This is a genomic window from Acidithiobacillus sp., from assembly GCF_023256195.1.
GTDB lineage: Bacteria > Pseudomonadota > Gammaproteobacteria > Acidithiobacillales > Acidithiobacillaceae > Acidithiobacillus_A.
In genome coordinates this window covers 26,184-77,806 of sequence record NZ_JAGDWX010000033.1, presented here as the reverse complement: position 1 = coordinate 77,806, position 51,623 = coordinate 26,184, and the positions used below count along the sequence as shown (strand labels likewise).

Below are 51,623 nucleotides of genomic sequence, written 5' to 3'. Positions count from 1 at the left end.
CGGCGAGGTGGAGGGTCATTCTCTCACCGCTGCCGGAAAGGGCGGTATCAGACTGGAAGCGGTCATTCATCGATGATCAACAATTATTCTGGGGTTATAGCCCTACGGGCCAGTTGCAAGCCCATGGCGCGAGGCGGATCAGATGAAGCTCCACGTTGAGTACGAACAGGAAGAAGACGGGCGTTGGATAGCTGAGATACCGGAACTGCCTGGCGTCATGTGTTATGGCGTGTCGCGTAACGATGCGGCGGCCAAGGTGGAGGCCCTGGCGCTGAGGGCCATAGCCGAGCGCCTCGATGAAGGTGAAATGGCGGCTTGCCCTATCACTATCGAGATACTGGAACGTGCTCAGGCATGAGCCAATGGCCTTCTTTGAAAGCGCGGCTGGTCTTGGCCGCACTTCTCCGGATTGGTTGGCGCGTTAAACGACAGACAGGATCGCATCGAACGCTTACCAGACCGAACTGGCCGGACGTGGTGTTTGCGTTTCACGACGGGGAAGAAATCGGCCCGAAGATGCTGGCACGGATTGCTAAGCAGACCGGCCTATCTCCGGAGGACTTGCGGTGATCTCTATCGTTTTCTCTCAAAACAGCGCCTACTCGGTAGGCGGAGAACCCAGCAAAACCAGGCTGTTCGCCCAGCCGGAGTTAGTGCCCACCAGACAGAATGATGTAAAAGGTCTGTTGTAATTTTACCGGGATCCGGAAGCTAGCACGGATAGCCCTTTTCCGGAATAAAACGGTATCACAGGAATCTTGTAAAGAGACTCTAAGGAAGCTCTGCACAGGCTGAACTGATAGAATGGGAAGGTACACACAAGGTAGGAGGCGGTCATGGTGGGTCAGATTACTTGAACATTGAGGCTGGATAGATGCCTAAAAGCACTGTAAACGACGCACAACGCCGTCGATATATTGCAAATATGACGGCCGTAAACGCGGCACTTTCTCTAATAATAGGTATGGTCTTTTTCGTTCCGTCAATGTTGAGTGCGGGAACACATATTCCTATAACCATTCATCCAAATCCAACTATATACATACCATCATGGTTATTTATTATCCAGATTGTTGATTACTTCTTGCTTCTTTCTCTGTGGCGAGATTTCTACAAGATGGACAAGCATTCTGCTGGATACAGAATCATCAATTGGCATATAGCGATGATGACAATTATCATTGTTGGATTAAACCAGGTCATGCCATTTATTGCTCTTGGCAATCATGACGCACTATATAATTTTATAGGTAATGCCAACATGGCAGCTGCGGGATATGGATTTTTGTTCTGGGCAATGTTCAACAATAGGAAAACCAGCAAGTATCTTTTCGGCGGACAAAAAAATGGCCAGGTCTGATTTTTATCAATCGCCAGTATTGCCAAAAAAGTTAACAGACAATATCACAAAGCTTTTAATCCCATTTATTTTTACGATAATCTTTTTACCAATGATTATTCCAGAAGAAGGCTATCCTAATTTTATCGTCAGAGCAGCGACATTTTGTTCGCATTATATCACAGCAATTTCAGTTTTTTCGCGGGGATCGTTTTCTCCTGAACTATCTCTTGTCGTTGGACTTATATCATGGATCCTGATAATTTTTGCTAGTCTTCTGGTCATCGTGATGAACCTATCCGGATGCAACAGAAAAACATGTATGAACCTTAATGAACAATTTCCTGAGCTGATATCTGGTTTAAGTGTAAGCCAGTTATTATATTCATCAGCAGTTTTAACTTTATTCCTCTTGATTATCGTTCTTCCAAATTTTTCATGGTTTCCAAAACTCCCGCTTGGCTTTATCAGCGGTAGAGGTTTGTCTCAATATTCACTTCTCCACAGCTATGGCGGCTCATCCAACCTGATAAACGATATGTTTGTTCAATTGTACTACAATAGATTTGGACTGGGTGTAGTGTATGGGTACATTTCTTTTCTGTCAATTGGAATTATTTATTTCGTTACAGCTATTCTCAGAACAGTGGTGTGTAAAACAATAATTTATTTTGGTAAGAAATAGCTCGGAGTTAGGCGGTTTAAATTTTATAAAGCAACACTGAATGTCAAAACCGGCCGTTTTGGAGAGGCATCAAATGGTGACAATCGCTATGAGGAGAATGAACGAGTTGCGATTCTCGAAAACCGCTCTCGCAACGATACCGACGGTTTGGTCCCTGATGACGAGCTTCGAGAATACGATGGTCAACCTCCTGCTGGACGACTGCTTCCGCTGTATTGCCGCCCTTTCTGAGTCCAGATCCTCCACGGTCTGGCACACCAGGCTACAGAGCGATGATCCCAGGCAGCAACAGTATTATTAAGCCATGTAGAGTGACCTGACATGCCGGCACAAGATCGTATCTATCCAAAAAGAGCAATGCTGGCCCGAGTCGGACAGCTCACCGAATTAAACCTTCAAGGCTTAGATTTCGGCATCCTCGTGGGCTACGGATCGCTAATTTTTTTTGCGCGAACTCTGCCCCAGCGAGCTCTAGGGCCGTTTCCTTGTCGCGGACCTGGCACAGTCTATGGGCATAGCCGGATTCATCGACCTGAAGGGCCGTGTGGTGATAGGGACGGACGATTTCGGGCATGGCACGACTCCGTCACGCAAACGGGCATGATACTAGAGGGCTGGCTGGAAACTTTTAACCGTTAGGTCACGGGCTCGATTCCTGTTGCCGGCAGCAAAAAATCTTGACCACGGGATTCCGCCTGCCGATCCATCAACGCGACAGCCGCCACAAGCCATAAGCGAAGGTGAGCCAGGCGAAGATGAGCGCGCTGCCGCCGATGGGGGCAAAGATGGCCCAGCCCTGTTGGCCAGTGACACTCAGAAGATAGAGAGCACCCGAGAAAGATACGACGCCGAGGAACATGAGGATGGCCGCGAGGCACAGGCTGCGGCGTCGACCCCACTGGGCAATGGCAAAACCCGCCAGCACGAGGCCGATACCCTGAAAGATCTGAAAGCGATTGGCGATATCGTAGGTGTGCAGGCGCGCTGCGGAGACCTCTCCCGCCACCAGGTGATCACCGGCGGCCGCGAGAATCACGGCCAAAGCGCAGAGGAATGCTCCGAGCGCGGCAAACTGCAAGCCACGCCGCCTATCGGCAAGCCGGACCGGGTCTTCGATCATGGTCACGCCCTCATTGGAAAAGCCCTGATCATCCCATAAATATGGTCTGTGAACGAGTTTACCGTGCCTGTGCTATGCTTGCGCACGATTGCAGCGACACCGTCCGCGTCGCGATCGCTCGGTCGCAGACTCCGGAATTCGCGGCAGGACCTCGGGAAAAGGATAACAGTACAGCGTCGAGAGGGTCAGCATGACACACCGTATTGCCATATTGGGCGGCTCCGGCTTCGTCGGACGCCACCTCGCTGAAAAGCTCTGCAAGGACGGACACTCGGTCCGTATTCTCACCCGTCGCCGTGAGCGCCACCGCGAAGATCTGCTGGTCCTGCCCGGCCTGGAACTCATCGAGGCCGATATCTTCGATCCCATGAGCCTGGAGAGCCAGCTGCGCGATCGAGACGTGGTCGTCAACCTGGTGGGGATTCTGAACGAGGATCGTCCCGGGCGGCAGGATCTCCCTCCGGCTCGCCACGGCGATTTCGAGCGGGTGCACATCGAGCTGCCGCGCCTGGTGGCCAATACCTGCGGACGCCTCGGGGTTCCGCGGCTGCTGCACATGAGCGCCCTGGGTGCCAGTCCCATTGCGCCCAGCGCCTATCTGCGCTCCAAAGGACTGGGCGAGGAGATCGTGCGTCAGGCCGGTGAGGACAGCGCGAGCCTCGGCCACTTTACCTACCTCAATGGCCCCAAATTGCTCTGGGGACGGGGACTCAAGGTCACGAGCTTCCGCCCCTCGGTGATCTTTGGCGAGGGAGATAGCTTCTTCAATCGCTTTGCCGATCTGCTGCGGAAGGTGCCCTTCGTCATTCCCCTGGCCAAGGCGCAGGCCAAGATGCAGCCGGTGTGGGTGGAAGATGTGGTCAGCGCCTTCGTGCTCGCCATGGACGACGAGAGAACCTACGGCCAGGCGTACGACCTGTGTGGTCCCGAAGTATTCACCTTGGGAGAATTGGTGCGCTACACCCAGAGCCAGATCGGCACGCACCGCGCCATCATCGGTCTCCCCGACTTCATCGCCGAGCTGCAGGCCAGCGTCATGGAGCGTCTGCCGGGTAAATTGCTGACCCGCGACAACCTGCGCTCTCTGTCTGTGGACAACGTCTGCCGTCGCAACGATCTGAAGGAGGTGTTCGGTATCGACGCCACGCCCATCGCCAGTGTGGTACCGAATTACTTGGGCAACAAGGGCAACCGCGCTGCGCGTCTGGCGGAGATCCGTCAGCGCCGCTGAGAACACTCAGTGCCGGGTGGGCTGCGGTTGCTGCCCGGATGCGTCCAGACCGAGGACGCTACGGTCCTCGGCGCTGAGTTCACGGTCTAGCGCCGCCAGGCCCGCCGCTGCCCGGGCGTCGCCCTGGGCAGCGGCTGCGCGGAAGAGTTCGTAGGCATAGACGAGATTGCGGGGTAGCCCCTGCCCCTGATAGAAGAGCAGCCCGAGATTGAACTGGGCCTGGGCATCGCCTTGGTCGGCGGCAGCGCTGTACCATTTGGCGGCCTCCAGCAGATCGGGTGCAACCCCCCGGCCCTCGGCATAGCGCACGCCCATGTTGAACTGCGCCACGGGATCGCCCGCCAGAGCCCGCTGCCGCAGGGCCTCCAGATCATCCCGGAGACCAGCCAACTCCAATAGGTCCAGATGCTTCTCGTCCCAATCCATCCGTCCCACCTCCTTCACGGAGACTTCAGCGCTCGCTGGGCGCCCACCGACCATCGCCAGGGTCGCGCCCCAGCCCCCAGGCCGCCAGTTGCTGCGGATCTTGCAGAGACCAGACCGCGCGGTGCAAGGTCAACATGGACTGCCTGTCGCTCAGGATAAGGTTCCGCTCCCGTCGACTCAAGCACCCGGGACCCTCGGCCAAGGCCTTGTGCACCAGTCCGGCACACCGTCCCCACAGACCACTGCGATCGCGCTGCAAAGCACTGTGCAGAGCATTGAAGCGGGGATCGACAACGGCCTCCACAAAGGCATCACCGGCAAAGCGGGGCAGCGCATGGGCGACACCAGCGTCCAGATCCAGCAGTTCCCGCGGCCGCTGTACCTCCTCCGGGATCAGGAAAAGGCCGTGGGCACGTGCCCAGCGGCCCCAGGATGGCCGACTAGTCCAGGCGGCCAGAGGCACGGCCAGAGCGAGGCCGCCTACCACCGGCAAGAGCCAGAGGAAGTGCCAGCCACCCACAAAGGGGTAAACGAGGGCGGCGACACCGACTCCCGCTGCCGTGCACCAGCCAAAGGTCTGCCAAGCCGTAGTCCAACTGGTCTCGGCATCCTCCCGCACCTGGGCACCCCACTGTACGCTGCGCCCACGCAGGGTCTGAATCACGAACAGACTGTGAAAGACCATCCGTACCGGCGCCATGAGGATGGAAAAGACGCTTTCCAGGACCATGCTGAGGAGCAATCGGGGCAGACCGCCAAACTGTCGCCCCGCACCGCGCCAAGCAATCCAGAGCACGGCCAGGAGCTTGGGTCCAAGCAGGAAGAGGACGGTGATACCGATCAGCCACAGCGGCAGGGGATCACCGTCGCCGGAACCCGTCCAGGCGAGAGGATCGGCAAGGCTGCCCTGTCGCCACATCTGCCAGGACGCGAGCGCGCCGAGACAGAGAAAGAGCCCCCACAGGGGTGCTGCGAGAAAGGACATGGCCCCGTTGATGAACAGGAAACGATGGGCCGACTGCAGCCCCTCACCCGCCAAGAGGCGCAGATGCTGCAGATTCCCCTGCGCCCAGCGACGATCGCGCTTGAGGTCATCGAGCAGGGTCGGGGGTACCTCCTCGTAGCTGCCACCAAGCTCCGGCAGGAACCAGACCTCCCAGCCGGCTCGCGCCATGAGCGCCGCCTCGACAAAGTCATGGCTGAGGAGTGCGCCGCCGAGGGGAGCCTTGCCCGGCAGTACCGGCAGGGCACAGAATTCCGTAAAGGGTGCGGTGCGAATCATGGCATTATGGCCGATGTAGTGGCCGTCACCCAGCTGCCAGAAACGAAGGCCGGCGCTGAAGAGCGGGCCGTAGAGCTGCTGGGCAAACTGCTGCAGCCGCGCATAGAGGGTTTCGCGGTTCACCGCCACGGGATTGGTCTGGAGGATACCCACCTGCGGGTTCCCCTCCATCATCTCCAGCATCTGGTAGAGGGTCTCACCACTCATGACGCTATCGGCGTCCAGCACCACCATGTACTCGAAGGCCTTGCCCCAGCGCCGGCAGAAATCGGCGACATTGCCGCTCTTGGCCTTGTTGTTGACGGGGCGACGACGGTAGTGGATGCGCCCAAAGGCGTCCAACTGCTGACACAGGGTTGACCAAGCTAGCTCTTCTCGCAGCCAGACGGCCGGGTCGCGGGTGTCGCTGAGGATAAAGAACTCGAAATACTGCAGAGCCCCCGCCCGTTCCAGGGAGCGATAGGTCGCCTGCAACCCCGCAGCAACTCGTGCCACATCCTCGTTATAGATGGGCATGAGAACGGCCACCCGGGTTCCAGGGCGTGGCGCTTGACGGCGGGCCTCCGGCGCTCCCGGGACGGTGTCGCCTCGCGCACGCACCAGCAACAGGAAGCCCACGACCGCCGTCCAGAACCCGGCCGAAATCCAGGCAAAGAGCAGGACGAAGACGGTCAGGGTCAGAATTTCCAGGCCAAGCGGCAGGTCATTGACCAAGAAGTGATGCAGCACCAGTCCCAGAATGGCGGCGGGCAGCACGATGAGCGCCGTCAACCAGCGTCGGCGACTCTGGCTGAAACGCTGCCACAGGGGGCTGGTGGCACTCATCAACGGATCTCCCCGCTCAGGGCTGGACGCACCCGCGTCTTACCTTGGCCGACACGCAGGCGTTGCCAGAGCCGCCCGAACAGAGCGCGCCAGGAGCGCCGCATGGGCAGGGAGGCCATGGTCTGCCGCTGCACCGGCGGCTGCATCTGCTCCCGTAACCAACGCGATGGGCTCTTGCCCAATTCGCCGGCGCCCGCCAAAGCGGATCCCAAGGCCAGGCCGAGCCGCGCTTCCAGCTCATCACCGTCGCTCAGGGTCCCGAGGGACTGCTGCAGTTTGGCGAAAGCGAAGGAGAGCGCGCCCGCCTCGTCCATGGTGGGCGTCTGCGCCAGCTGGTTGAGCACCTGGGTGCGCAACCACAGTCGCTGGGCATCTGTCAGGGCAAGCCGCTGCAGATAGAGGTCCAGGCGCGCCAGGACCTGCCACGGCGCTGGCAAGGACTCAGCCGGCATCGGTTCCGCGAGATCCCTCGGCGCATGCTCCGGGTTGACCCCCAGATTCCAATGATCGGTATACATCACTGCCCTCCTTGTACCTCGGTACGGTGTAGTAGGTAGGTCCAGGTATTGCTCATGACCTGGCCATCGAGACTGAGAAAACAACGAACATTGCTGGGTACGCCGGCAGCAGGCTGAATCCTTGCCTTGACCCGCCAAAAATGTCCGTCCTTGTCCCACTGCAAATCCTGCGCAAGGATCTTGGCCCCATGGTCCGCCGTCAGATGCACCTGCACGGGCATGTGACCGGGAAGATCCCGCAGCGCGCCCCCAGAGAAATCGATGACGACATCGCGAATGCTGGGATCCTTGACGTCGTAACCCAGATAGGTGGCGACGGGATGACCCAGCGGAATGAGGCCGTGGTTATCCAGAAAAAAACGCAGGGTGTAGGCAAAGTGGTAAGGCTGCCCGGGCTTCGGCGCCTGCGCCGGCACCCAGAAGGCATCGATGTTGTCCATGTCCGGATTGTTGGTGGGCAGTTCTACGAGACGCACCTCGCCCTTGCCCCAATCTCCCTCGGGACTCACCCAGACGCTGGGACGCTTCTGATATTGGGTATCGATACCCTGGTAGGCGCTGAAGTCGCGGTCCTCCTGAATCAGTCCAAAACCCTGCGGGTTGTCCATGCTGTAGGTGGTGGTCTGGATATGCAGGGGGTTGGACAGGGGCCGCGTGATCCACTCGCCGTTGCCGTTGGCCATGACCAGATCGCTGGAGTCGTGCTGGGCCGGGTGCCAGTCCCCCGCCACCACGCCACGACCGTGCCCATGCCAGAACATGCTGGTCAAAGGCGCCAACTCCAGCACCTGCACCGGTTTACGCAGATAGATGGTCGACTCCACGGCTACCGTGGTGCTCTCGCCCGGGGTGATGACGAAGCGGTAGGCGCCTGTCACCACGGAACTATCCATCAGCGCATACACGGTCATGCTCTTGGCGCCGGCCTTGGGCTTGACCAGCCAGATGTGGGTGAAATACGGAAAGATCTCCCCCGAAGGCTGCACCGTATCGATACCGATACCACGCGCCGAGGTGCCATAGACCGCGTCCTTACCCACCGCACGAAAGTAGGTGCCTCCCAGGAAGGAAATGAATTCGTTGTGATAGGGCGGTGTGTTCAGCGGATAGAGCAGACGGAAACCGGCATAGCCGAGATCCGCAGGCAGACCCTGCGGGTGAAGATCGCCGAAACTGAAGTCGTCCAGACGAAAGGGTACGGGCTGCACCTGACCGTCCGCATCCACCACCGAGATCTGCTCCGGCCGATGGAAATAGGAGCCCGGCAGGTAGAACTGGGCCTGAAAGGGCAAATCGGTATCGGACCACAGGGGCTTGACGTCCTGGATCTCGGCATACTGATCGGGACTGAGGTCCTTGAGAAAGGCCGGCGTCGGCAGTGGCTCAGGATGATAAGGGGCCGCCGCCAACGCCGCCGCTTGCGCCTGCACCTGCGCAAAATCAAAGGCCGCATCGGCCTCGGCCGATGTCGCAAAACCCAGGCCGAGACCCAGGCACGCAAGGAGCCAAAGCCGAACGGATAGTCTGTAAGTAATGCTGCACGTTCTCATGGTCGGTGAATAAGCAATCAGCGTGCCATTTTATAATCGCATGTTTTATATTGTGTATTTTTGTTAATGCCCGATATTCTGTCGCTTCACCCCGACGCTTTCCCCGATTTTTGGGCGGCGATCCCCTGTGGAGTCCCGGCGACGGAGGATGCCTGCGCCCTGGAGCCTGTAAGTCCTTGCAGAGTCAGCGCTTACGCTCACACGACGGTCTTGATGCCAGGACACCGAAAGGTTCGCGGACGGAATCTTCCGGCAAAACTGTCGCTAACGGGCAACAGTGCTCCAAGACCACCATCAATAGCCGTTATGAAGCCATTGACAGAGAAAGGGGAGACAAAAGGCTGCGGAACCGTATCCTAGGGCGCAGGGGGTGGATATGAAAGACTTTGACATCGGTATCATCGGCAGCGGACCTGGCGGTTACCGTGCCGCGGTGCTGGCAGCGCTGCGTGGCCAGAAAGTCGCCATCATCGAGCGGGCGACCTGGGGCGGGACCTGCCTCAATCGCGGCTGCGTACCCAAAAAGGATTGGCACGAAAGCGCCAAGTGGATCGAGCAGAGCCGACACTTCGAGCAGCGCGGCATCATCGGCAACCCGCTGCGGGGGGATCTCGCCCGTGCCTGGAAACACCAGCACGAGGTGGTCAATTCCGTGCGCCAGAGTTATCTGGACTATCTCAAGCGTCTGGGCGTGCAGATGTTTCATGGACAGGGGCGCTTCATCCGCGGCCACGAGCTGCAGATCGAGTCCACCGAGGGCGCGACCGGGATCCATTGCGACCAGGTCATCATCGCCACCGGCTCCCGCCCTGCCTTACCCGAAGGGATAGAGACCGTAACGGGCCGAATCCTGCACAGCGACCAGCTATTCGATGCGGGCGTGCCCGAGGGCGAGCGCGTCATCATCGTCGGCGGCGGTATCATCGGTACGGAATTTGCCTACATCTTCACCATGCTGGGGCGGCAGGTGACCTGGCTGGTGCACTCCGAAGCCCTCAGCCACACCCGCTATTCGGAGCAGGCCAAGGATGCCCTGGCGGATGCACTGTCTGCTCTGGATATCGAGGCGCAGCGCGGCTTCGTCCTGAAAAAAGCCGGTGTCGAGGGCGACCTGGCCTGGGTTGAGGACGCGCAAGGCCATCGATACGAGGCAGACTGGGTTCTGCTGGCCACCGGCCGCCGCCCGGAAACGGAGGGTCTCGGCCTCGAGCACACCGCAGTGCGGCAGGACGAGCGCGGCTTCATCCGCGTCGACGCCGGACTGCAGAGCGACGAGCCGGGGGTCTATGCCATTGGCGACGTCGTCGGCCCGCTCATGAATGCCAATCAGGCTTTGGCCGACGCCACCTTGGTGGTGGACCGCATTCTCGGCAAGACCGAGGCGCAGCGCGACCCCCTGTGGGTGCCGGAACTCGTCTACTCTGCCCTGGAGCTCGCCCGCATCGGCATGGACGAAGAGCAGGCCGAGGATGCCGATCTGGAGCCGGCGGTCGGCTTCGCTGCCTTCGAAACCTCACCGCGTGCTCTGGGCCAGGACGATGCTGCCGGATTCGTGCGGCTGCTGGCGGACATGGACAGCGGTGCCTTCCTGGGTGGCGAGATCGTCGGTCGCGATGCCGGCGAACTGATCCACCTCCTCGCCCAAGGCGCGGACCGGGATGCACTGCTGCGACAGTTCATCGCCGCCCGCTACAATCATCCGGCCCGTGCCGAGGAAGTGCTCAATGCCACCGAGACTCTGGCAGCACGCTGGGGCCTCGGGGATTTCCTCTATGGCGAGGCATGAACGGGCAGGGAGGGGCGGGGCAGATGGCGTTGCGCAGGGACGGAGGGCCGCCCTGGTCGGTGCCGACGGATTTCTTCCCCGCCGAAATGGACGCAGCGGCGGTCTTGGGTCGAAACCTGGGGCAAGTCCCATAGAAAATAGGCGCCGCGCAGCTCGAGTAGTGCCGGCGCTTATTTCCGGGTAGGGACTCGGGCGCTGGTATCACCCCTCAGACAGTGCTCCAGAAAACGGCGCGCGTCTTCCAGTTCCGTCGACGATACTTGGTGGGCCATAGGGTAATCGCGGCGCTCCAAGGTATAGCCTTTTTCCTCCAGGATGGTCGTGCCGATCTGGGCGAACTCCAGGGGCAGTACCGAATCGCGCGTGCCGTGACCCCAGAAGATCGGCGGACTGTCCCCCGCTGCCGGCGGCAGCTGGTGGCGCAGGGGCAAATAGCCGCTGAAGGCCAATACCGCCTGCGCCGGGAGTCGGGCGTGCAGAGCGGCATAAAGAGACAGTGCCGCCCCCTGGGAAAAGCCACCCAAGACCCAGGGCGATCCACCGCCACGGGCCAGCCACTGCCCGAGCAGCGTCGCCATGGCGGCGATTCCTTCGGCATCCTCTGGGGAATCTGCCGCCAAGTCCAGAATATCGTACCAGGCCGGCATGACCAGACCTCCCTGAATGGTCACCGGCCGCCGTGGCGCCGCCGGTGCCAGCACCTGCCATGTTTCGTCCGGGTCCAGCAGGGGCGTCAGTCCGGCCATATCCTGCGGATCGGCTCCCAAGCCATGCAGCAGCACCAGCCGCGGCGCATCGGGCCGGCGGCCAGGCCGCTCCCAGACTGCCTCAGGCCAGCTGCGGGGCATGGCTCTGACGCTCGTCCAGCTGGTCCAACTTGCGATAGAGGGTGCGTTCGCTGACGCCCAGGCGGCGCGCCAGCGTGCGGCGATCACCCGGAAAGTTGTCCCTGGCCCAGCGCAGGTACTGCGCCTCGAGCTCTGCCAAGGGCAGAATTTCGACCTTGTCGCTGCCCTTGGCACTCTGGGCCAGAGGACTCGACGTGGCCTGGATCTCGCCCTGCCGCACATAGGGCGGAAGGTGCTCCGGCAGGATCCAGACCTCGTCCGCCAGCAGCGCCGCGCGCCCCAGGATATTGCGCAACTCGCGGATATTACCGGGATAATCGTAACTGCGCAGACAGGCCAGGGTATCGGGGTGCAGACGCAGGCGACGTCCCTCCGGCAAGCGGTGCAGCAGCGCCTCGGCCAGGGCATCGATGTCCTCGCGCCGCTCCCGCAGGGCCGGTAGGAAGATCGGGAACATATTGATGCGGTAGTAGAGGTCCCGCCGGAAACGCTCCTCCGCCACCAACTTTTCCAGGTCGCGGTGGGTTGCCGAGATGAGTCGGAAGTCGGAGTGTATGGGATCGACACCCCCAACCCGCCGGAACTGACCGGTTTCCAGAAGGCGCAGGAGCTTCACCTGCAGCGCCAGGGGAATGTCACCCACCTCGTCGAGGAAGAGGGTGCCGCCGTTGGCCGCTTCTGCAAGACCGATCTTGCGGCTGTGGGCGCCGGTGAAGGCACCCTTCTCGTGGCCGAAGAGCTCACTCTCGAACAAGGTCTCCGATAGCCCGGAGCAGTCCAGTACTACAAAAGGGCCGGCGCTGCGGGGGCTGGCGCGGTGGATGGCGGCGGCGGCCAACTCCTTGCCCGTCCCGGACTCCCCCAGGAGCAGCACAGCAGAATCGCTGGGGGCAGCGCGGCGGATCAGATGCAAGACTTCCCGCCACGCTGCGGAGTTGCCCACCATACTGGAAGATTCTTCGCCTTTGTTGAGCAGTGGGCTGAGCAGTTCCAGGAAATAGCGGGGTACCCCTTGATCGTCGCGAATGGGGTAGAGGTCGATCTGTACCGCACCCTGGTCGTGGACGTGCAGCACGTGCTGCTCCAGACCCGTCTGCCCACAGCTCTCCAGCGGGCAGATGTTGCCCTGGGTGTGGCAGTCGTAGCCGGCGGCGGCCATGATGCCGTCGCAGGAGCGCCCTTGCAGGGGCTTGCCATCGCCAAAGCGCCGCCGGTAGGCCTGGTTGGCGGTGATGACGGTGCCGTCGGGACGCAGCAGCACCGCGGGCGTGGCAAAGCAATCCATGAGCGATGTCAGCTCCGGACGCAATTGCGCGAACAACTCGGTCATGCCCTCCCCCGCACCCGAATCCGGGTCGTCGATCCCAGCTCTCCCTGATACTGACAATTCTAGCAGGAACTGCCGGATCGCGTCTGCCACGAATGGCAGACGCCCCAGGACACGGCGCTGCCCCGTTCCGTCCCCATCCGCGCAATTGGTGCGCAGGCAATTGTTTTTTATGGATAAATGACCATTGGTCCCGCCCCAGTCGGGGGCCTCTGCGCGCTGGTACGGCGATTGCTGATATAGGGGCGGGTCCATCCACGCAGGCGGCCACCATGATCTTCAGACAGTTGTGTACCCGAGACAGAATCGGCGCCCTTGCCTATCTTCTGGGCGATCCCGTCACCCGGGAGGCGGTGATCATCGATCCGCTGCCGCCCCTGGTAGAGGAGTTGGAGGATTTCACCCGGCAGCGCGGTTTGCACCTGCGCTATTGCATGCAGACCCACCACGATGAGGGCCACGTCGCTGCCGCACAGGCATTGCGCGAGAGCCACGGAGCGCGCCTGCTCGCCCACGAGGAGGTGCGCTCCAACGCCGTCGATGTGCGGGTCCGGGATGGGGACGTGATCTACTTTGGCGAAGAGCGTCTGCGGGTGATACACCTTCCGGGGCTCACGCCCTGCGCCGTCGCCTTTGCCTGGGAGGATCGTCTGTTTACCGGCCTCACCCTGCTGGCCAATGGGCTCAATGGGCGCCTGCGCGGGCGTGCGCGCGCGCAGGCGCGGAAATTGGTGGAGAGCAGGATCCTGAGCTTTGCCGGGGAAACCCTGCTCTACCCCAGCCGTGAAATCCGCGGCCGACGTCTGGCCAGTGTGGCCGAACTGCGCTGCCAGATGGCCGGCAAGGGCCCCGATGGTGGCAGTGGGCATTTTTTGCGCCGCTGCGCCCTGCTCATCAACGACAAGAAAACCGAAGCCGCAAGTCCCCAAGAAGACCGTCCTCACCAGGACACGGCCAATGATCTGCAACGTTACGCGCCGGGATTTTACACCCCGGCCTCTTCGTAGGAGGTAGTCCATGGACATGTTGATCAATCCCACGGTGGTGGAGCTGTCGCGGGCGCAGTTTGCCCTGACGGCCCTGTACCACTTTCTTTTCGTACCTCTGACCCTGGGGCTCAGCTTCATCCTTGCCACCATGGAATCGGTCTACGTCATCACCGGCAAGCCCATCTACAAGGAGATGACTCAGTTTTGGGGCAAGCTCTTCGGCATCAATTTCGCCCTGGGCGTGGCCACCGGATTGACCATGGAGTTCGAGTTCGGGACTAACTGGTCCATGTACTCCCACTTCGTCGGCGACATCTTTGGTACGCCTCTGGCCATCGAAGGGCTCATGGCCTTCTTCATGGAGTCGACCTTCGTCGGCGTCATGTTCTTTGGCTGGGATCGTCTGAGCGCCCGCGCCCACTTGGTGGTCACCTATCTCGTGGCCCTGGGCTCCAATCTCTCGGCACTGTGGATCCTCATCGCCAACGGCTTCATGCAGGACCCCCGGGGCGGCACCTTCGACCCCAATACGATGCGCATGCAGTTCTCGAGCTTCGTCGATCTGATCTTCAATCCGGACGCGCAGGCGAAGTTCGTGCACACTTCCATCGCCGGCTTCGTCACGGGTTCCATGTTTGTGATGGCCATCAGCGCCTATTACCTGCTGACCAACAAACGCAAGGACATTGCCCTGCGCTCTTTCCGTATCGCCACGGTCTTCGGTGCCATCTCCACCATCGGCGTGATCACCTTGGGTGACGCCTTGGGTTACATCGATGCCCACGCGCAGCCGACCAAGCTGGCAGCCATGGAGGCCATCTGGACCACGGATCCACACCCCGTGAGTGCGGCCTGGAATCTTATCGCTTTCCCCAGCCGCAGCGAGCAGAAGAACTATTTTGAGATCAGTATTCCTTATGTGCTGACGCCGCTGCTCACCCACTCCGAGGATACGGTGATCCCCGGTATCATCCAGCTGGAGCAGGAAGCCAAGCCCCGTATCGCAAACGGTATCAAGGCCATGGTGGCCCTGAAGGCCTATAACGAGGATCATGGCAACACCGCAGCCCTGGCCACCTTCAAAAAGTACGAGAACGACATGGGCTACGGCTTCCTGGCCAAGGAATTCGCTCCCGATCAGGATCTGGCCAAGGTCAATGCCAGCAACCTGCCGAGCGTGCTGGACAAGACCGCCAAGGCGACCATCCCCAATGTCTGGGTGGAGTTCTGGTCCTTCCGTCTGATGGTGGCGGCAGGCTTCTTCATGCTGGCGCTCTTTGCCTTCGCGGCCTACTACAGCCTCAAGAACGAGATCGAGAAGCACCCGCTCCTGCTGAAGGTAGCGCTGTGGAGCCTACCTCTGCCCTGGGTTGCCTGCGAGTTTGGCTGGATCACCGCCGAGAACGGTCGTCAGCCCTGGACCGTCTATGGCTGGCTGCCCACCTTCGTCTCGGCTTCCAGCCACTCCGTGGGCTACATGATCTTCTCCCTCATCGGCTTCACGCTCCTCTATAGCTCCTTCATCGCCGTCGAGCTCTACTTGATGTTCAAGTACGCGCGCCTCGGACCGCAGGAGCAACACCATCACCAGCCCGAACCGCAGACGGCTGGTGGAGGTATGGCGGGGCAGCCGGCTTTCGCCAAGCCCAGCCTGAGCCCGAAACACTGATGGAACCGCGGGGGCACCGGTGAGCGCCGGGTTCCCGCGCACAAGGAGACGGAAATGGATATCTATGTGGCACTGAAAGTCTTATGGTGGCTCCTGCTCGGGGTCCTGCTCATGGGTCTGGCCATCATGGTGGGCATGGACATGGGCGTGGGCGCGCTGCTGCGCTTCGTCGGCAAGACCGACGGCGAACGGCGGGAGGCCCTCAATATCGTCGGCCCGCACTGGGACGGCAATCAGGTGTGGTTCATCTTGGGTGGCGGCGCCATATTTGCGGCCTTCCCTACCCTCTATGCCACCTCTTTCTCGGTATTTTACATCGTCATGATCCTGCTGCTCTTTAGCATGATCATGCGGCCGGTGGCCTTTGAATATCGGTCCAAGGTGGCCACGGAACGCTGGCGCACGAGCTGGGACTGGGTCTTTCTGATCTCCGGAGCCGTACCGATGATCATCTACGGGGCGGCTTTCGGGAATATCCTCGAGGGTGTCGGCTTTCACTTCGGCTGGGACGGTCAGTACTATCAGACCGAATCCTTCCTCAGCTATCTGCTCAATCCCTTCGCCCTGCTCTGCGGCTTCCTGTCCCTGGCGCTGGCCCTGTATCAGGGTGCGGCGATGCTCATGATCCGCGGCACCGACCCCATCTACAGTCGCGCCAAGAAGATCGGCTCCTTATCCGCCCTCGTTGCCATGGCCCTCTTCGTGCTTGGAGGCGTCCTGGTATCGGGGATGAAGGGCTATGTCCTCACCAGCGGTGATCCGGCCATGCCCGCCAATCCGGTCAGCGGTCAGGTGGTGAGCCAGGTGGCTGGCGCCTGGCTGCACAACTACGGCGCACACCCCATCCTCTGGGCGGTGCCGCTGATCGCCCTGGCGGCCATGCTGTTGGGCTCGCTGGCCATGCGCGCCGGCAAGGCAATCTTGGCCTGGTGGCTGGGTGCCGTCGCCTGGATCGGCACCATCGCTACGGCAGGGGTGTCCATGTTCCCCTTCCTCATGCCCTCCAGCGATAATCCCAACCAAAGCATCACTGTCTGGAACGGCACGGGCAGCGAGTACAACCTGATCTGGATGACGATCTTTGCACTCATCTTCGTGCCCATCATCATCAGCTACACCACCTGGTGTTTCCACGTCATGCGCGGCAAGGTAGAGCCCCCCGCCGCGCAGGACGATCACGCCTATTGATGGAGGAACCCGTCATGAAAAAGTTGTTTACCTTCCTTGGACTCGCCGCCGTCATGGTGCTTTCCCTCTTTCTCGCCGTGGTGACGGGAGACTACGGCCCCTGGTACTTCGCCTGGCTGGTGGGCACCACGATGATCGTCATGATCGCCGCAGCCGGCGCGGTCATGTTCGACAAGCAGGATGAGGAACTGGCCAAGAAAGGCATCCGCGAACGTTAGGAGTCCACCATGCATTACACCGATCTCGAGAGCATCATCTTCTTTCTGCCCTTCGTCTATTTCAGCATCGCCGGGATCATGTACCTCTATACCCGCAAGCGATTCAAATAGCTTTTGTACCTTCCAGTAGCGTATTCTGGGGCCTTCGGGCCCTTTTTTTGTGCAATGGACAGGAGCGACACCGATGTTGCAGCTATGGCTCTTTCTTCACCTCGTGGCCGTCATCTACTGGATCGGCGCTCTCGGCTTCGCTGGCTTTCTGTGGATCCCGCGCAGCCTGGGCAAGCCCGTGGCAACGCCGGAGCTGTGGACCGAACGTGCCGGTATCGCGGGGAGTCTCGCGAGTTTCGGGCTGGTGGCCGGTATCGTGCTGCTCGTGACCGGCATCGGCCTGGTGATCTGGATGGGTGGGCTGGCGGCGCTGGATACGGCGCGCTGGGCCATGGTGCTGCTGGGGACCGTGGTGGCCCTGGGTGCCTTCCACCTCTACTTCAGTTCACGCAAAGGCCTGCAAAGGGCCGTGCGTGGGCAAGACTGGCCCGCGGCAGAGCAGGCCTTCGCCAAGTTCGGGCGCTTTGCCCGGCTCTTCGCGCTGCTTGCCCTGCTGGCGACGCTGGCGGGGGTCTGGGGCGGCGCCTAAGCTCCAGTGGCCTCAGGAGCGCAGGTAAAGCTTGTGCCCTTGACGCCGGAACTCTTCGGCCTTCTCCTCCAGACCGGCCTGCTGCTGGGCGTAATCCTGCACATCCTGGCTGATCTTCATAGAGCAGAAGTGCGGCCCGCACATGGAGCAGAAGTGCGCGAGTTTGGCCCCTTCCTGCGGCAGGGTCTCGTCGTGATAGGCTTCGGCCTTTTCGGGATCCAGCCCCAGGTGGAACTGGTCGCGCCAGCGAAACTCGAAGCGCGCCTTGGATAGGGCGTTGTCGCGTACCTGCGCGCCCGGAAAGCCCTTGGCCAGATCGGCGGCGTGTGCCGCGATCTTGTAGGCGATGACCCCTTCCCGGACGTCGTTCTTGTCGGGCAGACCCAGGTGCTCCTTGGGGGTGACATAGCAGAGCATGGCGGTACCGTACCAGCCGATCTGGGCGGCGCCGATGGCGCTGGTAATGTGGTCGTAGCCGGGGGCGATGTCGGTAGTCAGAGGCCCCAGGGTATAGAAAGGAGCCTCGTAGCAGTGCTTGAGCTCCTCCTCCATGTTTTCGCGGATGCGCTGCATGGGCACGTGACCGGGCCCCTCGATCATGACCTGCACGTCTTCTTCCCAGGCGATGCGGGTGAGTTCACCGAGGGTGTGAAGCTCGGCGAACTGGGCTTCGTCGTTGGCGTCCGCCAAGGATCCTGGGCGTAGCCCATCGCCCAGGGAGAAGCTCACGTCGTAGGCCTTCATGATCTCGCAGATCTCGCGGAAGTGGGTGTAGAGGAAGTTCTCCTCGTGGTGGGCCAGACACCATTTGGCCATGATGGAGCCGCCGCGGGAGACGATCCCGGTAAGGCGAGACGCCGTCAAGGGCACATAGCGCAGCAGCACACCGGCGTGAATGGTGAAATAATCCACCCCCTGCTCCGCCTGTTCGATGAGGGTATCGCGGAAAAGCTCCCAGCTGAGTTCCTCGGCTTTGCCGTCCACCTTCTCCAGGGCCTGATAGATGGGCACGGTGCCGATGGGCACGGGGCTGTTGCGCAGAATCCATTCGCGGGTCTCATGGATGTGCTTGCCGGTGGACAGATCCATGACCGTATCGGCACCCCAGCGAATGGCCCAGACCATTTTCTCGACCTCTTCGGCGATGGAAGAACGGATGGCCGAATTGCCGATGTTGGCGTTGATCTTGACCAGGAAGTTGCGGCCGATGATCATCGGCTCCAGCTCGGGGTGGTTGATGTTCGCGGGAATGATGGCCCGCCCGCGGGCGATCTCCTCGCGCACGAATTCCGGGGTGATGCGCTCAGGGATGGCCGCCCCGTAGGACTGGCCCGCGTGCGCACGGAAGAGCTCTGGATGGCTCTCCCGCAGGCGATCCAGCGCCTGATTTTCGCGGATGGCCACATATTCCATCTCTGGCGTGATAATGCCTCGCCGGGCCGCGTGCATTTGGGTGACGTTCCCTCCTGGCGCGGCTCGACGGATTTCGTGCCGACGACGGAAACGGATGGCCTCCGTACGCGGGTCTTCGGAGCGTGCACGGCCGTAGGCAGAAGCGGGCTCGATGCTGTGCACGAGGGCGCTGGGCAGCACCCAGGGCCAGGACCAGCGAGTCGGAGCCAGACCCTGCTGAATGTCGATCTGCGCCGCGGGATCCGTGTAGGGGCCGCTGCTGTCGTAGACCGGAATCTCGGGGTTGGCCACACGGCCGCCCTCGCGCGTCGCCGTATCGGTCTGGACGATGCGACGGTGGGGGACTCGCAGCATAGGATAGTGTTGACCGCTTTCCCAGGCTTTCATGGAACCGGCGATGGGGCCGGTGGTGACAGCGGCGGACTCGGGCACTGAGCGGATGTCCGATGAGATGGTTGCCATGAGATACCTCCTGGAACAGTGGACGCCAAACGCCAGACCCGCCCTGGAGATTCGCTTCCCTACGCCGGCATGACCCGGATCAGGTTCCAAGGGTACCTCTCAGCCCCGGTGGGGGCGCCCCTAGCGTTTCGGCAATCCTCGGATGCTACCCAATTCCGTGGCAAGCTGTCAAAAGCCCTGGTCGCGCGCGGATCCTCGCTGCAGAACCATCCCCCTTACGCCCTTGCGCCCTGGTGCCGCTGGCGCGGTTCAATGCGAGGATTGGGCGATGCGCGCCTCTTCCGCCAGCAGGAGGATGTAGAAAAATACACCAATGGCGACGCCCAGTACGAAGAGCGACAGCGCCTGTGCGGTACTGGAAAAGTTCACGCCCAAGGCCGCGAACAGGGTGATTGCCGGGATGACCAGGGACAGGGCACACCAGACCAGCAACAGGTGGTGGTGCGCTACGCGGTATTTTTTTGCCCAACGGTGCAGCGGCCGAACCAGAAAGAGCATGACTTTACCCCAATACGTAAATACCGAAACGAGCCGTATCCATCCGATCTGTGAAAGTAGCACGGGGCAGGGATGGTGCCAAAATCCGTGCGCCCGTGGACGCTGCCCTGCGCCATGGCGAGGGCGACCCGCGACCGGAAAGCTTGTCGTTGCCGACGGACCGGGGGCTAGTTATACTCAGTCTAACCGAACGGACAGGAGGTGGTATCGTGACTGGCGTCCTTGAGCATTCTGCACTCACCCCCTTTACGGAGATCGACATCCGCGGGCTGCCGGACAGTGTGGCGGGCCCCAAACTCTTCACCGCCGCCCAGACTCTGGGCATCGGCCAACGCATCCGCCTACGCAGCGATCGCGATCCTCGGGCGCTGCTCAAAGCCACGGCTTTTCAGTTGCGCGACGGAATCTCCTGGCAAGCGGAGGGAGAGGATCGGGATTGGACGGCGGAAGTGCGCCCGCGCTTCGAAGCGGAAGCCCGGGATGTCGTCGATCTGCTCACGTGGGATCACTATCGCCTCGATCGCCAATTTGCCGATGTCCTGGCCGCTGCCAACGCCAATCGGGTCGAGGAGGCGGAAAGGATTTTCCAGGATTACTGGATCGGTCTGCGTCGCCACGTCCATATGGAAAATAACGTGCTTGGCCCCGTCTTGGGAGGTGGAGTGGAAAAGGGCCCCTTGGCGGACATGCTGTATGAGCACGACAGCATCGTCGACCAGTCGCGCCTGGTACAAGAGACCTTCGCGGAGCAGGATTACGCCATGCTGCCGGCCATCTGCGCCGTGCTCTCAGGCTCCCTGGCCAAGCACGAGAACCGCGAGGAAAACACCCTGTTTCCCATCTGGCAGGCCGCAGACAACAGTGACCGGGTGCGCGCCCGGGAGTTCCTGGCGCGGACTCGGGAGCTCTTGGCGGGCAGCGAGGACGATCAGGTTCGGCGCGCCTTCCCCGACTGAGATCGCGCCCGGCCATGGCCAGCTCCGAAAACAGGGTCCTTCGACACTCCCGCCTCGGCAACATCATCCGCGATTGGGCGGTACTCAGCGCCTACGAGCGTCTGGAGCAGGTGGTGGCTTTGGTGTTGTCGGCGATTTTCACCGTCGTCATCCTGCTGTCCCTGTGGTCGGTCTTCCACCACCTGCTCCAGCTCCTATTGCACTATCACCAAGACCAGGTGGAAAGGCAGATCACCGCTCTGTTCGGCAGCGCCATGGGTCTGCTCATCGCCATGGAATTCAATCACACCATCTTCCACTCGGTGATGCGACGGGGTCAGATCGTCAAAGTGAAAACCGTGGTACTCATCGCCATTCTGGCCATATCCCGTCAGTTCATCCTCATCGAGAACACGGACGTATCGACCCAGAAGATCCTTGCCTATGCCCTGGCCACCCTGGTGCTGGGTATCGTCTACTACCTCATCGACCGTCGCGATGATCTGCATCTGCGCCGCGCCTACGCTCAGGCGGCCGGCGGCCGGGGTGACGGCCTACCTCCGGCGACACCCCGATGGCCGCCCCCATCCGCTTCCCCCTACCCTTTCCAGATCGGGGATGCCTCGCTCAGTGGCGCGCCGCCTCCTGCCCGAACAGCGCCGCCACCTCCGCCTCCCCCAGGCGATAACTCTGCTGGCAGTACTCACAGGTCACCAGGATAGCGCCCTCCTGTTGCAGGGTGGTCATCACCTCCGCCTCCCCCAGGGCCAACAGCATGTTCTCTACCCGCTCACGAGAGCAGGAACACTGAAAGTGCAGGGCCTGCTGCTTCTGCAGGCGCAACCCGACCCCTGGAAAGATCTCCGGTAGAAACTGCTCCGGTCGCGCCAGCATCAGCGAGCGATCGCTACCCACGGCGAAGAACTGCGTAGCCACACGCCACTCCTCCACACTCAGGATGCCTGGCAGCCGCTGGAGAAAATAGCCGCCGGCCACCCCCTCCTCGATATCCACCACGATCCGGAAATAGGCAGGCGCCTGTACCGACTCGCCGAAGTAGGCCTCGAGGGAGGCCGTCAGGCTGTGCCGCAGGCGAACGAGGCCCTGATAGCGGTCGCGGTCGAGGCCGGGATCGACGGTCACCGCCAGCAGAGCGTCGGGAAGCTCCCGCAGGTCCACATCGCCGTCCCCTCCCAGCCAATGGGCATAGGCACGCAGGCCACCCCCCTGGAACATGTCCGCCACCAGCAGGCGCAGGTCACCGGAACTCTGAGCCTGCAGGGTCAGGCGCTCGTATTGCTTCTGGGTGCTGGACATCAGCACCAAACCGACCACGGCCTCAGCCATGAGCTTCAGCAGCGTGTCGGTTGGCGAGAAACGTTGGCGCAGTTCGGCGAGGATGCCATCCACGCGGCAGCGTGCTCCGCGCAGTGGTAGGGTCTCCCAGTAGAAGCCCTGGACAAAATTCGGCTGCTCCGACTTCACGTCTGTGGTTCCTCCATGTGCGGCAGGCCCCGAGCCATGAGGGGCAACATGGCCCGCCGCAACTGCCGAAAAAGGCGGGGATCGCGGGCCTCCTGCTGCGCCAGCAGGGTCTTCATGTAAGCGCGCTCGGTGGGGTGGGCGAAACAGGCGGGACAGTTTTCGGGGATGACGGGCAGAGCCATGGCCTCGGCAAAGTCTCGGGTCTGACGCTCGCGGCAGTAGGCCAGAGGACGAATGACCCGCAGATCCCCTTCCCGGACCCGGTAGTGGACCTTCATCGTGCGCAGTTCTCCATTGTAGAACAGCGACATGAAAAAACTCTCCGCGAGATCGTCCAGATGCTGGCCGAGGGCCAGGACGTTGTAGCCCTCGCGCCGGGCGCAGGCGTAGAGCACCCCACGCCGCATCCGCGCACAGAAACTGCAGTAGGACGGGCGCCCCAGGTGCTCCTGCGCCCGTCCATAGATGTCCTGCCGTTCCAGGTGGTAGGGCAGACCCCGCGCCTCCACGGCGCGGCGCAGCGGTGCCGGGTCGTAGCCTGGGCTCATGGGGTCGACGGTCGCCACACCCAGGGTGAAGGGAATGGGGCTGTGCGCCTGCCACTCCCGCAGCAACTCCAGCAGACTCCAGGAATCCTTGCCACCGGAAAGCGCCACTAGAACCCGGTCTCCCGGCCGAATCATACGGAAGTCCGCCAGGGCCCGGCCCATGCGGCGGGACAGCAATTTGGGCACGGGCAGCCGATGCGGGGTCGGGCCGGACACCGATCACTCCGTCGTCACGCAGGCGGCCCGCAGCTCGTCCACCGTGACCGTCGCCGCCCCCAACTTGCCGACGACGATCCCGGCCGCGCGATTGGCGAGGTCTACGGCCCGTTCCAGGGGCCATGCGGCGGCCAGCGCCGTGGCCAGGGTGGCAATGACCGTGTCACCGGCACCGGTGACGTCGAAAACCTCGCGCGCCCGCGCCGGGTGATGTGTCACCCCAGAAGCGGTGAACAGACTCATGCCCTCTTCACCCCGGGTCACCAGCAGCGCCTCCAGCTCCAGACTCTGCCGCAGCCGCTGGCCACGCGCGACGAAATCCGCTTCGTCCTGCCATGGGCCCACCACGGCCAGGAATTCCGAGCGATTCGGTGTCAGCAGGGTAGCGCCGCGGTAGGGCGTGTAATCCCGTCCTTTGGGGTCCACCAGCACGGGCAGCCCGCGAGCGCGGCCCAGACGGATCCATTCGCCCACCGCCATCAGGCTGCCCTTGCCATAATCCGAAAGCAGCAGGGCACCACAGCCACGCAGCAGGCCATCGGCACGGGCGAGCAGGGCTGTAGCGGCGCGGGCGGCAAGCCGGGACTCGAAATCCATGCGCAGGAGCTGCTGCTGATGGCCGATGACCCGCAGCTTGACTGTGGTGGTCAGGGTCGGGTCGCGCTGCAGGTCCGCCTCTACTCCCGATTCTTGCAGAAGTATGGCCAGACGCTGCGCTGCCTCGTCCTCGCCCACGGCCGCGAGCAGACGGGCCACGGCTCCCAGAGCGCAGACATTGACCGCCACATTGGCGGCGCCGCCCGGACGCGTCTCTTCCCGATGTACCTGCACCACGGGCACCGGGGCCTCGGGCGAGATGCGCTCGACCTTGCCGAACCAGTAACGGTCGAGCATGACGTCGCCCACCACGGCGACGGGCCGGGGCACGAAATCGTCCCAGGGGAGTGAATCAGGGACGACCGATGGCATGATAGCTGAAACCTTCGCGGCGCAGGCTGGCGGGATCGTAGAGATTGCGCCCGTCGATGATGATGGGTCGACGCAGGCGACGGCGGATGTCGGCAAAGTCCGGGCTGCGGAAGATCTGCCACTCGGTGCAGATGACCAGCGCTTCGGCATCGTCGCAGGCCGCGTAGGGATCCTCACAGAGGGTGAGGTCGGCACGCTCGCCATAGAGCCGCCGCGCCTCGTCCATGGCCGCCGGATCGTAGGCGCGGACCTGGGCGCCGCGGGCCCAGAGCCCCTCCATCAGGGTGCGGCTGGGAGCCTCACGCATGTCGTCGGTATTGGGTTTGAAGGCCAAGCCCCACAGGGCGATGCGGGCTCCCGCCAGGGTCTCCTCCCCCAGCAGAGCCGCGAGTTTCTGCTCCAGGATCCCTTTCTGCCGATTATTGACGGCCTCGACGGCGCTGATGAGCGGGGCCGGGAAGCCGACGCTGCGGGCGGTATGCTCCAGAGCCCGCACATCCTTGGGGAAGCAGGAACCACCATAGCCGCAGCCAGGGTAGATGAATTCATAGCCGATCCGCGGATCGGCACCGATACCGATGCGCACCGCCTCGATGTCGGCACCCAGACGCTCCGCCAGACCGGCGAGCTCATTCATGAGGGAGATCTTGGTGGCGAGCATGACATTGGCCGCGTATTTGGTCAGCTCGGCCGAGGGTGCATCCATCAGAATCAGGCGGTTGTGGTTGCGATTGAAGGGCGCATACAGACTGCGCATGCGCTCGGCGACCGCGGCATCGTCCGTGCCAACGATGATCCGATCCGGCTTCATGAAGTCCGCTACGGCAGCTCCCTCCTTGAGAAACTCCGGGTTGGAAACCACCGGTATGGAAAGATCCAGACCACGTTCGCGCAAGCGCGCCTGGATCCGCTCCCGAACCCGGGCGGCGGTGCCCACCGGTACCGTGGATTTGTTGATGACGATGCGTTCGTCCTCGAGGTGCTGACCGATGGCATCGGCCACCGCCAGCACGTGACGCAGATCGGCAGAGCCGTCCTCCTCGGGCGGTGTGCCGACGGCGATGAAGATGAACTCGCCGTGGGCCACGCCGGCGGCGATGTCGGTACTGAAATCGAGTCGGCCGCCTCGCAGCCCCTCGCCGACGATCTCGGGCAGGTCAGGCTCATGGATGGGCACCTGTCCCTGCTGCAGACGCGCCACTTTCTGGGCGTCCACATCGATGCAGAGGACCCGATTGCCCACCTGCGCCAGGCAGGCGCCCGTCACCAGGCCGACATAGCCGGTGCCGATCACCGTCACGCGCATCCTTCACCCTCCCTCAAGATTCCACTCCGTGACGCGGATCCTGGTCCTCGATGACCACCGTGGCCATGGCATAGGCCCGTTCGTCGCTGATGCTGAGCCACAGCCCCGGGCGTCTGGCCAGTGTCTGCAGGCGTTGCTGAGCGGCACCGCGCATATGGAGCTGCGGTCGACCCAGAGCGTCGTGGGCGATCTCCAGATCGACCCAACGTATGCCCTGCCGCAGACCCGTACCCAGTGCCTTGAGGGCCGCCTCCTTGGCCGCGAAGCGGCGCGCCAGAAAGGCCGCAACCGCAGGGCCCGAGGGAACTTCGCCGAGCTCCGCGCCTGCCAGCAGACGCTGTTGCAAGCGTTCGCCGTAACGCTCGTGGAGTGCGGCCATGCGGGCGACGGCAATGAGGTCGGAGCCTAGGCCGACGATCACCCGCGGGCCTCGAGCAGAAGCCGCTTCATCTCTGCCACCGCTGCCCCAAGACCCGTGAAGATGGCATGGGCGACAATGGCGTGGCCGATGTTGAGCTCCGTCACCTCGGGAATGGCCGCCACGGCCTGCACGTTGGGATAATCCAAACCGTGTCCGGCGTGCACCCGCAGGCCCAGGCCCGCCCCATGCTGTGCTGCTTCCCGCAGCTTGGCCAGTTCGCTGCGCTGCTGGGCGCGCGTACGCGCATTGGCATACAAGCCCGTGTGCAGCTCCACCACCGGTGCACCAAGGGCTGCCGCCGCCTCGAGCTGGCGTCGCTCCGGATCGATGAAGAGCGATACCCGCACTCCGGCCGCTGCCAGACGTTTGCAGGCAGCACCAATGCGCTCGCGACCCTGGCAGACATCCAGCCCGCCCTCAGTCGTCAGCTCCTCGCGTCGCTCCGGCACCAGGCAGCAATCGCTGGGCTGCAGCTCCTCGGCGAGGCGCAGGATGTCCTCACTCACTGCCATCTCCAGATTCAGACGGGTGCGCAGGCACTGGCGCAGCAGGCGAATGTCGCGCTCCTGGATGTGGCGTCGGTCCTCCCGCAAGTGGGCCGTAATGGCGTCGGCACCAAAGCGCTCCGCGACGAAGGCCGCCTCCAGGGGATCGGGGTAGAGAGTACCACGCGCCTGCCGCAGCGTTGCCACGTGATCGATATTGACGCCCAGCGCTACCATACCGGCCTCCCGGAATCCCTCTGTCTTTGTAAGTATGCCGCAAGGAGCCGACGACTCTCCAGTGGGCGACCATCCAGGAGGCCGTCGATCTGGGCCCGCAGATAGCGCCGAAGGGGCTCTCGCACCGCTGCGGGCGGTGCCTCTGCCATATGGCCGCGCAGCCATTGGATCAGGGCATCCGGGAGAACCGGGGCGCCGGGTTCGGCGTGCCGAGGGCAGCGCGGCGCCGTCCCCGGCCCCTGGCTCCAGGCATCCGTACCGGGCTGCCAGGCGCTGCCGCAGACGGCGCAATGGGACAAATCCGCCGCCCACCCCAGAGCCTGCAGCAATCGTTGCTCAAAACGGCGCAGATACCAAGTGGCGCGGCGCTCACTCCAGAAGGCTTCCAGGACCTCGGTGTAGGCTGCGAAGAGCTCCGGCGCCGGGTCGTTGCGGGCGGTAAGCCGCAGCACCAGCTCGTTGACGTAGAACAGACAAAGCCCCTGCCAGGGATCGAACAGACGTGCTGGAGACGCCTCATCGGCACCCACCAGGGTCAGCAGCTCGCCGTGACCACGCCAACGTAACAGGAAGGGGTCCCCGGCTTGCCGTGAGAACCTCCAGTACGAGGCTGCTGTCCGAGAAGGGATAGCGATGCAGGATGAAGGCTCGGTCTTCCCCCTCAGTCGTCATAACCCAGTTCGTGGAGCAGACTGCGATCGCCATCCCAGTCCTCTTTTTCCTTGACCCATAGACCTAGCCACACGCGCCCACCCGTCAGTTCCTCGATGGCCTGGCGGGCCCGGCTGCCGATCTGCTTGAGGCGCTGGCCGCCCTCGCCCACCAGCATGGCCTTCTGTCCCGAGCGGCGGCAGTAGATGGTAGCCTCGATCTCATGCCGACCATCGTCGGCAAGGGTGTAGCGGTCGATGGCGACAGCAGTATCGTAGGGGACTTCCGCGCCCAGCTGCCGAAAGATCTGTTCCCGCACGAACTCGGCCGCCAGAAAGCGTAGCGGTCGATCCGTCAGCTCATCGGCGGCAAAGCGCGGCGGCCCCTCGGGCAGATGGGGCAGGATACGGCGGGCAAGCAGCTCCACGTCCTGAGCGCGGCGAGCGCTGAGGGGCAGGATTTCCAGAAAACTGGCGCGCTGACCGAGCTCTGCAAGGTAGGGGAGCAGACGGGTCTTGTCGCGCAGACGATCCACCTTGTTCACCACCGCCAGCAGTGGGATGGAACGCTGCTGCAACCAACGCAGGGCCTCGGCGTCGGCCGCCGTCCACAGCAGCGCCTCTACCACCAGCACCCCAAGATCGGCACCGTCCAGGGCTGCGCGGGTGGCGCGCAGCAGGTGACGGTTGAGCCGGCGATAGCCACTGTGTACGCCCGGCGTGTCGAGAAAGAGTATCTGCCCACGCTCGCGCGTCCAGATGCCCAGGATCTGATCCCTGGTCGTCTGCGGCCGCGGCGCGGTGATGCTGATTTTCTGGCCGATGAGATGATTCAGGAGGGTCGACTTGCCCACATTGGGACGGCCGACCAGGGCCACCGCGCCGCAGCGCGCGACGGCGTCTTCAGCCGGCATGCCGCTGCTGACCCGCGGAGGATTGCTGCAATTGTTCCAGCATCTGCTGTGCCGCCTGCTGTTCTGCCTTGCGTCGGCTGCTGGCCTCGGCATCCGTCGCCGGCACCCCGGCGACGGAGCAGCGGGCGACAAAGCGGCGCTCGTGCGCCTGCCCCTTCTCTTCCACCAGACTGTAGCTGGGCAGAGGCTTGCCCTGGCCTTGGAGAAATTCCTGCAGCCGCGTCTTGGGGTCGCGCAGTTCTTCGTCTCCCAGGGCATCGGTCATCAAGGGAACGATAAGCTGGCGTACGATGCCCTGGGCGGCGGCGAAGCCTCCGTCCAGATAGGCGGCGCCGATGACCGCCTCCAGGGCATCGGCACGGATGGAGTCACGCCGCGCACCGCCGGAGCGCAACTCGCCCGGCCCGAGAATGAGGGAATCGGCCAGGGCAATCTCGCCTGCCACTTGGGCCAGGGTTTCCTCCCGCACCAGGCGTGCCCGCATACGCGACAGATTGCCCTCGCTGACTTTAGGGAAGCGGGCAAAGAGCTCCGCCGCCACCACGAAATTGAGGGCGGCATCGCCCAGAAACTCCAGACGTTCGTTGTGCTGGGCGCCGGCGCTGCGGTGGGTGAGGGCCTGTCGCAGGAGCCCCTCGTCGCGAAAGACGTAGCCGATGGCGTGTTGCAATCGTTCTGATGATTTCATGAAAAGATTATAAATCGAAATGCACGACAATGAGAGAGGGCGATGGCCTGGGGCCGATCTCAGGCCCGGGTGTCAAAGTGGATGAGCAGACTCACATTGGCAAAGAGCGGTACTTTCCGCTCATAGTCCACCCGGATCTGCACCGGCCCGGATGTCCCGTTGCGGCTGATGAAGATATCCCGCTGCGGGATCTCGATCATGGCCACGGCCAAGCGATCGTTGAGATCGCGCCGCACCTGATCCAGGGATTCTTCCGGACCGGCCGCCTGCACCTGCTGCTGGACGATGTGCTGCAGGGATAGGTTGTCGTAGTAGATAGGCATGACTTTGACGATGAGGGCGACGACCATGGCCAGGATCACGATCCAGAAAACGACCCCGATGAGGGACATGCCGCCCTCGCGGGAAAACACCATCGGATGACTGCGCCCTGCATTCATGTCGCCACCTACTCTCATCTGCTACGCCAATTAGGACATTCTCAACACTTTGCAAGACCCGGGTTCAGTTGTGCGGACCATCCAGCGCCCGACCGATCTGGTTCCAGCGGATGGACCAGTTTTCACTGTCCCAGGAAAACCAGACAAACATGGCCTTACCGACGATATTGGCGCGCGGTACGCAACCCCAGAAGCGGCTGTCGTTACTGTTGTCGCGATCGTCTCCCATCATGAAATAACAATTGGGCGGCACCTTGTAGGGTCCGAAATCCATGTGCGCTTCGGGAGTGTCGAATTCGATGATATGGAAGGTGTGGCCACCGATGGTCTGGGCATATTCCTTGGTGGGGATGACCATGCCGCGGTCACCCTGCCCTTCGGGGCGATAGGCAAAGGGTCCGATGTAGTGCTGCGGGATGAGTTTACCGTTGATATAGAGATCGTTGCCCTTGACCTCGATGGTATCGCCCGGCAAACCGATGACCCGCTTGATATAATCGATACGCGGATTCTTGGGATAGCGGAAGACCATGATGTCGCCCGCCTGCACCGGTCCACCGTGGGTCAGTTCCGTGTGGATCAATGGCAAACGCAAACCATAGGCAAATTTATTGACGAGCAGAAAATCGCCGACGCGAATCGTGGGGATCATGGAGCCCGACGGTACCTGAAAGGGCTCGAAGAGAAAGGCGCGGATCAGAAATACCACCAGCAGCACAGGAAAGAAGCTGCGCGCATATTCCACGACTATGGATTCTTTCATCTCCGGTGTGCGGCGAGCCCGAAAGAATAGGATGTCCAGCAGCCAGACGAGCCCCGTGAGCACCACGGCCAAAAACAAACCCAGGGTAAAATCCATGCCTTATCCTCTTTCCTTGTGCCCGGTTGGCAAGCGCTTGTCGTTCAACGTTTATCACTCTGGAGGATTGCCAGAAATGCCTCCTGCGGGATCTCCACATGCCCCACCTGCTTCATCCGTTTCTTGCCTTCCTTCTGTTTCTCCAGAAGCTTGCGTTTGCGGGTGATGTCGCCACCATAGCACTTGGCCAAGACATTCTTGCGCAGCGCCTTGACCGTCTCGCGCGCTATGATCTTGGCACCGATCGCCGCTTGTATGGCAACTTCGAACATCTGCCGGGGAATGAGTTCCTTCAGCCGACCCACCAGCTCACGTCCGCGGCGCTCGGCAAAGTCGCGGTGAACGATCCAGGATAGAGCGTCCAACTTTTCGCCATTGATGAGCACGTCCATCTTCACCAAGGGACCACTGTCGAAACGCGCGAACTCATAATCCATTGAGGCATAACCTCGGCTTACGGACTTGAGTCGGTCGAAGAAATCCAGCACCACTTCGTTCAGAGGCAGCTCGTAGCTGACCATGACCTGCCCACCCGTGAACTGCAGATTTTTCTGTCGCCCGCGGCGCTCCTCGCAGAGGGTGATGACGGGCCCGAGGTAGCCCTCGGGGGTCAGGATATTGGCGAGGATGACCGGCTCACGGATATCGTGGATGCGATTGGGGGGCGGCAGGTCGGCGGGATTGGAGATATGCAGAACGCTGCCATCGGTGGTTTCCACCTCGTAGACCACGGTGGGCGCCGTGCTGATCAGCTCCAGACCGTACTCACGCTCCAGACGCTCCTGCACGATTTCCATGTGCAGCAGTCCCAAGAAACCGCAGCGAAAACCAAAGCCCAGGGCCTGCGAGGTCTCGGGCTCGAACTGCAGTGCGGAATCGTTGAGGCGCAGCTTCTGCAAGGCCTCGCGGAAACTTTCGTAATCGCTGGAGTCCACGGGATACAGGCCGGTAAAGACCTGCGGCTGCACCTCCCGAAACCCGGGCAGCGGCTGCGCCGCCGGACGGCTGGCCTCCGTCAGGGTATCGCCTACCCGCGCGCCGTCGATGCTGCGCACCCCGGCGATGACGAAGCCCACCGCCCCGGTCTCCAGCTCCGTGACAATCAGGGCCTTGGGCGTGAAGACTCCCACCTTCTCCACCACATAGTCCTTCTGTCCCACCATGGTCCGGATCTTCTGCCCTGCGCGCAGGCTGCCGTTGACGACCCGCACCAGCACCACCGTACCGACGTAGTTGTCGAACCAAGAGTCGATGATGAGCGCCTGCAGGGGCGCCTCGCTATCTCCCCGAGGGGGCGGAATGTCCCGCACCACCTGCTCGAGGATGTCGCGGATCCCGATGCCCTCCTTGGCACTGGCAAGGATGGCATCGGCGGCGGGCAAGCCGACGATTTCCTCGATCTCCCGCCGCACCCGCTCGGGATCCGCGGCGGGCAGATCGATCTTGTTGAGCACGGGGATGATCTCCAGATCGTGCTCCATGGCGGTGTAGCAATTGGCTACACTCTGCGCCTCCACGCCCTGGGAGGCATCCACTACCAAAAGCGCACCCTCGCAGGCGGCCAGAGATCGGCTGACCTCGTAGGAAAAATCGACGTGGCCGGGAGTATCGATGAGATTGAAGGCGTAGAGCTTGCCATCGTCGGCCCGGTAACTCAGACGCACGCTCTGGGCCTTGATGGTGATGCCCCGCTCCCGCTCGATATCCATGGTATCCAGCACCTGCTGCGACATCTCGCGATCGCTCAAGGCGCCGCACAGGCGAATGAACTGATCCGCCAGGGTCGACTTGCCGTGATCCACGTGGGCGATGATGGAGAAGTTACGGATGAGGGACTGTTCGCTCATGGACCAGATTCAGCTTCCAAAACCAGGGCAGGACGGCAGCGCCGACAATAGCGCCACATCCTATCAGAAAAAGACCGGGCCACAAGAAAAAGGGGGCGGGCCCAGCCGGCCAGCCCCCCGTGGGCGCGCCTGTCCTCAGCGCGGCAGAGTCAGCACGACGTAGAAGTTGCCCTGAGCACGGTGCAGGAGTACCGGGATGGGCTGTCCCGCCGGCAGGCTCGCCACGATCTTCTGCAGGTCCGCCACCGAAGTCACCGGCTGCTGGGCCACCTGCAGGATCACGTCGCCCGGGCGCACACCCGCCTGTCCCGCGGGCCCCTGCCCGACTCCCAGGACCAGCACCCCGCTGTTCACTTCCAGCTGCTGCCGGGCCGAGGCGGACAGCGGACCCACCTGGATGTTCAGACGCTTGATGTCGCCCTTCTGGCTTGGGCTCGCTGGCTCCTGACCCTCATCCTTGGCACTCATGTCCGAGGGTAGGCTTTCGATGGTGATGGGCAGGGTCATGGCCTTGCCGTCGCGGATGATTCCCACCTTGGCCTTGAAGCCTGCCGGCAGGGCACCCACCAGAGGCGGCAGCTGTGCCGAGTTGTATACCGGCTGACCGTCGAAGGAGACAATGACGTCTCCGGGCTTGATGCCGGCCTTGGCCGCGGGGCCGTTGGGCACCACCTGCGACACCAGGGCGCCCATGGGCTCCTTCATGTGGAAGGACTTGGCCAGATCCATGCTGACATCCTGGATCATCACCCCAAGCCAGCCGAAATGGACTTTCTGTCCCAACTTCAGCTGCTTGACCGCATCCATGGCGACGTTGATGGGGATGGAGAAGGACAGCCCCATGTAGCCGCCGCTATTGGTGTAGATCTGATCATTGATACCCACCACCTGGCCGCGCATGTTGAAAAGCGGGCCACCGGAGTTGCCCGGATTGATGGGCACATCCGTCTGGATGAAGGGAATATAGGGATCGTCGGGAAGGGGACGGGAGGTCGCACTGACCACACCCTGGGTGACGCTGTTCTCAAACCCGAAGGGCGCTCCCACGGCCAGCACCCACTGCCCCACCTCGAGCTTGCCGGAGTCGCCGATCTGTACCGTGGGCAGATTCTTGGCGTCAATCTTCAGCAAGGCTACGTCGATGCGCGTCGACAGGCCCACCAGCTTGGCCTCGTACTGCTGGTGGTTGGTCAGGCTGACGATGATCTTCTGCGCCCCCTTGACCACGTGTGCGGCGGTGACGATGTAGCCATCGGGGCTGACGATGAAGCCGGAGCCCAAGGACTGTACCTGATACTTGTCCTCGGAACCGCCCGGGCCACCCGGCCCCTGAGGCCCGAAGAAGGGCGCAAAGAACTGATTCAGCGGTGAGTTGGGCGGAAAGGGCGATGCCGGATTACGGGCCGTTTTGGTTTCCGTCGTGCTGATATTCACCACCGCCGGCCCGTATTGCCGCACGATGGGAGTGAAATCCGGGAGATTGACCAGTGCCGGCGCATTGGCAGCGTCGGCGTAGACTGGCGACAGGGGTCCAAAACCCAGACCCAGAGCCACAGCCAATACAATCGCGGGGCTCTTCAGGCCCGTAAAACGCTCTCTCCGCACAAAGCCTCCCTAAAAGCTCGTCGATGATCTATGGGTGTAGAGCCGCCTGCCCTCTCAGGCGGCCACGGCGATGGAGCATTGCATTACCGACTGCCCATCTACTGGTGATTACTCTAAAGCACCGAGACAAAAAAGGCTATCAGGGGCGACCCGCGTTCGCCCAAAGATTGGGGTTGACGATTCCGGCTCCGCGCTCATAGCTGGTGGGAAGAAGCCCTCCCCCGAACGGCGCCGCGTCGCTGCTGGCGTAGCTGGGAGCATTGCCCGGATAGGCGCGACCACCCGGCACCCAGATCCGGCGGATATCGCGCTGAATGAGCAGGTCGGCGCGACTGTCGGGCTGCACCCTTGCCACGAAACGGACGGGCCGCAGGGCAAAGACCGCTCTGCCACTGCCGTCCATGGCTTTCGTCTGCTGGGCACTCGCCACCGCCGTCGGCGAGTTGACCATCGGGCTACCCACGCCACGCTCTCGACCGGGCAAGAAGCTCAGGACCGATACCGACAAGACCACTACCGCCGCCACCGCCGATACCTTCAACCAGGGACCGTTGGCCGCACTGCGCCGATGCTCGGCGACCTGCGATGCCTCGACTTCCTGAGCTATGGCCGCACGCACCCGTGCGGCGAAATCGGCAGGCGCCGGCCGCTGGCCGGAACGTCCCTGCTGGAGGAGAAAACTCACCCAGTGCTGCCGCTCCCAGGCCTCGGCCAGCGCTCCCTCGCGTTCCAGCCGCTGCGCCATGCGCTCCGCTTCCAGACCGCGCAATTCCCCTGCCATGAACGCCATCAAGGCTTTCTGCGACTCATCGTTCATGATCACTCTGCTCCAACAAGGGCGCCAGCACCTTGGCAATGGCCTCACGCGCCCGAAAAATCCGCGACCGCACCGTACCTACCGGACACTCCATCACCTGCGCTATCTCGTCGTAGCTGAGTCCCTCGAACTCGCGCAGGGTCACCGCAATCCGCAGATCCTCGGGCAGAGCCGTCAGTGCTGCGTCGATGTGCTGGGCAATCTCCTTGCTGAGCAGGAGACCTTCCGGGGTGTCGTATTCCCTTAGTCCATCGGCACTGGCAAATTGTTCCGCATCCTCGGTCTCCACATCGGCGATGGCTACCTGCCGACCCTGGGCGACCAGATGGTTCTTGGCGGTATTGACCGCAATGCGGTAGAGCCAGGTATAAAAGGCGCTGTCGCCACGAAAGTTCTTGAGGGCCCGGTAGGCCTTGACGAAGGCCTCCTGGGCCACATCCTCGGCTTCCTCCGGGTTGCGAACGAAACGGCCGACGAGGGCAAGCACCCGGTGCTGGTATTTGCGCACCAAAAGGTCGAAGGCCGCTTTTTCCCCCTTCTGGACGCGCCGTACAAGGACGAGGTCGCTCTGCGCACCGGCATCCTGTCCCACCGATTCGCCGCGTCCTGTCTTTTCTGTCATTCGGCCTATCCTTCTGCACTGCACACGTCCGCGCTGGCCGACCCGGTGGCAAATCCTGCGGCCTTCTTCACCTGTTTATGTCTCGCATCGTATCATGAGGGGCACGCCATCGCGCAATCGCCCCCGCGGCCGAGGATCCCATGCCTTCTTTCGATTTTCTCATCATCGGCGCTGGTGCTGCCGGACTGCGCACTGCACTGGGGCTGGCAGCGCTGGGCCGGGTTGCCGTCCTCAGCAAAGGCGAGGCAACGGAATCTGCCAGCGATTGGGCCCAGGGTGGCATCGCGGCGGTGACCGACTTTACCCGGGACAGCATCGCCGCCCACCTTGCCGACACCCTTGCCGCCGGTGGTGGTCTGTGCCACAGGGAGCGGGTCGAGGCCATCGTCGCGGCGGGGCCCGCGGTGGTGGAAGAACTGGCGCACTGGGGGGTGCCCTTCGATCGTGATGCCAATGGCTGGCAGCTCACCCGCGAGGGCGGCCACAGTGCGCGGCGGGTACTGCACGTTGCCGACCACACCGGCGCCGCCATCACCCGCACCCTGCTCGCGCAGACTCGGCGCCTGGCCACCGTGGAGATTCTCACCCACACCACGGCCCTCGATCTCATCCAAGACGGCGAGCGCTGTCTTGGCGCCTGGGTTCTGGATGCACAAGGCAGGCTCCAGGCCTTCACCGCCCGCGCCGTGATCCTCGCCAGCGGCGGCGCCGGCCAGGTCTATCGGTACAGCAGCAGTCCCAAGGGAGCCAACGGCGACGGCTTGGCCATGGCCTGGCGTGCGGGAGCCGAGCTGGCCAACCTCGAATTCGTCCAGTTTCACCCCACCACCCTCTATGACCCCGGCCAGCCAGCCTTCCTGCTGTCGGAGGCCCTGCGCGGTGAGGGTGCCAAACTCCGACTACCCAGCGGCGAGGCCTTTCTGGAGGGTTATGATGCCCGTGCCGAACTGGCGCCGCGGGACGTGGTGGCGCGGGCCATGGCCTTCGAGATGCGCCAACGCGGCATCGATCACCTGTACCTGGATATCCACGAGCAGGACTGCGCCCGCATCCGTCGCCATTTCCCGAGCATCTACGCCCATTGCCAGGAGCGCGGCTACGATCTCTGCCGGGAAGCAGTGCCGGTGGTTCCGGCGGCCCACTACACCTGCGGCGGGATCGTCACCAAGCCCTCGGGCGAGACCACCCTGCCCGGACTCTACGCCGTCGGCGAAGCGGCTTGGACGGGCCTGCACGGCGCCAACCGCCTGGCCAGCAACTCCCTGCTGGAGTGCCTCGTCACTGCCCGCGCCGTCGCCACCCATCTCAGTGGCATGGCGAGCATGCCCTCAGCCCCTGCCGCGGCGCCGTCCCGACCCGATATCCTGCCCCCCATCCCCAGCGAGATCGCCCGGGAGCGCGCGCACGCGCTGCAGGGGCTCATGTGGGATCGGGTGGGCATCCTGCGCCGGCACGAGGCACTGCAGCAGGCCGTGGATCAACTCACGCAGTGGGGAGAAGACGGGGCGCTTGCCGCGGCTGGTGTCAGCATGGATGCCACCCACACGGCCTTGCGCAATCGCCTGCAGTGCGCCTGGCTCATGGCGCGCGGGGCCCTGGCGCGGCGTGAGTCCCGCGGCTGCCACTACGATGCCGATTATCCCGATGCGCTGCAGCCCCCGTCTGACCTCATTCAGCGTTGGGGACAGGGGCAGCCAGAGCGTCGTCCCATCGTCGACGCAGGTAAAGACGCCAGCGTCGCCAGGATTCCGACGTCGGCGACATCGGGGACAGCACGGTAAGCCGCGTCCCGTCCTCCTGCCGCAGAGGCAACAGAAGCAGCCGCGGCGTCAGGATCATGCCAGGCTGCATTTCGACCGCACAAGAGCGGCCGTCGGCGCGGTGCAACTGCAGGCCGCCCTCCGAGTCCATGGACAAGCCGCAGGGCAGATTCTCCCTCTGGGCCCGACGCCAGGGGCAGAGCAGCGCGCTCGCCACGGCCACCAGAGCCACACAGAGCAGCCCCCAGCGCCAATCGTGGACCAAGGTCAGGAGCGCGGCCACGGCAACCAGCCCGCAGGGCAGCGCGTGCAAGGCGAGCTGCCGATGCCGCGGTCCCAGCTCCAACCATCCGAGACTTGGGTCCACGGTCCGGGCAGCGCTATCATCCCGCTGTACCTTCATCCCCAAGGAGCACCTCCATGTCCCATTCGTCCTTTTTGGCACCGCTTTCCGAGGAACTGGGCATCATTCACTGCCATGGTGCCGATGCGGAAAAGTTCCTGCAAGGGCAATTTTCCAACGATTTGACCGCCCTGCCCAGTCCCGGCGGGCAATGGAGTAGCTACAGCACCGCCAAGGGACGGATGATCGCCAACTTCTATATACTGCGCGCCGCCGATGGCTTCTGGCTCCTGCTGTCCCGGGATCTGACGGATACCGTAGCCGAGCGGCTGCGTAAGTTCCGCCTGATGGCCAAGGTGGATATCGAAGATGCTACCGCCAGCCATGCGCTCCTCGGCCTGTGGGGGAGCGGTGCGATGGAGATACTGCGCGATCTCGGCGGTGCGGACGCTCTGGATGCGCCACATGCCGTGAGCGTGCACCAAGAAGCGAAGATGGTACGCCTGCCCTGGCCGGAGCCCTCCTTTCTGATCCTTGTCGAAGCAGACGCCTCGCCACTCTGGCGCGAGCAGTTGCAGGCGCGCGGTGCCGAGCTGGTGGCGGGCGGGCGCTGGGTCCTGGACAGCATCCGCGCCGGCATCGCCTTCATCAACGCCGCTACCACAGAGAAGGTGATCCCCCAGGAGCTCAATCTCGAGGTGCTGGGCGGCATCAGCTTCACCAAAGGCTGCTATCCCGGACAGGAAATCGTGGCGCGTTCCCACTATCTGGGGCGTCTCAAGAATCAGTGCTACCGCCTGCGCGCCCACACGTCCCTGGAGCCGGGCCGTGAGATCTTCAGCACCGCCATGGGCGAACAGAGCATCGGCCTCGTGATTCAGGCGGCCGCGGCCGAGGATGGCAGCTTCGAGGCTCTGGCCGTGGTCCGCGCCGAGGATGCCGAGCACAGCACCCTTGGTTTGGAGCCCCAGGGACAGACTCCCCTGGAAAAACTCGATCTGCCCTACACGCTGCCCCTGCAGCAGGCAGCGGAGCCTCGCTGATGTGGGGCCTGGTGGTGGGCGTGGTGAGCTACTTTCCTGCAGCCTGGTATGGCCATCGCTTCCTCGAAGATCAAGGCATGGAAGCCGGCTTCACCCGCAAACTCAGCGTCTTCCTCTTTGCCAGCGTCGTCTCCACGGCTCTGGGCTATGGGGTATCCCTGATCACCACGAGCCCCGCGCACCGGCGCGAGGAGGCTGGGCTCCAGCATCAGGCCCTGCAGATCCTGGGCAGCGCCGCCCGCTGCGCCCAGGACCCCACCCTGCCACAATGCGCCCAGAATCGGGCCGAGGCCCAGGAGCTCTTGGGCAAGATCCTCGGAGGGGACTCCACTAAGTCGCGCTGAGCTCCGGCAGGCTCCGGAAACTGGCGAAGTGGCGCAGGCGACCATCGGGTCGCGCGATGAGTTCGGCATAGGTTCCGGATTCCACCACCTGACCACCGTCCAGGATCAGGATCTGATCCATGTCCTCCAGGCCCAGGAGCCGGTGGGTGATGTAGACGACGCTGCGGCCCTTCATCAAAGCTTTCAGGGCCACGAGGAAGTGCGCCTCAGTGATGGCATCCAGTCCTTCCGTGGGCTCATCCAGCAGGAGAATGGGGCTGTCCTTGAGAAAGGCGCGAGCGATGGCCATCCGCCGCGCCTGACCACCGGACAGATTGATCCCGCCCTCACCGACGATGTTGTCGAGCCCTTGAGGAAGACTGCGCACGAATTCGTCCAGCTGTGCGGCCGCCAGGGCGGCCCAGAGCGCCTCCTCGTCGGCGTCGCCCTTGGCCAGCAGGAGATTGTCGCGGATGGTGCTGTGAAAAAGGTAACTGCGCTGGGACACGACGGCAAAATATCGGCGCAGGTCATCGGCGGGAAAGTCGCGCAGCTCACACCCTCCCAGACGGGCGGAACCGGCCTGATAGTCGTAGAAGCGCAGGAGGAGGTTGACGATACTGCTCTTGCCGGCGCCGGTGGCCCCGAGAATGGCAGTGCGGCTGCCCTCGGGCACGGACAGGGTCAAGCCGCTCAGGGCATCCGAGCGGGCGCCTGGGTAGCGCAGGTGGACGTCCACCATCGCGAGGTCCAGCCCCTTGGGCTGTGGCGCCGGGCCCGCCGCATCGGCGAAGGGCGCGGGCAGATCGGCCACGGCGAAGATGCGTCGCGCCGCTGCCCGCGTCTGCCCCAGAAACTGGAAGGCCAAGGGCAGGGCCGCGATAGCCTCGAAGGCGGCCATGGTGCCCAGCGCGAACATGGGCAGTTCGGCGCGGCCAATGCCGTGGCGCACCAGGGGAATCCCCAGGAGCAGGATCACCCACAGGGCCAGATTGCCCATGAAGCTCATGCCCGCGCTGCCGATACCGGCCACCCCCGCCAGACGCCCCTGTCTGGCGATGAGCTGGGCATTCTTCTCGGCCAGTTCCCGCTGTAGCCGAGGCCCGGCATTGGCCACCAGCAGTTCGCCCATGCCCTGCAGGGTATCGACGATCTGGACGCGCATCTCGGCCTGAATCTGGGTCATCTCGGCCCCGGCCCGTGCCCCTAGACGCTCGCTCAGCAAAGGTAGAGCGAGGCCGGAAATCACGAGGAAGAGCAGGAGCACAAGCCCCAACTGCCAGGCATAGAGCGCAAAGAAGCCCGCCATGACCAGAGTCGCCAGACCGGCCACGAGGAAAGGGGTGAAAACGCGCAGATAGAAATTGTTGAGGGTATCGATGTCGGCCACGAGCCGCGCCAGCAGGTCACCGGAGCGCAGGCCCTGCAGCCCCGCCGGCGCCAGGGGCTCGAGCCGGGCATAGAACCAGGTCCGCAACTGCGCCAACAGGCGAAAGGTCGCTTCGTGGGTAACGATGCGCTCCAACCAGCGCGACAGGACACGGATGGTGGCGAAGCCTCGTACCCCTGCCGCCGGCAGAAAAAAATTGTAGAGATTGAGGGTGGCGTAACCGCCGAGGCCAGCCAGAGCAGCACTGGCCAGGAACCATCCGGACAAAGTCATGAGACCAAAGTTGGAGAGCATGGTCAGCAGGGCGAGGAGCGCGCCTCCCAGCATCCACCAGCGATAAGGCGCAAACAGCTTGAGCAGACGCCAGAGATCTCTCATTGCCCCCCCCGATAAGCGGCCACCAGCCGCGCATAGGCACCGCCCGCGGCGAGCAACTCGCGATGCGTACCTGTTTCTGCCACCCGACCAGCATCCACGACCAGGATTCGATCGGCCCGCTCGGCCGTCGCCAGGCGATGGGCAATGACTACCGCCGTGCGCCCACGCACCAGGCGCTGCAAGGCATCCAGCACCAAGGATTCACTGTCCATGTCGAGGTTGGCGGTGGCCTCATCCAGGATGAGCAGCCGCGGATCCTTCAAAAAGGCACGGGCCAGCGCCAGACGCTGGATCTGTCCGCCCGAAAGCCCCTGACCCAGATCACCGATCTGCGTCTCCAGACCTTCGGGAAGGGCCTGGATGAAATCCCAGGCGTGTGCGGCCAGTGCCGCCTCCCGCAACTCCTCGAGGCTGGCTTCGGGTCGGACCAGACGCAGGTTATCGCCGATACTCCCGTGAAAAAGGCGAGGGTTCTGCGGAATCCAGGCGAGCTGCTGCCACCAGACTTCGCGCGGGATCTCGGCCAGCACCTGGGCGCCGTGGCCGTTTTCATCCTCCACCAGAATGCGCCCCTGCTGTGGAACGATAAAACCGAGGATGGCGGCGGCCAAGGTGCTCTTGCCCGCGCCGCTGGCACCGACCACGGCGGTGAAGCTCCCCGCCGGAAGATGGGCAGACATGCCCTGCAAGGCGACACTGCCATCGGGATAGGAAAACTGCAGATCCTCCAGACGCAGGCCGATGGGTCCGCCAAGGCGCGGTAGCTCCATAGAGGGCGCAGGTAACTCGGGCCGTGGCGCATCGAGGATCTCGAAAATACGCTTGGCGGCGGCAATGGCGCTCATCCGGGCGTGGTAGTGGGTAGACAGTCCACGCAAGGGATTGAAGAATTCCGGCGCCAGCAGGAGGACAAAAAATGCCGCCAGGAAAGTCACGGAGGCGTGCACCTGCAGCAGGCGAGCGCCCAGAGAGACCGCCACCAGGGCAATGGACAGGCTGGCAAAGAATTCCAGCACCGCCGAGGTCAAAAAGGCCACGCGCAGACCCGCCATGGTGGTCTGCCGGTAATCGTCGGAGATACGAGCGACGATCTCGATCTCGTCCTTGGCTCGACCGAAGATCTTCAGCGTGGTCAGACCTTGAATCACATCCAGGAAATGGGCGCTCATCAACAGGAGTTTGCGCCACTGGCGCTGGTTGATGGCTTCCGCCCGATACCCCACCAGCACCATGAAAAAGGGCACCAGAGGTCCGGCGATGAGCAGGATCAGACCGCTGATCCAATCCACGGGGAAGACGAAGACCAAGATGGCCAGAGGCACCAGGCTGACCAAGGCCATCTGCGGGAGATATCGGGAAAAATAGGGCTCGAGGGCTTCCACCCCTTCGATGATGGTGCTGCTGATGTCGCCACTGCTCTCACTGCTCAGCGCCACCGGCCCGCGGGCCAGCAGGGCCGAAAGCATCTGCGCCCGCAGATCCGTCTTGATCCGCGCACTGGCGTGAAAGGCAACCACCTCACCGGCCCAGGACAGGGCCGCACGTAGCACAAACAAGGCCAGCAGGCCCCACAACCACGGCATCACCGCGCCGAGATCGGCGTTCTCGAAGGACACCGCATTGATCACGCGCGCCAGGATGTCTGCCTGGAGAATGATGAGCAGCCCTGCCGCCAGACCCAGGCCGATGGCGAAGTAGAGCACCCCTCGCGCAGCGCGGCCCTCGCGCATCAAGCGTTGATCCAGCCGTTCTGCTTTCGCCATGCGGGCTCCTATCTCTGACAGTCCATCACCATACTACAATATGTCGCCAAAGACTGCCGCACTAAGCGAGGAACAAGGTCAGCACGCCGGTGTACCCATAGATACGATCTCGGGAAATCTCGCCGTTGGCAAAAAAGCCGACCAGCGGCACCGGTCCGAGGCTCGCGGCAATCTGCCGCAGCTCGGCCGAGTCTGGCCCGAACAGGCTCTCGCCACGCCCCAGACAGGAAAAATACAGTGCTCCCCGGATCTCGCGTCCGGCCCGCAGCGCATCGATGTCCGTCAGCATGCGGGCCAGATCGTTCCGCGCCGTCTCCGCGTCCCGTTTGCAGAACATCAGCTCCTGACCGGGTTCCACGAGTTCGCCGATGGCGACGAGGCCATGTTCCTGATCCACTCCCACGAGGTTTCGCACCAGGTAGTCGCCGCGATCGTCGCCGCTGACGGGCAAGGCTGCAAAAATGAAACCGGCGGCACGGCGAATGTCGCGAGCGAGGATCTCACCCACCTCGGCGTAGAGCACCTCCAGGGCGGGGTGGCGATCCAGGGTGGCGATGATATTGCGCTGCGCCTCCTGCACCCGATGGACGGGACCGATGGGACTGCAGCCTTGGGTCAGGCGGGTGACCACGGCCACCCGCTCCGAGAGCACCACACCGCTCAACCCACCGTGGACGATATCGCCGGCGATCTGCGCTCCCTCGGCGCGACTGCTGCTGACGCCGCCCACCAAAAAACCGCTGCTGGTCCGACTGGCGAGATCGGCAACCTGAGCGCTGAGATCACCGCTGTGCGGATCGCCATGGACCACCGCAAAAAAGGGCGCGCTGCCGTTGGCCAGCTTCCAACCCTCGGTGCCATAGGGCGCCATCCCGTGGAAGACCTGAAAATCCTCGCGCGGAAGGTCCGTGAGCATGAGGGCCAAAGCCTTCTCATCGAGATACTCCGTGCTGGTCGCACAGATACCGATACCGATACTACCTACCCAGGCAACCCCGGGAAAACGCTGCTGGAGCGCCGAGAGGATAGCCGGCAGATCCGCCTCGAAGCCATCGGTGACGTAGAGGAAACCCAGAGTCGCCGGAAAGTCTTCCGGAATCGTCGCGAGGGCTTTCGTCAGCGTCGAGGACCAGTCCTCTCCCGCCGCATGCCCATAGGGAAAGCTGTCGTGCTTCATCGAGTTCCTTAGCCCTGCGGGCCTTCCGTTTGTCCGCCATCGTGGCAGTGCAAGGCATGGTACAAAGTGCCGACCCCGCTGTCACCCCGACAGCGATGGGGCAGATGTACTGGGCATGGGGCGCTGCCACCGGACCTGCACCCTCCCATGCGTGCGGGGCCGGTTACCGAGCACCGCCATGGACGACGGATAGCGCAGCAAGCTCAGAAGAATCTGGGCAAAAGGCGACCGGGTGGTAGCGCTGGGAGGCAGAGGCCGGGGGATGTGGTCAGCCACGGCGGTACCACAGCAGCTTGGCAGGAGCTGCGGTCACGGCGATACTATCTGGGGTGCGTCTTGTATCGGCAAGGGCGCGGGAGTTGCCGTAAAAACCCAGACTCCCGTAGCGTGCGGCGGAGCCCGAAGGGCGGTGTGTCGGGCTCCGCGGTTGGGGAGCCTTGTGGCCAGAACATCGGAAAACTCCGGGGTATCGTCCATGCATCTGGCAACGGAAAATCCACGCTGTGAACTGCGCACCTGGCAACCTTCGGATCGCTATTCCCTCTGCGCCCAGGCCAACAACCCCAGAATCTGGCGGTGGCTTGCCGAGGACTTTCCCAAACCCTACACCCTGGCTGCTGCCGATGCCTGGATCGCCCACGCGCAGGATAGTGAAAGCGCGCTGCAACTGGCCGTCGTTTTTGGCGGCGCAGCCATCGGCAATATCGGCGTGCGCGCCACCGGGGACGCTCCACGCGGCCACATCGGCTACTGGATCGGTGAGGCCTTCTGGGGACTCGGCCTTGCCACCGCAGCGGGCCGCGCCTTCGTGGAGCACCTGCGTGCAGAAGCGCGCTTCGACTGCCTGGAGACGCTGGTCTACGCCGGCAATACGGCTTCCGAGCGTGTGCTGGATAAGCTGGGTTTCATCGCCGAAGGCCCCTGCCCCCAGGTCCTGTACAAAGACGGGCGACGCCTGGAAGCCAGACGTTTCAGCCGCAGTTTGCGGGTGCCAGCAGCACGGTAAGTCCAGCGGACGGGATCCTAGGACGTCTGCCGCGGCGCGTGCTCCCGGGTAGCCATGAAGCGGATGTCGGGCCAGCGCTCCATGGTCAGCTCCAGGTTCACCCGGCTTGGTGCCAGGAAGGCCAGGCGTTCGCCGGCATCCAGGGCCAGATGCGCTTCCAGTTTGGCGGTGAACTCGCTGAGGCGCTTGGGATCATCCCCGTAGACCCAGCGAGCCGTGTGGATGGGTGCCGACTCGAAGACCGCCTCCACCCCATATTCCGTACGCAGGCGCTCTGCCACCACGTCGAACTGCAGGATACCCACGGCGCCCAGCACCAGATCGCCGCCGCCCAGGGGACGGAAAACCTGGGTCGCCCCCTCCTCGGCCAGCTGCTGCAGGCCCTTCTGCAACTGCTTGGCGCGCAAGGGATTGCGCAGGCGCACCCTACGGAAAAGCTCTGGGGCAAAATAGGGAATGCCCGTGAACTGCAGCGGTTCTCCCACGGAAAAACTGTCACCGATCTGGATACTGCCGTGATTGTGCAGGCCGATGATGTCGCCGGCGTAGGCTTCCTCCACCACTTCCCGCTCCTGTGCCAGAAAGGTGATGGGATTGTGCACCTGGATATCCCGCCCCAGGCGCAGGTGACGGATGCGCATGCCGCGCTGGAAGTGGCCGGAACAGATACGCAGAAAGGCGACCCGATCGCGGTGCTGCGGATCCATGTTGGCCTGGATCTTGAACACGAAACCGCTGAAGTTGGGCTCCAGGGCATCCACCACGCGCTCGTGGGCCGGGCGGGGACGTGGACCGGGAGCCCAGTCGATGAGCGCGGCCAAGAGTTCCTGCACGCCAAAATTGTTGATGGCGGAACCAAAAAAGACCGGCGTCTGCTTGCCCGCCAGAAAGGCCTCCAGATCAAAAGGGTTGGCGGCCGCCCGCAGCAGCTCCACCTGCTCCCGCAATTCCGCCATCTCGTCCGGGAAACGCCGATCCAGCTCGGGATTGTCGAGGCCCGCTATGCGTTCCAGATCCTGCGCCTTGGTTTCTTCCCCCGCCGTGAAGACCAGGACCTCGTCACGCAGCAGGTGATAGACCCCGCGAAAACGCTTGCCCATACCGATGGGCCAGGTCACCGGCGCGCACTCGATACGGAGCACCGACTCCACCTCGTCCATGAGCTCCGTAGGATCGCGGCTTTCCCGATCGAACTTGTTCATGAAGGTGATGATAGGGGTGTCGCGCAGACGACAGACTTCCAACAGCTTGATGGTCTGCGCCTCGACGCCGTTGCCACCGTCGATGACCATGAGCGCCGAATCTACCGCCGTCAGTACGCGATAGGTATCCTCGGAGAAATCCTGGTGACCGGGTGTATCGAGAAGATTGATGACGTGGTCATCGTACTCGAACTGCATCACCGAACTGGCGACGGAAATACCGCGGCTCTTCTCGATGGCCATCCAGTCGCTGGTGGCATGGCGGCTGCTCTTGCGCGCCTTGACGGTGCCGGCAAGACGAATGGCACCACCAAAAAGCAGAAGCTTTTCTGTCAGCGTGGTCTTGCCGGCGTCGGGGTGGGAGATGATGGCGAAGGTCCGGCGTCGACCGACCTCCGCCGCCAGATCTCCCCGGGGAGACGCCAGTGTCTCCTGGACTTCCTGTTCCATGAACGCGTACACCCTCACATCTCAGATCCCCGCCTCGATGGACACAGGCGCGGGATAACACAGCGGATGCGTGAGCATACCGCAAAGACCCGCGACATTCACCGCGGCAGTGCGCCCGGGCTGCTACGCTCGCTGCCGAGACCTGCAGCGGGCTCCCCCTCCTCGACGGTGGTTTGCAGCGCATCCAGGGCCAGGGAAAGTACGAGAGCGTCCTCCCGTCCCTCGGGGTTACGGTAGTAGTTCAGGCGCACGCCGATTTCGTGAAAACCCAAGGAGCGGTAGAGATTCTGTGCCGGCAGATTGGAAACGCGCACCTCCAGAAAGGCGCGCTCCGCCCCCAATTGGCGGGCCCGACACAGGAGGTGGCGCAGCATGCAGCGACCGTAGCCGCGCCGACGCGCACCGGGATCGACACCCAGATTGAGGATGTGCGCCTCCGCCGCACCGGTGGACAGAATACCGAAAGCCAACAGATGCGCTTCCCCGTCCAGCCCCACCCAGGCGTCGTAGCCTGCCATGAGGCAGTCGCGAAAGATGCCCCGCGTCCACGGCCCTGGCGAAATCGCCGCTTCCAGCGCCGCGACGGCATCGAGATCCTCTGCTTCCATGGGCCGCAGACGCATGGCTAGCGACCGCCCAGCTCGGCCTGCGACGGACGAATGTAGTGCGGCTCCAGTTCCCAGGGGGCAAGACCACCGTCTCCCTGCTCAGCGCGCCCGCGTGCCAGGCTCAGGACCTCCCGAGCCTGGGGATAGCGGTCGGCGTCCACCGCCACCAGATGAGGACCTTGCCAGACATCCCCATAGACTTGCCAGCCACTGCCCATGCCGCGCCAGGTGTGGCCTGCGGGCTGCGACGGCGGCCAGTGCAGAGCCTCGGGCGGGCAGACCCGCTCGGCGCCCTGCAGTTGCGGCCAGCCGGTGTCGTCGCGCAGGAAAACCCCGGCATACACCTCGCCTTTGCGGGCATCGAAGGCAGCCAGCACCCCGCGATCGAGAGAGGCTGCCGCCAGGGCCTGCAGGCTGGATACGGCATAGACGGGCAGGTCCAAGGCCTGGGCCAGCGCCTGAGCGGTACTCACCCCGATGCGCACCGCCGTGAAGCCGCCGGGCCCCACACCGCAGGCAATGGCATCGAGCGCGCCGGCCCCTATCCCTGCCTCCGCCAGCACGGCGTCGATCATGGGCAGCAGCAGATCGCTGTGGCGGTGAGCGGCGAGGGTTCCCCGCGAGTAGACCGCATCGCCCACCGCCACCGCTACCGAACAGTATTCCGTTGCCGTCTCCAGGGCCAACCAGTTCATTGCCCGTCTCCGTTGTGCCAGAATTCCCGCACCGCCGCGATGTCCTGCACCAGCGGCAGCGGCGGCAGGCTGCGCAGGAAGATCCGACCGTAGCCCTTGCTCAGCAGGCGCGGATCGCAGATGGTCAACACCCCCCGATCGCTCTCGGAGCGGATGAGGCGACCGACACCCTGGCGCAGGGCGATGACCGCCTGAGGCAGTTGCAGATCGCGGAAGGGGTCGCCACCCATGGCTGCACAATGGCGGTGGCGCGCCCGCAGGACGGGGTCACTGGGATTGGCAAAGGGCAGCTTGTCGATGATGACACAAGACAGCGTTTCCCCCTGCACGTCCACTCCCTCCCAAAAACTGGCAGCTCCCAGAAGCACCGCATTGCCGGCCCGCCGAAAAGCATCCAACAGACGCGCCCGTGGCATGCTTCCCTGTACCAGTATGGGAAAGGCCAGACGGCGGGGCAACTGTGCCGCCGCCTCCTGCAGGGCGCGATGGCTGGTAAAGAGAAAGAAGCAGCGGCCACCGCTGGCCTCGATAACGGGAATGGCGGCCTCGATACAGGCCGCCGTAAACTGCGGGCTGGCCGGTTCCGGCATCTGCGGGGGCAGGTAGAGCAGAGCCTGGCGGGCATAGTCGAACGGTGAGTCGGCCACGAAATGCTGCGGGCCAGGCTCCACCTCCGCCAGACCCAGACGCGCTTCCACGGCCCGAAAATCCTCTCCTACCCGCAGCGTGGCGCTGACCAGAATGGTGGTCGCGCTGCGCTCGAAAAGCTCCGCGCGCAGGAGCGGGCCGAGCTCGATGGGGCTGGCGTGCAGCAGGAGACCGCGACCTCGGCGCTCCAGCCAGCGCACGGCCGCCGGCTCCTGCGCCGAATCCAGAAAAAACGCCAGCATTGCCGCCAGGTGCTGACCGCGCCCGGCACACTGCTCCAGCTCTTTGCTCACCTCACGCAAGGGCCGCAGCGTGGCGTCCAGCCGCGCGACCTCGGCAGCCACCCCCTGCAGACCGGCAACGAGCTCCTGTGGCACACCCGAAGGCCACTCCCAGCGACTCTCGCCGCCGTGTACCCGCTGCCCCAGAGCCAGCCAAGCCTCGATGCTCTGCTCCAAAAGCGTGACCACGCCGAGCTCGGCGTCGTCCCGGGCAGCCGCGAACAGCGCCTGCCGACTATCGCGACTCCACTCCAGCAACTGATGACTGCTGAGGTGCTGGCCAAAGTACTGCCCTGCCAGATCCGCCAGCTGATGTGCCTCGTCGATGATGATGGCGTCGACGCGCGGCAGGAGGTCGCCACGGGAATCCACGCGCAGAGCCAGATCTGCCAGCAAGAGGTGATGGTTCACCACCACCACGTCGGCCTCCTGAGCACGCTTGCGGGCGGCCACCACTGGGCAGTGGCCATACTCCGGACAATCGCTGCCGAGGCAGTTGTCGCGGGTAGATGTCACCAGCGGCCAGACGGGGGAGGATTCCGGCAGGGCGCCCAGTTCGGCGATATCCCCCTCACCGGTGCGGCTGGCCCAATCGGCGACGATCAGCAGATCCCGGGCAAGGCGCGGCGCCGCCCCCTCCGCCAGGGCGCGCTGCAGGCGAAAGGGACAGAGATAATTGCTGCGGCCTTTGAGGCGCACCACGCGGCGCTGGCTGGACCAAGCCTTGGCCAGTACGGGGATGTCCTTGTCGAGTATCTGATCCTGCAGGGCCCGGCTGCCAGTAGAAATCAGTACCTTGCGCTCGCACAGAAGGGCCGGGAGCAGATAGGCGAAACTCTTGCCCGTGCCGGTACCCGCCTCGACGAGACCGACACCGCCACTCTGGAGCCAGCCGGCCACCCGTTCCGCCATGTCCTGCTGCTGCCGACGTACGCGAAAATGTGGCAGGATACGGGCCAGAGGACTATCCGTACCCAGCGCGGCGTGCCACGCTCCCTCCTGCCTCAACGCCTTTCCATCCCTTTTCCCTCTGGCCTGCGCCACGCTATTTTGTCACAAAATGGAGAAAAGACCGCCTCATGTACAAACGCCCTGCCCACATACAGTTTCTGAGCCCTCAGAATCCAGAGCTCTGCCGCCTGGCCCTTGAGCTCTGCGCGCAACGGGGCGCGGGCTGGATCGTCGCGGCCGGCGCCGAGGCCCCACCGCAGTGGCCCGATCTCATCGTCTGGCTCGACACCCCGCCCGAGCCGATCCGAGCCAAAGCATCGCCCCAGGCCCTGGTGCGCCAGTGGTCGCTGGTGGAGCCACTGCAAGACAGCCTGGCCGAACGCATCGAGGGTCTTCTGGGCGGACTGCGACTTCTGGCGCGACTGGACAACAGCGGCAGCCCGGGCGGCGCCCCTAAGGACTCGAAGGACGAAAACGGACCAGTAGCCCCGCCCCCTCTGCCCCATTCGGGACAGGAATAGAGATCGCCCTGCGCCGAGGTCGCCACAGCGGGGCGGCGCAAATGTTGCTACAGTAAGGTACGCACTTGAACATCGGTAGCGACAAGGCTTTTCCGCAAAACAAGGAGGACACTGCATGTCTGTGCAGACTCAGGAGTCGTCGCTTGCACTGACCGCTCCGCGACCTTTCCGTTGGCGCTGGCCGGAATTCGCCTGGCTGGCATTCCTGACCTGCGGCGCCCTAGCCGTCTGGGGCATCTTCCGCGCGCAATTCTGGCTCTGGCAATACATCATTCTCGCGCTGTGGTACCTGGGGCTGTTGTGGTTCGGGCTCAAATGGCCGCACTTTCGTAGCCTTACCCTAACGGTTCTTGCCATCTCAGGCATGGGCGTCGGACTCTATGGTGCCGGTCTGAACGCCCACAATAGCCTGCTGATGCGTTATTTTTTCCAGAGCAACGCCATGTTCGTGTGGATGAGCGCGGCCATTGCCCTGAGCGCCGCCGGGTATTACGGCTATCTCTTCCGCGGTGTCCAATGGGCGGGCGACTGGGGACAGCGTTTCGCGTGGATGGCATCGACCCTGGGCTTTGCCGGCCTTGCCATCCGCTGGCGCGAAACCTATCTGGGCCACCCCAGCTGGGGCCACATTCCCGTCAGCAATATCTACGACGTCATGGTACTTTTCTGTGCCATGACCATCCTTTTCTATCTCTACCATGAAGAGGATACCGACAGCCGAGGGCTCGGCGCCTTCGTTCTGCCCCTGGTCCTGGTGGCCGACGTCTTCCTGCTTTGGGTGGGTGCGGCCTATCACCTGGATCGCATCCAGCCCCTCATCCCCGCCCTGCAGAGCTTCTGGATGAAGATCCACGTTCCTTCCATGTTCGTGGCCTATGCGAATTTCTACATTTCCGCCATGGCGGCTCTGGCCTGGCTGCTCAAGGAGAAGGGCGAAGCCCGGGACAGCGTACTTGCCCGACGCTTGCCCAGCCTGAACCTCCTGGAACGCACCTTTACCGGAACCATCAGCTTCGGCTTTCTGTTCTTCACGGTCGGCACGATTCTCGGGGCCGTATGGGCGGCACGTGCCTGGGGCGGCTTCTGGTCCTGGGACCCGAAGGAGACCTGGGCGCTCATCGTCTGGCTCAACTACGCCGGATTCCTGCACGCGCGCAGCCAGAAGAACTGGCATGGCCGCCCCATGGCCTGGTGGGCCTTCACCAGCCTCATCGTCGTGACCTTCTGCTTCATCGGTGTCGACCTCTTCCTTGGCGGGCTGCACTCCTACGGCAAGCTCTAGGATCTCGGGCGCCACAAAAGATCAGGCCGCGACGCCTTGGTAAGCATCGCGGCCTTTTCTGTCACGCCGATGCGGCAAGCCGCGCCGGTCTCCGCGCTCAGCTGGGGTGGGCCGATCCCGGTATCCGCCGAGCGCCATCGAAGCGAGCCGCCCAATAGGGATTGTCGAGACTCGCCACCTGCACCCCGGAACTGGGCGTCTGCGCGCTGACGAAGCGTCCGTGCCCAATATAGATCCCCACGTGGGAATAGGCCCGATGCATGGTATTGAAGAAAACCAGATCGCCGGGCTTCAGGTCGCTGCGAGGAATGCGCGGCAGGACCGCTGCCTGAGCGTAGGAGGTCCGAGGCACCTCGATGTCGAACTTGGCCAGGACGTACTTGACGAAACCGCTGCAATCGAAGCCAGATGCTGGGCTCATCCCGCCCCAGCGATACGGGGCGCCGATGAATTTCAACGCCGAGCGCACCAGTGACCGCGGCGACAGCCAGCTGCCGTCGCCGTCCGAGGAACCACCAGCGTCCGCCGCCTCGGCGATGTCTGCCGCGAGATTGGCCACGCCCTGACGCCCAACGGCGGCATCACCGCTGGCTTCCAGCGCCGTCAAGGGGTGCCGCGCCCAGTGGTAGGCCTGGCTGGCCAGCATCTCCAGCGCCAGGCCCAACTGCGACGCCGGCGCCCCAGTAGTACCCTGGGAAGGATCCGCGCTCCGGGCGGCCTGCGCCACCGCCGGAATGGCGGCAG

General features: G+C 63.2%; 52 protein-coding genes and 1 riboswitch. Of the genes, 19 read left to right on the top strand and 33 right to left on the bottom strand.

Annotated features, from left to right (window positions below):
- Window positions 1-142 precede the first annotated feature (142 nt).
- From Q0C23_RS08830 to Q0C23_RS08815, 4 genes are all read left to right on the top strand, one after another.
- On the top strand, window positions 143-358 hold the full coding sequence (locus Q0C23_RS08830) for a type II toxin-antitoxin system HicB family antitoxin (protein ID WP_291512006.1): 216 nt from the start codon (window positions 143-145) through the stop codon (window positions 356-358).
- Window positions 355-570 carry a type II toxin-antitoxin system HicA family toxin gene (locus Q0C23_RS08825; RefSeq protein ID WP_291512005.1) on the top strand — a complete coding sequence of 72 codons (216 nt, stop codon included), beginning with the start codon at window positions 355-357 and terminating at the stop codon, window positions 568-570. The genes Q0C23_RS08830 and Q0C23_RS08825 overlap by 4 nt, the downstream gene beginning before the upstream one ends.
- 304 nt (window positions 571-874) lie before the next feature.
- Entirely contained in the window at window positions 875-1,360 is a 486-nt protein-coding gene (locus Q0C23_RS08820) for a hypothetical protein (RefSeq protein ID WP_291512004.1), read from the top strand.
- Window positions 1,347-2,024, top strand: a complete 678-nt coding sequence (locus Q0C23_RS08815) for a hypothetical protein (protein WP_291512003.1) — start codon at window positions 1,347-1,349, stop codon at window positions 2,022-2,024. Before Q0C23_RS08820 ends, Q0C23_RS08815 begins: the two co-directional genes overlap by 14 nt.
- A gap of 706 nt (window positions 2,025-2,730) precedes the next feature.
- On the opposite strand, the gene Q0C23_RS08810 is transcribed toward Q0C23_RS08815, so the two are convergent.
- Window positions 2,731-3,144: a DUF423 domain-containing protein gene (locus Q0C23_RS08810; protein ID WP_291512002.1), complete on the bottom strand. Its 414-nt coding sequence runs from the start codon at window positions 3,142-3,144 to the stop codon at window positions 2,731-2,733.
- Between the two features lie 190 nt (window positions 3,145-3,334).
- On the opposite strand from Q0C23_RS08810, the gene Q0C23_RS08805 reads away from it, so the two are divergent.
- Window positions 3,335-4,375 (top strand): complex I NDUFA9 subunit family protein, encoded by a 1,041-nt coding sequence (locus tag Q0C23_RS08805; RefSeq protein WP_291512001.1) that lies wholly within the window; start codon window positions 3,335-3,337, stop codon window positions 4,373-4,375.
- A gap of 6 nt (window positions 4,376-4,381) precedes the next feature.
- Here the strand turns inward: Q0C23_RS08805 and Q0C23_RS08800 are convergent, their stop codons facing one another.
- Genes Q0C23_RS08800 through Q0C23_RS08785 form a run of 4 tightly spaced genes read right to left on the bottom strand, consistent with a single transcriptional unit; the run spans window position 4,382 to window position 8,976 of the window.
- The gene (locus Q0C23_RS08800; RefSeq protein WP_291512000.1) at window positions 4,382-4,801 is read right to left on the bottom strand and encodes a sel1 repeat family protein; all 420 of its coding nucleotides are present in this window, start codon (window positions 4,799-4,801) and stop codon (window positions 4,382-4,384) included.
- 25 nt (window positions 4,802-4,826) lie between these two features.
- On the bottom strand, window positions 4,827-6,908 hold the full coding sequence (gene mdoH / locus Q0C23_RS08795) for a glucans biosynthesis glucosyltransferase MdoH (protein WP_291511999.1): 2,082 nt from the start codon (window positions 6,906-6,908) through the stop codon (window positions 4,827-4,829).
- Entirely contained in the window at window positions 6,908-7,426 is a 519-nt protein-coding gene (locus Q0C23_RS08790; RefSeq protein WP_291512007.1) for a hypothetical protein, read from the bottom strand. The genes mdoH and Q0C23_RS08790 overlap by 1 nt, the downstream gene beginning before the upstream one ends.
- Window positions 7,426-8,976 (bottom strand): glucan biosynthesis protein, encoded by a 1,551-nt coding sequence (locus Q0C23_RS08785; protein WP_291511998.1) that lies wholly within the window; start codon window positions 8,974-8,976, stop codon window positions 7,426-7,428. Before Q0C23_RS08785 ends, Q0C23_RS08790 begins: the two co-directional genes overlap by 1 nt.
- Window positions 8,977-9,352: 376 nt before the next feature.
- Between Q0C23_RS08785 and Q0C23_RS08780 the strand changes: the two genes are divergently transcribed.
- Complete coding sequence (locus Q0C23_RS08780; protein WP_291511997.1) at window positions 9,353-10,762, top strand: NAD(P)/FAD-dependent oxidoreductase; 1,410 nt, start codon at window positions 9,353-9,355, stop codon at window positions 10,760-10,762.
- A gap of 170 nt (window positions 10,763-10,932) precedes the next feature.
- Here Q0C23_RS08780 and Q0C23_RS08775 read toward each other — a convergent pair whose 3' ends face one another.
- Window positions 10,933-11,610, bottom strand: coding sequence for a phospholipase (locus Q0C23_RS08775; protein WP_291511996.1), 678 nt, complete (start codon window positions 11,608-11,610; stop codon window positions 10,933-10,935).
- Window positions 11,591-12,940 carry a sigma 54-interacting transcriptional regulator gene (locus Q0C23_RS08770; protein ID WP_291511995.1) on the bottom strand — a complete coding sequence of 450 codons (1,350 nt, stop codon included), beginning with the start codon at window positions 12,938-12,940 and terminating at the stop codon, window positions 11,591-11,593. The genes Q0C23_RS08775 and Q0C23_RS08770 overlap by 20 nt, the downstream gene beginning before the upstream one ends.
- A 269-nt stretch (window positions 12,941-13,209) precedes the next feature.
- On the opposite strand from Q0C23_RS08770, the gene Q0C23_RS08765 reads away from it, so the two are divergent.
- From Q0C23_RS08765 to Q0C23_RS08745, 5 genes are all read left to right on the top strand, one after another.
- Window positions 13,210-13,944, top strand: a complete 735-nt coding sequence (locus Q0C23_RS08765) for an MBL fold metallo-hydrolase (protein ID WP_291511994.1) — start codon at window positions 13,210-13,212, stop codon at window positions 13,942-13,944.
- 10 nt (window positions 13,945-13,954) lie between these two features.
- Window positions 13,955-15,595 carry a cytochrome ubiquinol oxidase subunit I gene (locus Q0C23_RS08760; protein WP_291511993.1) on the top strand — a complete coding sequence of 547 codons (1,641 nt, stop codon included), beginning with the start codon at window positions 13,955-13,957 and terminating at the stop codon, window positions 15,593-15,595.
- Between the two features lie 54 nt (window positions 15,596-15,649).
- Complete coding sequence (gene cydB, locus Q0C23_RS08755; RefSeq protein WP_291511992.1) at window positions 15,650-16,783, top strand: cytochrome d ubiquinol oxidase subunit II; 1,134 nt, start codon at window positions 15,650-15,652, stop codon at window positions 16,781-16,783.
- A 14-nt stretch (window positions 16,784-16,797) separates the two neighbouring features.
- Window positions 16,798-17,001, top strand: coding sequence for a hypothetical protein (locus tag Q0C23_RS08750; RefSeq protein ID WP_291511991.1), 204 nt, complete (start codon window positions 16,798-16,800; stop codon window positions 16,999-17,001).
- A 184-nt stretch (window positions 17,002-17,185) separates the two neighbouring features.
- Window positions 17,186-17,641: a hypothetical protein gene (locus tag Q0C23_RS08745; protein WP_291511990.1), complete on the top strand. Its 456-nt coding sequence runs from the start codon at window positions 17,186-17,188 to the stop codon at window positions 17,639-17,641.
- 12 nt (window positions 17,642-17,653) lie between these two features.
- Here Q0C23_RS08745 and thiC read toward each other — a convergent pair whose 3' ends face one another.
- Entirely contained in the window at window positions 17,654-19,516 is a 1,863-nt protein-coding gene (gene thiC / locus Q0C23_RS08740) for a phosphomethylpyrimidine synthase ThiC (protein WP_291511989.1), read from the bottom strand.
- 39 nt (window positions 19,517-19,555) lie between these two features.
- Window positions 19,556-19,648, bottom strand: a riboswitch (TPP riboswitch).
- A gap of 117 nt (window positions 19,649-19,765) precedes the next feature.
- On the bottom strand, window positions 19,766-20,014 hold the full coding sequence (locus Q0C23_RS08735; protein ID WP_291511988.1) for a hypothetical protein: 249 nt from the start codon (window positions 20,012-20,014) through the stop codon (window positions 19,766-19,768).
- Window positions 20,015-20,223: 209 nt separating this feature from the next.
- On the opposite strand from Q0C23_RS08735, the gene Q0C23_RS08730 reads away from it, so the two are divergent.
- Both Q0C23_RS08730 and Q0C23_RS08725 read left to right on the top strand, forming a co-directional pair.
- Complete coding sequence (locus Q0C23_RS08730; RefSeq protein WP_291511987.1) at window positions 20,224-20,970, top strand: hemerythrin domain-containing protein; 747 nt, start codon at window positions 20,224-20,226, stop codon at window positions 20,968-20,970.
- 14 nt (window positions 20,971-20,984) lie between these two features.
- Window positions 20,985-21,671: a phosphate-starvation-inducible PsiE family protein gene (locus Q0C23_RS08725; protein WP_291511986.1), complete on the top strand. Its 687-nt coding sequence runs from the start codon at window positions 20,985-20,987 to the stop codon at window positions 21,669-21,671.
- Here Q0C23_RS08725 and Q0C23_RS08720 read toward each other — a convergent pair.
- From Q0C23_RS08720 to rpoE, 15 genes are all read right to left on the bottom strand, one after another.
- Window positions 21,577-22,434: an Hsp33 family molecular chaperone HslO gene (locus Q0C23_RS08720; protein WP_291511985.1), complete on the bottom strand. Its 858-nt coding sequence runs from the start codon at window positions 22,432-22,434 to the stop codon at window positions 21,577-21,579. The two genes, Q0C23_RS08725 and Q0C23_RS08720, sit on opposite strands and share 95 nt — an antisense overlap.
- The gene (locus Q0C23_RS08715; RefSeq protein ID WP_291511984.1) at window positions 22,431-23,198 is read right to left on the bottom strand and encodes an ATP-binding protein; all 768 of its coding nucleotides are present in this window, start codon (window positions 23,196-23,198) and stop codon (window positions 22,431-22,433) included. Before Q0C23_RS08715 ends, Q0C23_RS08720 begins: the two co-directional genes overlap by 4 nt.
- A 3-nt stretch (window positions 23,199-23,201) precedes the next feature.
- The gene (gene rfaE1 / locus Q0C23_RS08710; RefSeq protein ID WP_291511983.1) at window positions 23,202-24,167 is read right to left on the bottom strand and encodes a D-glycero-beta-D-manno-heptose-7-phosphate kinase; all 966 of its coding nucleotides are present in this window, start codon (window positions 24,165-24,167) and stop codon (window positions 23,202-23,204) included.
- Entirely contained in the window at window positions 24,148-25,473 is a 1,326-nt protein-coding gene (locus Q0C23_RS08705) for a UDP-glucose/GDP-mannose dehydrogenase family protein (protein WP_291511982.1), read from the bottom strand. Before Q0C23_RS08705 ends, rfaE1 begins: the two co-directional genes overlap by 20 nt.
- 13 nt (window positions 25,474-25,486) lie before the next feature.
- The gene (gene acpS / locus Q0C23_RS08700; RefSeq protein WP_291511981.1) at window positions 25,487-25,894 is read right to left on the bottom strand and encodes a holo-ACP synthase; all 408 of its coding nucleotides are present in this window, start codon (window positions 25,892-25,894) and stop codon (window positions 25,487-25,489) included.
- Window positions 25,891-26,616 carry a pyridoxine 5'-phosphate synthase gene (gene pdxJ / locus Q0C23_RS08695; protein WP_291511980.1) on the bottom strand — a complete coding sequence of 242 codons (726 nt, stop codon included), beginning with the start codon at window positions 26,614-26,616 and terminating at the stop codon, window positions 25,891-25,893. Before pdxJ ends, acpS begins: the two co-directional genes overlap by 4 nt.
- On the bottom strand, window positions 26,610-27,146 hold the full coding sequence (locus Q0C23_RS08690) for a DNA repair protein RecO (RefSeq protein WP_291511979.1): 537 nt from the start codon (window positions 27,144-27,146) through the stop codon (window positions 26,610-26,612). Before Q0C23_RS08690 ends, pdxJ begins: the two co-directional genes overlap by 7 nt.
- Before the next feature lie 131 nt (window positions 27,147-27,277).
- A complete protein-coding gene (gene era, locus Q0C23_RS08685) occupies window positions 27,278-28,180 on the bottom strand; it encodes a GTPase Era (RefSeq protein ID WP_291511978.1) in 903 nt (300 codons plus the stop codon).
- Entirely contained in the window at window positions 28,170-28,868 is a 699-nt protein-coding gene (gene rnc / locus Q0C23_RS08680; RefSeq protein ID WP_291511977.1) for a ribonuclease III, read from the bottom strand. The genes era and rnc overlap by 11 nt, the downstream gene beginning before the upstream one ends.
- Before the next feature lie 59 nt (window positions 28,869-28,927).
- Entirely contained in the window at window positions 28,928-29,284 is a 357-nt protein-coding gene (locus Q0C23_RS08675; protein WP_291511976.1) for a DUF4845 domain-containing protein, read from the bottom strand.
- 88 nt (window positions 29,285-29,372) lie between these two features.
- Entirely contained in the window at window positions 29,373-30,167 is a 795-nt protein-coding gene (gene lepB / locus Q0C23_RS08670; RefSeq protein ID WP_291511975.1) for a signal peptidase I, read from the bottom strand.
- 44 nt (window positions 30,168-30,211) lie between these two features.
- Window positions 30,212-32,014 (bottom strand): translation elongation factor 4, encoded by a 1,803-nt coding sequence (gene lepA, locus Q0C23_RS08665; protein WP_291511974.1) that lies wholly within the window; start codon window positions 32,012-32,014, stop codon window positions 30,212-30,214.
- 135 nt (window positions 32,015-32,149) lie between these two features.
- Window positions 32,150-33,619 (bottom strand): DegQ family serine endoprotease, encoded by a 1,470-nt coding sequence (locus tag Q0C23_RS08660; protein ID WP_291511973.1) that lies wholly within the window; start codon window positions 33,617-33,619, stop codon window positions 32,150-32,152.
- A 139-nt stretch (window positions 33,620-33,758) separates the two neighbouring features.
- Window positions 33,759-34,436 carry a sigma-E factor negative regulatory protein gene (locus Q0C23_RS08655; RefSeq protein WP_291511972.1) on the bottom strand — a complete coding sequence of 226 codons (678 nt, stop codon included), beginning with the start codon at window positions 34,434-34,436 and terminating at the stop codon, window positions 33,759-33,761.
- Complete coding sequence (gene rpoE, locus Q0C23_RS08650; RefSeq protein ID WP_291511971.1) at window positions 34,426-35,058, bottom strand: RNA polymerase sigma factor RpoE; 633 nt, start codon at window positions 35,056-35,058, stop codon at window positions 34,426-34,428. Before rpoE ends, Q0C23_RS08655 begins: the two co-directional genes overlap by 11 nt.
- 140 nt (window positions 35,059-35,198) lie before the next feature.
- On the opposite strand from rpoE, the gene nadB reads away from it, so the two are divergent.
- On the top strand, window positions 35,199-36,839 hold the full coding sequence (nadB, locus tag Q0C23_RS08645; protein WP_291511970.1) for an L-aspartate oxidase: 1,641 nt from the start codon (window positions 35,199-35,201) through the stop codon (window positions 36,837-36,839).
- On the opposite strand, the gene Q0C23_RS09865 is transcribed toward nadB, so the two are convergent.
- Window positions 36,727-37,221 carry a protein YgfX gene (locus Q0C23_RS09865; protein ID WP_367273190.1) on the bottom strand — a complete coding sequence of 165 codons (495 nt, stop codon included), beginning with the start codon at window positions 37,219-37,221 and terminating at the stop codon, window positions 36,727-36,729. The two genes, nadB and Q0C23_RS09865, sit on opposite strands and share 113 nt — an antisense overlap.
- A 17-nt stretch (window positions 37,222-37,238) precedes the next feature.
- Between Q0C23_RS09865 and Q0C23_RS08640 the strand changes: the two genes are divergently transcribed.
- On the top strand, window positions 37,239-38,204 hold the full coding sequence (locus Q0C23_RS08640) for a folate-binding protein (protein WP_291511969.1): 966 nt from the start codon (window positions 37,239-37,241) through the stop codon (window positions 38,202-38,204).
- The gene (locus tag Q0C23_RS08635; protein WP_291511968.1) at window positions 38,204-38,548 is read left to right on the top strand and encodes a hypothetical protein; all 345 of its coding nucleotides are present in this window, start codon (window positions 38,204-38,206) and stop codon (window positions 38,546-38,548) included. Before Q0C23_RS08640 ends, Q0C23_RS08635 begins: the two co-directional genes overlap by 1 nt.
- Here Q0C23_RS08635 and cydC read toward each other — a convergent pair.
- The 3 genes from cydC to Q0C23_RS08620 form a co-directional block, all read right to left on the bottom strand.
- Window positions 38,535-40,295 (bottom strand): thiol reductant ABC exporter subunit CydC, encoded by a 1,761-nt coding sequence (gene cydC / locus Q0C23_RS08630; RefSeq protein WP_291511967.1) that lies wholly within the window; start codon window positions 40,293-40,295, stop codon window positions 38,535-38,537. The genes Q0C23_RS08635 and cydC overlap by 14 nt on opposite strands.
- Complete coding sequence (gene cydD / locus Q0C23_RS08625; protein ID WP_291511966.1) at window positions 40,292-42,058, bottom strand: thiol reductant ABC exporter subunit CydD; 1,767 nt, start codon at window positions 42,056-42,058, stop codon at window positions 40,292-40,294. The genes cydC and cydD overlap by 4 nt, the downstream gene beginning before the upstream one ends.
- 61 nt (window positions 42,059-42,119) lie before the next feature.
- Complete coding sequence (locus Q0C23_RS08620; RefSeq protein ID WP_291511965.1) at window positions 42,120-43,235, bottom strand: FIST N-terminal domain-containing protein; 1,116 nt, start codon at window positions 43,233-43,235, stop codon at window positions 42,120-42,122.
- A 439-nt stretch (window positions 43,236-43,674) separates the two neighbouring features.
- Here Q0C23_RS08620 and Q0C23_RS08615 point away from each other — a divergent pair, with 439 nt between their 5' ends.
- Window positions 43,675-44,241: a GNAT family N-acetyltransferase gene (locus Q0C23_RS08615; RefSeq protein ID WP_291511964.1), complete on the top strand. Its 567-nt coding sequence runs from the start codon at window positions 43,675-43,677 to the stop codon at window positions 44,239-44,241.
- A gap of 17 nt (window positions 44,242-44,258) precedes the next feature.
- On the opposite strand, the gene Q0C23_RS08610 is transcribed toward Q0C23_RS08615, so the two are convergent.
- From Q0C23_RS08610 to Q0C23_RS08595, 4 genes are all read right to left on the bottom strand, one after another.
- Window positions 44,259-45,893, bottom strand: coding sequence for a peptide chain release factor 3 (locus Q0C23_RS08610; RefSeq protein WP_291511963.1), 1,635 nt, complete (start codon window positions 45,891-45,893; stop codon window positions 44,259-44,261).
- A gap of 98 nt (window positions 45,894-45,991) precedes the next feature.
- A complete protein-coding gene (gene rimI, locus Q0C23_RS08605; RefSeq protein ID WP_291511962.1) occupies window positions 45,992-46,516 on the bottom strand; it encodes a ribosomal protein S18-alanine N-acetyltransferase in 525 nt (174 codons plus the stop codon).
- Between the two features lie 2 nt (window positions 46,517-46,518).
- Complete coding sequence (gene tsaB, locus Q0C23_RS08600) at window positions 46,519-47,196, bottom strand: tRNA (adenosine(37)-N6)-threonylcarbamoyltransferase complex dimerization subunit type 1 TsaB (RefSeq protein ID WP_291511961.1); 678 nt, start codon at window positions 47,194-47,196, stop codon at window positions 46,519-46,521.
- Window positions 47,193-49,133 carry an ATP-dependent DNA helicase gene (locus Q0C23_RS08595; RefSeq protein ID WP_291511960.1) on the bottom strand — a complete coding sequence of 647 codons (1,941 nt, stop codon included), beginning with the start codon at window positions 49,131-49,133 and terminating at the stop codon, window positions 47,193-47,195. Before Q0C23_RS08595 ends, tsaB begins: the two co-directional genes overlap by 4 nt.
- A 71-nt stretch (window positions 49,134-49,204) precedes the next feature.
- Between Q0C23_RS08595 and Q0C23_RS08590 the strand changes: the two genes are divergently transcribed.
- Both Q0C23_RS08590 and ccsB read left to right on the top strand, forming a co-directional pair.
- Window positions 49,205-49,597 carry a hypothetical protein gene (locus tag Q0C23_RS08590; RefSeq protein ID WP_291511959.1) on the top strand — a complete coding sequence of 131 codons (393 nt, stop codon included), beginning with the start codon at window positions 49,205-49,207 and terminating at the stop codon, window positions 49,595-49,597.
- Between the two features lie 115 nt (window positions 49,598-49,712).
- The gene (gene ccsB, locus Q0C23_RS08585) at window positions 49,713-50,879 is read left to right on the top strand and encodes a c-type cytochrome biogenesis protein CcsB (RefSeq protein ID WP_291511958.1); all 1,167 of its coding nucleotides are present in this window, start codon (window positions 49,713-49,715) and stop codon (window positions 50,877-50,879) included.
- A gap of 97 nt (window positions 50,880-50,976) precedes the next feature.
- Here ccsB and Q0C23_RS08580 read toward each other — a convergent pair.
- Window positions 50,977-51,623: C40 family peptidase (locus Q0C23_RS08580; protein WP_291511957.1), on the bottom strand; the 647-nt coding region annotated here is incomplete at its 5' end.

Excerpts from the sequence above, each read along its gene's own strand:
- lepB (WP_291511975.1), bottom strand. The coding sequence starts at position 30,167 with ATGGATTTTACCCTGGGTTTGTTTTTGGCCGTGGTGCTCACGGGGCTC.
- rnc (WP_291511977.1), bottom strand. The coding sequence starts at position 28,868 with ATGAAATCATCAGAACGATTGCAACACGCCATCGGCTACGTCTTTCGC.
- Q0C23_RS08760 (WP_291511993.1), top strand. The coding sequence starts at position 13,955 with ATGGACATGTTGATCAATCCCACGGTGGTGGAGCTGTCGCGGGCGCAG.
- cydB (WP_291511992.1), top strand. The coding sequence starts at position 15,650 with ATGGATATCTATGTGGCACTGAAAGTCTTATGGTGGCTCCTGCTCGGG.
- rpoE (WP_291511971.1), bottom strand. The coding sequence starts at position 35,058 with ATGACAGAAAAGACAGGACGCGGCGAATCGGTGGGACAGGATGCCGGT.
- Q0C23_RS08750 (WP_291511991.1), top strand. The coding sequence starts at position 16,798 with ATGAAAAAGTTGTTTACCTTCCTTGGACTCGCCGCCGTCATGGTGCTT.
- Q0C23_RS08800 (WP_291512000.1), bottom strand. The coding sequence starts at position 4,801 with ATGGATTGGGACGAGAAGCATCTGGACCTATTGGAGTTGGCTGGTCTC.
- Q0C23_RS08785 (WP_291511998.1), bottom strand. The coding sequence starts at position 8,976 with ATGAGAACGTGCAGCATTACTTACAGACTATCCGTTCGGCTTTGGCTC.
- Q0C23_RS09865 (WP_367273190.1), bottom strand. The coding sequence starts at position 37,221 with ATGAAGGTACAGCGGGATGATAGCGCTGCCCGGACCGTGGACCCAAGT.
- Q0C23_RS08675 (WP_291511976.1), bottom strand. The coding sequence starts at position 29,284 with ATGGTGTTTTCCCGCGAGGGCGGCATGTCCCTCATCGGGGTCGTTTTC.
- cydC (WP_291511967.1), bottom strand. The coding sequence starts at position 40,295 with ATGAGAGATCTCTGGCGTCTGCTCAAGCTGTTTGCGCCTTATCGCTGG.
- Q0C23_RS08590 (WP_291511959.1), top strand. The coding sequence starts at position 49,205 with ATGTACAAACGCCCTGCCCACATACAGTTTCTGAGCCCTCAGAATCCA.
- Q0C23_RS08805 (WP_291512001.1), top strand. The coding sequence starts at position 3,335 with ATGACACACCGTATTGCCATATTGGGCGGCTCCGGCTTCGTCGGACGC.
- thiC (WP_291511989.1), bottom strand. The coding sequence starts at position 19,516 with ATGGCAACCATCTCATCGGACATCCGCTCAGTGCCCGAGTCCGCCGCT.
- rimI (WP_291511962.1), bottom strand. The coding sequence starts at position 46,516 with ATGCGTCTGCGGCCCATGGAAGCAGAGGATCTCGATGCCGTCGCGGCG.
- pdxJ (WP_291511980.1), bottom strand. The coding sequence starts at position 26,616 with ATGGTAGCGCTGGGCGTCAATATCGATCACGTGGCAACGCTGCGGCAG.
- Q0C23_RS08820 (WP_291512004.1), top strand. The coding sequence starts at position 875 with ATGCCTAAAAGCACTGTAAACGACGCACAACGCCGTCGATATATTGCA.
- Q0C23_RS08770 (WP_291511995.1), bottom strand. The coding sequence starts at position 12,940 with ATGACCGAGTTGTTCGCGCAATTGCGTCCGGAGCTGACATCGCTCATG.
- rfaE1 (WP_291511983.1), bottom strand. The coding sequence starts at position 24,167 with ATGCCATCGGTCGTCCCTGATTCACTCCCCTGGGACGATTTCGTGCCC.
- Q0C23_RS08745 (WP_291511990.1), top strand. The coding sequence starts at position 17,186 with ATGTTGCAGCTATGGCTCTTTCTTCACCTCGTGGCCGTCATCTACTGG.
- Q0C23_RS08780 (WP_291511997.1), top strand. The coding sequence starts at position 9,353 with ATGAAAGACTTTGACATCGGTATCATCGGCAGCGGACCTGGCGGTTAC.
- Q0C23_RS08655 (WP_291511972.1), bottom strand. The coding sequence starts at position 34,436 with ATGAACGATGAGTCGCAGAAAGCCTTGATGGCGTTCATGGCAGGGGAA.
- Q0C23_RS08790 (WP_291512007.1), bottom strand. The coding sequence starts at position 7,426 with ATGTATACCGATCATTGGAATCTGGGGGTCAACCCGGAGCATGCGCCG.
- Q0C23_RS08620 (WP_291511965.1), bottom strand. The coding sequence starts at position 43,235 with ATGAAGCACGACAGCTTTCCCTATGGGCATGCGGCGGGAGAGGACTGG.
- cydD (WP_291511966.1), bottom strand. The coding sequence starts at position 42,058 with ATGGCGAAAGCAGAACGGCTGGATCAACGCTTGATGCGCGAGGGCCGC.
- era (WP_291511978.1), bottom strand. The coding sequence starts at position 28,180 with ATGCCGGCTGAAGACGCCGTCGCGCGCTGCGGCGCGGTGGCCCTGGTC.
- Q0C23_RS08705 (WP_291511982.1), bottom strand. The coding sequence starts at position 25,473 with ATGCGCGTGACGGTGATCGGCACCGGCTATGTCGGCCTGGTGACGGGC.
- Q0C23_RS08640 (WP_291511969.1), top strand. The coding sequence starts at position 37,239 with ATGTCCCATTCGTCCTTTTTGGCACCGCTTTCCGAGGAACTGGGCATC.
- nadB (WP_291511970.1), top strand. The coding sequence starts at position 35,199 with ATGCCTTCTTTCGATTTTCTCATCATCGGCGCTGGTGCTGCCGGACTG.
- tsaB (WP_291511961.1), bottom strand. The coding sequence starts at position 47,196 with ATGAACTGGTTGGCCCTGGAGACGGCAACGGAATACTGTTCGGTAGCG.
- Q0C23_RS08765 (WP_291511994.1), top strand. The coding sequence starts at position 13,210 with ATGATCTTCAGACAGTTGTGTACCCGAGACAGAATCGGCGCCCTTGCC.
- Q0C23_RS08815 (WP_291512003.1), top strand. The coding sequence starts at position 1,347 with ATGGCCAGGTCTGATTTTTATCAATCGCCAGTATTGCCAAAAAAGTTA.
- Q0C23_RS08725 (WP_291511986.1), top strand. The coding sequence starts at position 20,985 with ATGGCCAGCTCCGAAAACAGGGTCCTTCGACACTCCCGCCTCGGCAAC.
- ccsB (WP_291511958.1), top strand. The coding sequence starts at position 49,713 with ATGTCTGTGCAGACTCAGGAGTCGTCGCTTGCACTGACCGCTCCGCGA.
- Q0C23_RS08830 (WP_291512006.1), top strand. The coding sequence starts at position 143 with ATGAAGCTCCACGTTGAGTACGAACAGGAAGAAGACGGGCGTTGGATA.
- Q0C23_RS08775 (WP_291511996.1), bottom strand. The coding sequence starts at position 11,610 with ATGCCCCGCAGCTGGCCTGAGGCAGTCTGGGAGCGGCCTGGCCGCCGG.
- Q0C23_RS08810 (WP_291512002.1), bottom strand. The coding sequence starts at position 3,144 with ATGATCGAAGACCCGGTCCGGCTTGCCGATAGGCGGCGTGGCTTGCAG.
- Q0C23_RS08735 (WP_291511988.1), bottom strand. The coding sequence starts at position 20,014 with ATGCTCTTTCTGGTTCGGCCGCTGCACCGTTGGGCAAAAAAATACCGC.
- mdoH (WP_291511999.1), bottom strand. The coding sequence starts at position 6,908 with ATGAGTGCCACCAGCCCCCTGTGGCAGCGTTTCAGCCAGAGTCGCCGA.
- lepA (WP_291511974.1), bottom strand. The coding sequence starts at position 32,014 with ATGAGCGAACAGTCCCTCATCCGTAACTTCTCCATCATCGCCCACGTG.
- Q0C23_RS08635 (WP_291511968.1), top strand. The coding sequence starts at position 38,204 with ATGTGGGGCCTGGTGGTGGGCGTGGTGAGCTACTTTCCTGCAGCCTGG.
- Q0C23_RS08825 (WP_291512005.1), top strand. The coding sequence starts at position 355 with ATGAGCCAATGGCCTTCTTTGAAAGCGCGGCTGGTCTTGGCCGCACTT.
- Q0C23_RS08610 (WP_291511963.1), bottom strand. The coding sequence starts at position 45,893 with ATGGAACAGGAAGTCCAGGAGACACTGGCGTCTCCCCGGGGAGATCTG.